48 protein-coding genes, 1 tRNA gene, 1 CRISPR repeat array and 2 riboswitches (2 of these 52 running past the window's edge) are annotated in these 57671 nt (G+C 69.4%); of the genes, 27 read left to right on the forward strand and 22 right to left on the reverse strand.

Annotated features, from left to right (window positions below; genetic code table 11):
• Together RUR_RS23480 and RUR_RS23485 are read right to left on the reverse strand one after the other, a co-directional pair.
• Positions 1-101 carry the beginning of an ABC transporter permease gene (locus tag RUR_RS23480; RefSeq protein ID WP_283137327.1) on the reverse strand. 2416 nt of this gene lie to the left of the window's left edge, so only the first 101 of its 2517 coding nucleotides appear in the window; the start codon lies at positions 99-101; its stop codon lies beyond the left edge, outside the window.
• Between the two features lies 1 nt (position 102).
• Complete coding sequence (locus tag RUR_RS23485) at positions 103-864, reverse strand: ABC transporter ATP-binding protein (RefSeq protein ID WP_283137328.1); 762 nt, start codon at positions 862-864, stop codon at positions 103-105.
• A 373-nt stretch (positions 865-1237) separates the two neighbouring features.
• Between RUR_RS23485 and RUR_RS23490 the strand changes: the two genes are divergently transcribed.
• Complete coding sequence (locus tag RUR_RS23490) at positions 1238-2011, forward strand: hypothetical protein (RefSeq protein ID WP_283137329.1); 774 nt, start codon at positions 1238-1240, stop codon at positions 2009-2011.
• A 74-nt stretch (positions 2012-2085) separates the two neighbouring features.
• Positions 2086-2739, forward strand: a complete 654-nt coding sequence (gene trhA / locus RUR_RS23495; RefSeq protein ID WP_283137330.1) for a PAQR family membrane homeostasis protein TrhA — start codon at positions 2086-2088, stop codon at positions 2737-2739.
• Positions 2740-3439: 700 nt separating this feature from the next.
• Here the strand turns inward: trhA and RUR_RS23500 are convergent.
• Positions 3440-3513: transfer RNA gene (locus tag RUR_RS23500), tRNA-Leu, on the reverse strand.
• A 121-nt stretch (positions 3514-3634) separates the two neighbouring features.
• Entirely contained in the window at positions 3635-4099 is a 465-nt protein-coding gene (bcp, locus tag RUR_RS23505; protein ID WP_283137331.1) for a thioredoxin-dependent thiol peroxidase, read from the reverse strand.
• Between the two features lie 100 nt (positions 4100-4199).
• Here bcp and RUR_RS23510 point away from each other — a divergent pair, with 100 nt between their 5' ends.
• A complete protein-coding gene (locus tag RUR_RS23510; protein ID WP_283137332.1) occupies positions 4200-4580 on the forward strand; it encodes a DUF3618 domain-containing protein in 381 nt (126 codons plus the stop codon).
• 19 nt (positions 4581-4599) lie between these two features.
• On the opposite strand, the gene RUR_RS23515 is transcribed toward RUR_RS23510, so the two are convergent.
• Together RUR_RS23515 and RUR_RS23520 are read right to left on the reverse strand one after the other, a co-directional pair.
• Positions 4600-5250 carry an SIMPL domain-containing protein gene (locus RUR_RS23515; RefSeq protein WP_283137333.1) on the reverse strand — a complete coding sequence of 217 codons (651 nt, stop codon included), beginning with the start codon at positions 5248-5250 and terminating at the stop codon, positions 4600-4602.
• Positions 5251-5299: 49 nt separating this feature from the next.
• A complete protein-coding gene (locus tag RUR_RS23520) occupies positions 5300-6472 on the reverse strand; it encodes an amino acid deaminase/aldolase (protein ID WP_283137334.1) in 1173 nt (390 codons plus the stop codon).
• A 181-nt stretch (positions 6473-6653) separates the two neighbouring features.
• On the opposite strand from RUR_RS23520, the gene RUR_RS23525 reads away from it, so the two are divergent.
• Both RUR_RS23525 and RUR_RS23530 read left to right on the forward strand, forming a co-directional pair.
• Positions 6654-7358 (forward strand): DUF6286 domain-containing protein, encoded by a 705-nt coding sequence (locus RUR_RS23525; RefSeq protein WP_283137335.1) that lies wholly within the window; start codon positions 6654-6656, stop codon positions 7356-7358.
• Positions 7355-7915, forward strand: coding sequence for a hypothetical protein (locus RUR_RS23530; protein ID WP_283137336.1), 561 nt, complete (start codon positions 7355-7357; stop codon positions 7913-7915). Before RUR_RS23525 ends, RUR_RS23530 begins: the two co-directional genes overlap by 4 nt.
• Here RUR_RS23530 and RUR_RS23535 read toward each other — a convergent pair.
• From RUR_RS23535 to RUR_RS23570, 8 genes are all read right to left on the reverse strand, one after another.
• Positions 7825-9306: a hypothetical protein gene (locus RUR_RS23535; protein WP_283137337.1), complete on the reverse strand. Its 1482-nt coding sequence runs from the start codon at positions 9304-9306 to the stop codon at positions 7825-7827. The two genes, RUR_RS23530 and RUR_RS23535, sit on opposite strands and share 91 nt — an antisense overlap.
• Positions 9307-9867: 561 nt before the next feature.
• The gene (locus tag RUR_RS23540; protein ID WP_283137338.1) at positions 9868-11244 is read right to left on the reverse strand and encodes an L-serine ammonia-lyase; all 1377 of its coding nucleotides are present in this window, start codon (positions 11242-11244) and stop codon (positions 9868-9870) included.
• 84 nt (positions 11245-11328) lie between these two features.
• Positions 11329-11718, reverse strand: a complete 390-nt coding sequence (gene gcvH, locus RUR_RS23545) for a glycine cleavage system protein GcvH (RefSeq protein ID WP_283137339.1) — start codon at positions 11716-11718, stop codon at positions 11329-11331.
• A 1-nt stretch (position 11719) separates the two neighbouring features.
• The gene (gcvT, locus tag RUR_RS23550) at positions 11720-12811 is read right to left on the reverse strand and encodes a glycine cleavage system aminomethyltransferase GcvT (RefSeq protein WP_283137340.1); all 1092 of its coding nucleotides are present in this window, start codon (positions 12809-12811) and stop codon (positions 11720-11722) included.
• Positions 12812-12846: 35 nt separating this feature from the next.
• Positions 12847-12937: riboswitch (glycine riboswitch) on the reverse strand.
• Position 12938: 1 nt separating this feature from the next.
• A riboswitch (glycine riboswitch) is annotated at positions 12939-13037 on the reverse strand.
• Positions 13038-13185: 148 nt separating this feature from the next.
• A complete protein-coding gene (locus RUR_RS23555; RefSeq protein ID WP_283137341.1) occupies positions 13186-13926 on the reverse strand; it encodes a gamma-glutamyl-gamma-aminobutyrate hydrolase family protein in 741 nt (246 codons plus the stop codon).
• A gap of 159 nt (positions 13927-14085) precedes the next feature.
• Entirely contained in the window at positions 14086-14850 is a 765-nt protein-coding gene (locus RUR_RS23560; RefSeq protein WP_283137907.1) for a 3-oxoacyl-ACP reductase, read from the reverse strand.
• Positions 14851-14873: 23 nt separating this feature from the next.
• Positions 14874-16214 (reverse strand): aldehyde dehydrogenase family protein, encoded by a 1341-nt coding sequence (locus RUR_RS23565; RefSeq protein ID WP_283137342.1) that lies wholly within the window; start codon positions 16212-16214, stop codon positions 14874-14876.
• Positions 16215-16256: 42 nt separating this feature from the next.
• Positions 16257-17603, reverse strand: a complete 1347-nt coding sequence (locus RUR_RS23570; RefSeq protein ID WP_428847019.1) for a glutamine synthetase family protein — start codon at positions 17601-17603, stop codon at positions 16257-16259.
• Between the two features lie 203 nt (positions 17604-17806).
• Between RUR_RS23570 and RUR_RS23575 the strand changes: the two genes are divergently transcribed.
• A complete protein-coding gene (locus RUR_RS23575; protein ID WP_283137343.1) occupies positions 17807-18547 on the forward strand; it encodes a FadR/GntR family transcriptional regulator in 741 nt (246 codons plus the stop codon).
• Positions 18548-18905: 358 nt separating this feature from the next.
• Here RUR_RS23575 and RUR_RS23580 read toward each other — a convergent pair whose 3' ends face one another.
• A complete protein-coding gene (locus tag RUR_RS23580) occupies positions 18906-19787 on the reverse strand; it encodes a nucleoside hydrolase (protein ID WP_283137344.1) in 882 nt (293 codons plus the stop codon).
• 258 nt (positions 19788-20045) lie between these two features.
• Between RUR_RS23580 and RUR_RS23585 the strand changes: the two genes are divergently transcribed.
• On the forward strand, positions 20046-20888 hold the full coding sequence (locus tag RUR_RS23585) for a hypothetical protein (protein ID WP_283137345.1): 843 nt from the start codon (positions 20046-20048) through the stop codon (positions 20886-20888).
• 110 nt (positions 20889-20998) lie between these two features.
• Here RUR_RS23585 and RUR_RS23590 read toward each other — a convergent pair whose 3' ends face one another.
• Entirely contained in the window at positions 20999-21259 is a 261-nt protein-coding gene (locus RUR_RS23590; protein WP_283137346.1) for a hypothetical protein, read from the reverse strand.
• Positions 21260-21261: 2 nt separating this feature from the next.
• A complete protein-coding gene (locus tag RUR_RS23595) occupies positions 21262-22860 on the reverse strand; it encodes a nickel/cobalt transporter (RefSeq protein ID WP_283137347.1) in 1599 nt (532 codons plus the stop codon).
• Between the two features lie 386 nt (positions 22861-23246).
• Here RUR_RS23595 and RUR_RS23600 point away from each other — a divergent pair, with 386 nt between their 5' ends.
• The 4 genes from RUR_RS23600 (at position 23247) to RUR_RS23615 (ending at position 27350) form a co-directional block, all read left to right on the forward strand.
• Positions 23247-24371 (forward strand): hypothetical protein, encoded by a 1125-nt coding sequence (locus tag RUR_RS23600; RefSeq protein ID WP_283137348.1) that lies wholly within the window; start codon positions 23247-23249, stop codon positions 24369-24371.
• 106 nt (positions 24372-24477) lie between these two features.
• Positions 24478-25125: a response regulator gene (locus RUR_RS23605; RefSeq protein ID WP_283137349.1), complete on the forward strand. Its 648-nt coding sequence runs from the start codon at positions 24478-24480 to the stop codon at positions 25123-25125.
• A 182-nt stretch (positions 25126-25307) separates the two neighbouring features.
• Positions 25308-26522 (forward strand): sensor histidine kinase, encoded by a 1215-nt coding sequence (locus RUR_RS23610; RefSeq protein ID WP_283137350.1) that lies wholly within the window; start codon positions 25308-25310, stop codon positions 26520-26522.
• Between the two features lie 282 nt (positions 26523-26804).
• Positions 26805-27350, forward strand: a complete 546-nt coding sequence (locus RUR_RS23615; protein ID WP_283137351.1) for a hypothetical protein — start codon at positions 26805-26807, stop codon at positions 27348-27350.
• Here RUR_RS23615 and RUR_RS23620 read toward each other — a convergent pair.
• On the reverse strand, positions 27344-28372 hold the full coding sequence (locus RUR_RS23620) for a hypothetical protein (protein ID WP_283137352.1): 1029 nt from the start codon (positions 28370-28372) through the stop codon (positions 27344-27346). The two genes, RUR_RS23615 and RUR_RS23620, sit on opposite strands and share 7 nt — an antisense overlap.
• 172 nt (positions 28373-28544) lie before the next feature.
• The gene (locus RUR_RS23625; RefSeq protein ID WP_283137353.1) at positions 28545-29561 is read right to left on the reverse strand and encodes an ImmA/IrrE family metallo-endopeptidase; all 1017 of its coding nucleotides are present in this window, start codon (positions 29559-29561) and stop codon (positions 28545-28547) included.
• A gap of 955 nt (positions 29562-30516) precedes the next feature.
• Between RUR_RS23625 and RUR_RS23630 the strand changes: the two genes are divergently transcribed.
• The 7 genes from RUR_RS23630 to RUR_RS23660 all read left to right on the forward strand — a co-directional run bounded on the left by RUR_RS23630 (position 30517) and on the right by RUR_RS23660 (position 41596).
• The gene (locus RUR_RS23630; protein WP_283137354.1) at positions 30517-32289 is read left to right on the forward strand and encodes an HNH endonuclease signature motif containing protein; all 1773 of its coding nucleotides are present in this window, start codon (positions 30517-30519) and stop codon (positions 32287-32289) included.
• Positions 32290-32531: 242 nt separating this feature from the next.
• Positions 32532-32866: direct repeats of the CRISPR family, unit length 30 nt; unit sequence CTGCTTCCCACGCCCGTGGGGGTGAACCGG.
• A 139-nt stretch (positions 32867-33005) separates the two neighbouring features.
• Positions 33006-35117 (forward strand): TerD family protein, encoded by a 2112-nt coding sequence (locus tag RUR_RS23635; protein WP_283137355.1) that lies wholly within the window; start codon positions 33006-33008, stop codon positions 35115-35117.
• A 736-nt stretch (positions 35118-35853) separates the two neighbouring features.
• Positions 35854-36984 carry a ScyD/ScyE family protein gene (locus RUR_RS23640; protein ID WP_283137356.1) on the forward strand — a complete coding sequence of 377 codons (1131 nt, stop codon included), beginning with the start codon at positions 35854-35856 and terminating at the stop codon, positions 36982-36984.
• Between the two features lie 366 nt (positions 36985-37350).
• Positions 37351-37755 carry a YciI family protein gene (locus tag RUR_RS23645; RefSeq protein ID WP_283137357.1) on the forward strand — a complete coding sequence of 135 codons (405 nt, stop codon included), beginning with the start codon at positions 37351-37353 and terminating at the stop codon, positions 37753-37755.
• Positions 37756-37757: 2 nt separating this feature from the next.
• The gene (locus RUR_RS23650) at positions 37758-38987 is read left to right on the forward strand and encodes an RNA polymerase sigma factor (protein ID WP_283137358.1); all 1230 of its coding nucleotides are present in this window, start codon (positions 37758-37760) and stop codon (positions 38985-38987) included.
• A gap of 392 nt (positions 38988-39379) precedes the next feature.
• Positions 39380-39616: a hypothetical protein gene (locus RUR_RS23655; protein WP_283137359.1), complete on the forward strand. Its 237-nt coding sequence runs from the start codon at positions 39380-39382 to the stop codon at positions 39614-39616.
• A 129-nt stretch (positions 39617-39745) separates the two neighbouring features.
• Positions 39746-41596: an ABC transporter ATP-binding protein gene (locus tag RUR_RS23660; protein ID WP_283137360.1), complete on the forward strand. Its 1851-nt coding sequence runs from the start codon at positions 39746-39748 to the stop codon at positions 41594-41596.
• Between the two features lie 258 nt (positions 41597-41854).
• Here RUR_RS23660 and RUR_RS23665 read toward each other — a convergent pair whose 3' ends face one another.
• On the reverse strand, positions 41855-42472 hold the full coding sequence (locus RUR_RS23665) for an AAA family ATPase (RefSeq protein ID WP_283137361.1): 618 nt from the start codon (positions 42470-42472) through the stop codon (positions 41855-41857).
• A 198-nt stretch (positions 42473-42670) separates the two neighbouring features.
• Between RUR_RS23665 and hutU the strand changes: the two genes are divergently transcribed.
• The 7 genes from hutU to RUR_RS23700 all read left to right on the forward strand — a co-directional run bounded on the left by hutU (position 42671) and on the right by RUR_RS23700 (position 51667).
• Entirely contained in the window at positions 42671-44344 is a 1674-nt protein-coding gene (gene hutU, locus RUR_RS23670) for a urocanate hydratase (RefSeq protein ID WP_283137909.1), read from the forward strand.
• Positions 44345-44800: 456 nt separating this feature from the next.
• On the forward strand, positions 44801-45670 hold the full coding sequence (locus tag RUR_RS23675) for a MurR/RpiR family transcriptional regulator (protein ID WP_283137362.1): 870 nt from the start codon (positions 44801-44803) through the stop codon (positions 45668-45670).
• Between the two features lie 76 nt (positions 45671-45746).
• Positions 45747-47045 carry an allantoate amidohydrolase gene (locus RUR_RS23680; protein WP_283137363.1) on the forward strand — a complete coding sequence of 433 codons (1299 nt, stop codon included), beginning with the start codon at positions 45747-45749 and terminating at the stop codon, positions 47043-47045.
• Complete coding sequence (locus RUR_RS23685) at positions 47029-48369, forward strand: formimidoylglutamate deiminase (protein ID WP_346349061.1); 1341 nt, start codon at positions 47029-47031, stop codon at positions 48367-48369. Before RUR_RS23680 ends, RUR_RS23685 begins: the two co-directional genes overlap by 17 nt.
• A gap of 21 nt (positions 48370-48390) precedes the next feature.
• Positions 48391-49542, forward strand: a complete 1152-nt coding sequence (hutI, locus tag RUR_RS23690; protein WP_283137364.1) for an imidazolonepropionase — start codon at positions 48391-48393, stop codon at positions 49540-49542.
• A gap of 147 nt (positions 49543-49689) precedes the next feature.
• Positions 49690-50655, forward strand: a complete 966-nt coding sequence (locus RUR_RS23695) for a sigma-70 family RNA polymerase sigma factor (RefSeq protein WP_283137365.1) — start codon at positions 49690-49692, stop codon at positions 50653-50655.
• A 409-nt stretch (positions 50656-51064) separates the two neighbouring features.
• Positions 51065-51667 carry a sigma-70 family RNA polymerase sigma factor gene (locus tag RUR_RS23700; RefSeq protein WP_283137366.1) on the forward strand — a complete coding sequence of 201 codons (603 nt, stop codon included), beginning with the start codon at positions 51065-51067 and terminating at the stop codon, positions 51665-51667.
• A 4-nt stretch (positions 51668-51671) separates the two neighbouring features.
• Here the strand turns inward: RUR_RS23700 and RUR_RS23705 are convergent, their stop codons facing one another.
• A complete protein-coding gene (locus tag RUR_RS23705; protein ID WP_283137367.1) occupies positions 51672-52592 on the reverse strand; it encodes a sensor histidine kinase in 921 nt (306 codons plus the stop codon).
• 126 nt (positions 52593-52718) lie between these two features.
• A complete protein-coding gene (locus RUR_RS23710; RefSeq protein ID WP_283137368.1) occupies positions 52719-55115 on the reverse strand; it encodes a GcvT family protein in 2397 nt (798 codons plus the stop codon).
• A gap of 239 nt (positions 55116-55354) precedes the next feature.
• On the opposite strand from RUR_RS23710, the gene RUR_RS23715 reads away from it, so the two are divergent.
• Positions 55355-56413, forward strand: coding sequence for a phosphotransferase (locus RUR_RS23715; RefSeq protein ID WP_283137369.1), 1059 nt, complete (start codon positions 55355-55357; stop codon positions 56411-56413).
• A gap of 36 nt (positions 56414-56449) precedes the next feature.
• Positions 56450-57671 carry the 5' portion of an amino acid permease gene (locus RUR_RS23720; protein ID WP_283137370.1) on the forward strand. Its footprint extends 335 nt past the window's final position, so the window shows 1222 of its 1557 coding nt (coding positions 1-1222); the start codon lies at positions 56450-56452; its stop codon lies beyond the right edge, outside the window.

A 57671-nucleotide genomic window follows, 5' to 3' on the forward strand; every position in this document is an offset into this window, starting at 1 on the left:
AACGTGCCCGAGATGAACGCCACCCCGAGCGTGATGGCGGTCGCGGTCAGCAGCAGGCGCAGCTTCTGCGCGAACAGCCCCGCCAGAGTCGACTTGAGCACCTCACGCCTCCAGCTTCATCAGCGTGTCGTGCACCGACTGCGGGGTCGGCCCGTGGAGTTCGGAGACGAGCTCCCCGTCCCGCAGGAAGACCACCCGATCGGCGTAGCTCGCGGCCACCGGGTCGTGGGTGACCATCACGATCGTCTGGCCCAGCTCACGGACCGAGGTCCGCAGGAAGCTGAGGACCTCGGCTCCGCTGCGGGAGTCCAGGTTTCCGGTCGGCTCGTCGGCGAAGATGACCTGCGGCCGGCTGATCAACGCGCGGGCGACGGCCACCCGCTGCTGCTGCCCGCCGGAGAGCTCGGTCGGCCGGTGCCTCAGCCGATCCCGGAGGCCGACCGTGTCGACCACCCGGTTGAACAGCGCCTCGTCCGCTTTGCGGCCCGCGATCTCCAGGGGAAGCCGGATGTTCTGCTCCGCTGTCAGAGTGGGGAGCAGGTTGAACGCCTGGAAGATGAAGCCGATGCGGTCCCGGCGCAGGAGGGTGAGCTCTTTGTCCTTCAGCGTGGTGATGTCGGTGTCGCCGATGCGGACCACCCCGCGGGTCGCGGTGTCCAGCCCGGCGAGGCAGTGCATGAGCGTCGACTTGCCGGACCCCGAGGGGCCCATGATGGCGGTGAACGCGCCTGTCTCGAACCCGACGCTCACATCCTTGAGGGCGTGGACCGCGGCGTCGCCCGAGCCGTAGACCTTCACGAGGTTGTTCGCGACGACGGCGGGCGGAGCGGCGCTTCGCGCTTCCGGGGGGACGATGACGGACACGAAAACTCCTTGTCGATGGTGTGCGGTGTCAAAAAGCTACTTCCGCGGGCGTATCCGGCTCATCGGCCGCGAGGCCGGAACCGATACCGGCCGTTCGGACGGTGCGTGGCCGCCTGCATCGGCCATTCGGCCGACCCGGTCCGGGATGAATCGGACAAGGAAATGAACGCGGCGGGCGGAGAGCCGGCCAAACGGGGCTGGCGTGCGCCGACGTCGCACCCGTGTGATCGGGGGAGCCATCGCCCGAGCTTCTGAGGAATTCCCGGGAAGGCGCGGAGAATTATCCCTAAAAATCGTTTATAGGAGTTTTCCGCCCTCGGTGGGTTTCCTATTGCTTACAACGGATTTACGAGTACTCATCCATCATGTGAGCATGGCTGAGAATATCCCCCCGGGGCCGGCCGGATCCCAGGGACGCCCGGAGGGCGACCCGGCGGATGCCGTATCCGCACAACCCGCGAGCCCCTCCCAGACCGGCGAGGCGGCGGACGCGGAGACCGCGCGCTTTTTCGCGCCCCCTCCCGCAGGTTCGCCCACCGAGGGAGCCGCCACCCAGCCGCCCCTCGTCACACCACCCCCGTCACCGGAGTCACCGGACTCCGGCACCGCGCACCACGATGCGCCGCCGCCTCCGCCCCCGACGACCCCCGGGGTGTCGTATGCGCCGCCTCCGCCCAGGGCCGCCCGGCTGCGCCGGTTCGCCGGGCGCAAGGCCGTCCAGCTCGTCGGCGTCGGCCTGGTCGGCGCGCTGATCGGCGGTGGGGTCGTGGCGATCGTCGACGCGGTGGGCGACCGCGACGACTTCAGGAGGGGGGTCGTCTGGTACGGGGACGACCACCCGTTCGAGGACGACGACCAGGAGTGGTTCTTCCGAGGTCCCCGCCGCGGCGGCCCCTGGTACGAACACGATGGGCCCTACGGTCCGCCCCGCGGGGGCATGATGTGCCGTGGCTTCGAGTCGGGTGCGGAGATCTGCCGCTGGCGTCAGCCGGAGGAACGGTACCGGTGGGCGCCGCCGGAGCCCGCCCTCCCGCCGCCCCTCCCGTCGCCGTCCGTTCCGATCGTGCCGTCACCATCGGTTTCGATCGTCCCGTCGCCGTCCTCGTCGACCGTCCCGGCACCGTCGGCTTCGGTCCGGTCCGGCTGAGAGAGAGATCACATAGCCCTTTAACTTACGGTACCGTAACCTACTATCGCGTAGGTTAAAGGGAGTGGTCGTCCATGGAGAACGCGTTGGGGCGTCTCAAGCCCCGGTTGCGCGGATGGTTGCACGCCGGTGCCTTTCCGGTGGTCCTGGTCGGGGGTCTGGCCCTGGTGGCGTTCGGCCCGACCCTCACCGCGCGGCTCGCCGCGGTCGTCTACGCCCTCTCCTCGGCCCTGCTCTTCGGCGTCTCGGCCGCCTACCATCGGGGTCGGCTCTCACCCCGGGTGGCCGAGGTGCTCCGGCGTTTCGACCACGCCAACATCTACCTGATCATCGCGGGGACGTACACGCCGTTCGCGCTGCTCGCCCTGGACGGCGTGGCCAGGGGGGCGGTCCTCGCGGTGATCTGGACCGGCGCCCTGGCCGGTGTGGTCTTCCGGGTCGTCTGGATCGGCGCTCCCCGCTGGCTCTACACCGGCCTGTACATCGTCCTCGGCTGGGTCGCGGTGTTCGTCCTGCCCCAGCTGGTGGCCGGAGCCGGTTTGTGGGCGGTCCTCCTGGTGATCCTCGGCGGCGTCCTGTACAGCGCGGGCGGCATCGTGTACGGCCTGAAACGCCCCGACCCGTCCCCCCGCTGGTTCGGCTTCCACGAGGTCTTCCACGCCTTCACCCTCGCCGCCTACCTCCTCCAGTACATCGCCGTCTCCCTCGTCGTCTACCAAGCCACCTGACATCGCCCCCCAGCACCCGCAGGCCACAGCTCACCCCATCAGGCCCTCACGGATGGTTCGTACGGCTCAAGAAGCCGGTCGGGCGAGAACTCCGGCACGCGAGCCCGTTCCGACAGCACAGGGCTTCCAGCGCGCCGCGGCCCATAGGGCCGACAAGCGAGGGAGTGGCCCCGGTCTTGTACAGGCGACCTTCGCCGATCGTTGCGTAGTCCCCAGCCGGTGTGGTTCATACGGTTGGAGGAGCCGACCAGGCGCGGATCCTGGCACGCGGAGGCCTTCCGTTCCAGGCTCTTGGCACTGCGGCCCGCAGGGCCCGCAAGAGAAGCGGCTGGCCTCTGCGGCGTCCGGACGACCTCAGCCGGTCACTGTGGAGTCCCCAGCCGGTGCGGGCAGGTTCGTTCGGCTAAGGGAGGTGGTCGGTCGGAGGCCCCAGCCGGTGCGGGCAGGTTCGTGCGGCTAAGGGAGGTGGTCGGTCGGAGGCCCCAGCCGGTGCGGGCAGGTTCGTGCGGCTAAGGAGCTGGTCGGTCGAAGGCCCCAGCCGGTGGGGGCAGGTTCGTATGGCTAAAAGCGGTGGTCAATCGGAGGCCCCAGCAGGCGGGGGTTACCGCGTGGGGGTTCCAGGGGGTCTCCCCCTGGGCAAACACTCCCTAAGGGTCCCTGGGGAGCAAGCAAAGCTTGCGACCAGGGATCCCCGGACCCGTGGGGTCGGTGGGATTCGAACCCACACTGGCACGGACCTAAACCGTGTGCCTCCTGCCGTTGGGCTACGACCCCGTGTGGTGGTTCCGGCTTGGCGGCGTGGTGGGTGGTTGTCGCGTGGCCGGTTGTTTCGCTGGGGCAATCCTACTGGTTCGCCGGTGGGTCTTCGATTGATTTGCCCGCTTGGGAGGACGGGTCAGATGCCGAGCTCTCTGCGGAGTCTGGCGACGTGCCCGGTGGCTTTGACGTTGTAGAGGGCTTTCTCGACGGTGCCGTCGGCGTCGATCACGAAGGTGGATCGGATGACGCCGGTGATGGTTTTGCCGTAGGACTGCTTTTCGCCGTAGGTGCTGTAGGCGTGGTGGACGGTGAGGTCGGGGTCGGCGAGGAGGGGGTAGGTGAGCGCGTCCCGTTCGATGAATTGGCGGAGTTTGGCGGGGTTGTCTTTGGACACGCCGAGTACTTCCACGCCGGCGGCCTGGAGTGCGGAGAGGTTGTCGCGGAAGTCGCAGGCCTGCTTGGTGCACCCGGGTGTCATGGCGGCAGGGTAGAAGTAGAGGATCACGCGCTTGCCGCGGAATGCGGAGAGGGTGGTTTTGTTCTCCTCGGCGTCGAGGAGGGTGAAGTCGGGTGCCGTGTCGCCGGGCTGGAGCTTGCTCATGCTCGTCAACCTTACTGGTTGCGCCGGTTGTCGCAGGGCAGGAGCGAACCTGACAGACTGATCGGTGCCGGTGTGGTTCGGGTGCGATTGGGGAGGGGTTATGGCGGACGTCGAATCTGAGGTCGTGCTGCGCGCACCGGATCTTCCGGCTGTCCGGTCGCGTCCGTCGGATCCGGCCTCGTTGGAGCTGGAGATCGAGCGGACTCGGGCGGAGCTGGCCCGGACGATCGACGCGATCGCCCATCGGGTGAGTCCGCGGCAGGTCGCCCAGCGCGGTGTGGCGCGGATCAAGGGTAACGCCGAGCATGTGGTGCAGGCGGTCACGGACTTGGTGGGCGGGACGGCACGTCCTTCTCCGGCCCGGCCGGGTGAGCGCCGCGGTCCGGAGCCGGCGCAGGCGGTCTCTCCCGTGATCATCGGGGTGGGTGCCGCGGTCGTGGTGGTGGCGGCGGTGATCCTTTGGCGTCGCCGCCGGCGCTGAGCGGCCCGGCGCGCCGGGTTCAGAGGTTCTGGGGCGGGGTCATGGTGAAGTGGGCTTCGACTTCGGCGTGCACGCTCTGGGTTTGCGGTTCGAGGGTGAGCGCCGGCGGCCCGTCGCCCATCGCCCGCATGGTGTCCATCTCGTAGGCGAACATCGGGGTGTTCCGCTGCCCGCCGGTGTCGGTGAGTTCGATGAGGCCGGTGAGGCGTCCGCCGAGCGCTTCGGCGTATTCCGCGGCGCGTTTGACGGCTTCGCGGGCGGCTTCGGCTCGGGCCCGCCGGTGGATGTCGCTGGTCGCGCGCATCGCCCAGGTGAGGCCGTCGACGGTGACGAGGTCTTGGTCGGCGAGGCGGGTCACGATTTCGCCGAGTGCGGTGAAGTCGTTGACGACGACGCGTAGCCGTACGGTCCCGTGGTAGCCGCGGATCCGCTCGTCGGCGCGGCGTCCCTTGGTTTCGGGGTACACGCTGAAGCCCCCGGTTTCCACGGATTCGACGGCTTCGCCGTACGACTTGATCAGGGTGAGGACTTCGTCGTTGCGCCGGGTGACCCGGTCGAGGACCGTGCGCCGGTCGCGATCCCGGGCGCCGACGGCGATCCTGAGGTGCGCGATCTCGGGTTCGACCTCGAGGACGGCTTCGCCTCGGACGCGCAGTTGCGGTTCGCGCATGATTCTCCAGCGGTCGACGGGAGCGACGGGTCTCCAGTCAACCCCGGATCTAGAGAAATGTCTTGCCCTCCCCGCGATAGGTCGGCGCCTGTCCGGCGAGGGAGTCCCCGGTGATCAGGTGCAGGGTGTCGAAGTGTTCGCAGAGTTCGCCGGCTTTGGCATGCCGGAACCACACGCGGTCGCCGATGCGGAGCCGGTCGGCGGCGGGGCCGTGGAGCGGGGTCTGGACTTCTCCGGCGCCTTCGTTTCCGTCGTAGCGGAGCCCGGCGGGGTGGTGGGGCTGGGGGAGCCGGGACGGTCCGGGCGGGCCGGAGGCGTGGTAGCCGCCGCCCAGCACGGTGACGACCCCGGGTCCGGGCCGCCGGACGACGGGGAGGGCGAAGAGTGCGGCGGGGGTGCCGCGGAAGCCGGTGTAGTGGTCGAAGAGCCGGGGGTGGTAGAGCCCGGAGCCCGCGGCCACTTCGGTGACGGCCCTCTCCCGGACGGTCTTTTCCACGCTCCCGGTTCCGCCGCCGTTGACGAACTCGAGTTCGGCGAGGTTCCGTACGGCTTGGACGATCCGTCCGCGCCGCCGGATGAGTTCGCGGGTGGATCGCGCCTGCATCACCCGGATGGCTCGGGCGAGGAGCGGGTTGCCCGGCGGGTTGTCGCCGACTCCGGCGATCTGGCCTTCGTACGCCATCAGGCCGACGAGCCGGAGGGTGCGGCGCCGGCCGATGTCGCGGGCGAGGGTGACGGCTTGCGCGGGGGTTCTGACGGGGGATCTGCGGGCGCCGGCCCGGACCCGGCCGCCGAGGGCGACATACCCCGCATCGATATCAAGACATACCCGGATCCGGGTGGTCGGGTGGGTCGACTCGATCAGGTCGAGGTGCTCCGGGGAGTCGACGAGCAGGGTGATCTCCCAGGCGGCGCGGGGGTCGGCGGCGAGGACGGCCAAGGCGCTCCGGTCGACGGTCGGATAGGCGACGAGGACGTCGCGGAACCCCTGGGAGACGAGCCAGAGCGCCTCGGGGAGGGTGTAGGCCATGATCCCCGCGAAGCCGGGAAGGGCCAGGGCGCGTTCGAGCAACGACCGGCAGCGGACCGACTTGGAGGCGATCCGGATGGGCTTCCCGCGGGCCCGGCGGACCAGCTCCGCCGCGTTGGCGTCGAAGGCGTCGAGGTCGACGACGGCGAACGGCGGTTCGAGCGCGGCGGTGACGCGATCGTAGCGATTCATCCCAGAAGCGTAAGACATGAAAGCCTCTCATGTTAATGGTGTGTGCCTTTGGTAAGACCAGGGAAAAGGTCCGGCGTGGGAGGCCGGAAGCCCCCGGCCCATATGCGAAAGTCCCCACCGGAGCGGGCGGGCGAGCGCGATCGACGGTGCGTCCTCGGCCCCCGCCGACGAGGGGGACCGTATGGGGGAAGCGCCGAACACGACGCGGGAAGAGCCGGCTCACCGGGATTCGCCGGACCGGCCGAGTGGGTCGCCGGGGGCGTCCGAGGAGGCCGGGACGGATCGGCATCGGGCCGCGCGGGAGCGCCGGGCACAGGTTCGGGAACGCCGGGCGCGCCGACGCCGGGCGCGGCGCATGCTGCGGGCCCGGCGCGCTCCCTCGTCGGCTGTGATCGCCCTCTGCCTGGTCGCGCTCGGCTGGCTCGTCGCCGCGGAGGCGATCAGCGCCCAGGCCTGGGTGCCCTTCCGCCTGGTGCCGTACGAGCAGCTCGCCCTGTCGGCCACCGAGATCGACTGGGGTGAGGGCCTTCCCAAGATCGTTGGAGTGGTGTGCCTGCTCACCGGGCTGAGCGTGATCGCCCTCGCCCTGCTCCCGGGGAAGTTGCGGCTCGTCCCGCTCGACGTGGCCGACCCCGACCTGGTGGTCGCGGTGACCCGTCCCGGACTGCGCCGGGCGCTGGCCCACGCGGCCGCCGTACCGGTCGGGGTGGAGGGTGTGGCGGTCGAGATGGACGACCGCCGGGTGGAGGTGGCCGTGATCGCCACGGCCGACGCGCCGGACGACCTCGCCGATCGGGTACGGGCGCTGGTCTCCCGGGAGATGACCGAGATCGGGGTGCTCGGCGGATACGACGTCGAGGTCCGGCTGCACAGGAGGCAGGCATGACGGTGGGCGACAGCAGGGGAAACCGGATGGGGCTCCTGGTGGTCGGCTTGATCCTGGTGGCGGCCGGGGGGTTTGCGCTGGGGTACGGCGTCCTCCGGCCCGACGACCCGATCCTGCCCTGGGAGTTCGTCGCCTGGCTGGAGGGGCTCGGCCGCCGCTGGTTCCTGGTCGCGACGGCGGGGCTGCTCCTGATGTCGATCGCCACACGCTGGCTGCTGGGCGCCTTCGGCTGGGGGTGGCGCGGCAGCCGTACCTCCGCCGGGACCGAGCTGCTGGAGGCCGCGCTCAAGCCGGTCTCCGGGGTCCGCTGGGTTCAGGTCACGCGGGCCAGGCGGCTGATGCGCGCCTCGATCTCCTGCGACACCGGCACGGACCTGGGGCTGCTGAGGTCACGGCTGGACGGCGAGGCGACCGCCCGGGTGCGTCTGCTCTCGGGTGACGATCGGACGCCCGTCGTCGTACGGGTTCACGTGAGCCGGCGCCGGTTCGTGGACGCGACGCCGGTGAGCGCGAACGCCGCGGCGACGCAGGCGAGCGGGATGGCGGGCACCACGTAGCGGTGGTCGAAGGCGGCGATCAGCGGGGGCAGCGCGAGCAGGGTGAGGGCGACGGCGTACGGGAGGAGTACCAGCCACCTGAATCGGATCAGCCCCCAGAGCCCGATGAGCACGATCACCCCGATGAACGGCCCCCGGAGGGAGAACCAGTCCTGATACGTCCGCAGAATCGAGGCGTAGGGGTCTTCGATCCTGGTCTGACCGGAAGAGCCCTGATACTCGGCGGTCAGCTGGGCCGGCGTCATCCCGAGCGAGGTCTTGGACTTCGGGAACCGGGTGGACGGGGGGAACTCCAGCAGGTTCTGCCAGCCGGGATTGGGGTACGGCTGACGCGTCCAGGTGAACGTCCGGGAGAAGTCGACCATCCCGGCGTAGAGGAACTCCGCCGGTTGAGCCATGATCGCCTTGGTGGCGAAGGCCCCGGCCACCTCGTTGCGGTCGGTGCCCGACGGCAGGTTCCCGGCCTCGCGGAGCGGCGAGTCCGAGCTCCAGATGTAGTGCGGCGGAGGCTGGCGCCGATCCAGGGCGTCCCGCGGGCACAGCTTCGCCTCCACCCCCTGCGGGTCGACCTTGCGGCAGTCGGCGAACGTCATCGTCCGAGCCCAGAGGAAGACGTTGCTCTTGGTCAGCGCGAAGGAGCCGTGCTCCACCTTGAACCACACCATGTAGGCGGCCAGGGGCAGCACGCAGGCCGCCGCGGCCGCCGCCAGGGTCCGCCAGCCGGTTCGCCGTACCAGCAGGTAGAGCAGCACCACCCCGATCAGCGGCAGGCCGATGGTCCGGGTGAGGGTGGCGAAGGCCAGCAGGAGGCCCGCGATCACCGCGGTCCGGGTGGTGACCTTCTCCCGCCACATCAGCAGGGTGATCGCGCCCACGACGAGCACGGAGAAGAGCAGATCCGCCATGATCAGGTGCTCAAGCAGGATCTGGTGCGGATTGAGGAGCACCGGGGCGGCCGCCAGCGCGGCTCCCCAGGCCGGGATCGTCGAACGCCTGCGCAGCAGCGCGTAGACGGCGACGGCCGCCGCGAGCCCGAGCAGATGCTGGATGATCACAACCGCGCCGAAGCTCTGCAGCGGGCTGAGCACCCAGAGAAAGATCGAGTACCCGGACGGGCGGCTCTCCAGCGGCCTCAGGTCCAAGGCGCCGCCCACATAGGAGAACGAGTCCGCCCAGAACCACAGCGCCGGCCGGTAGCCGAGAACCGCCAGCAGCCGCAGCACCACCCCGGCGGCCAGCACCGCCAGGAAGATCCGATGCCGCCGCACGAACGACCCGGATGGGTTCCCCCCGGCCCCGGAGCCGCCCTTCAGCTTCGCCCGGGCACGCCGCACGATGCCCTGGGCCGCCGGCACGACCCGATCCCGCGTGGAGGCCGTCCTCGTCGCCACGCAACCTCCCGTGCTCACCGCGCCGTCCCTTGGACCCTCCGTTCAGCCTGCCACAAATCCCATAGGGCGCGGGCTTGTGAGCCGTCCCTGTGGAAAACCACCTGAGCCGTTCCCCAGCCGGGGCGTCCGGTGACGCCGGTACGGGCAACGCGGGTCTTTCCGGCTCTCGCCTTCCCCGACATCCGGAGATTGCGTAGGTGTTTCGGGCCACGCGGGCTCTGCCGCCCTTCCCGGGCTCGGCCTCAGGCAGGTACTCGCCCATCCGGTACGGGTTACGCGGGAGCCGCTTCGGCGCCGATCAGGCCGGGCGGTCGGGCGCAGCCCGTACAGGACTCTCCAACCGGTTCGGCGGTCCCGATCCGGAAACCCGGGCACCCGTGATCGGCTGCGATGTGCGCTCCTTGTGGGTGCGCACACCGCATCGATCACGGGTGCGGGCGGGGAGGCACCGGTTCCGGCCGACGGGTTAGCCGGAACCGGAGGTGCCGCATCCCAAGGGCGCCTCGTCAGGCGACCGATGGTCCGTACCGTGCCCGGGATCGTGAGGCCCCGGGCACGTGGTCAGCATTCGATGAGGTTGACGGCGAGGCCGCCGCGGGAGGTCTCCTTGTACTTGGAGTGCATGTCCTCGCCGGTGATCCGCATGGTCCGGATGGCCTTGTCCAGGGAGACGAAGTGCTTGCCGTCGCCGCGCAGGGCGATCCGGGCGGCGCCGATCGCCTTGATCGAGGCCACGGCGTTCCGTTCGATGCAGGGGATCTGCACCAGGCCCCCGATGGGGTCGCAGGTGAGGCCGAGGTTGTGCTCGATGCCGATCTCGGCCGCGTTCTCCACCTGTTCCGGAGTACCGCCGAGCACCTCGGTGAGACCGGCCGCGGCCATCGAGCAGGCCGAGCCCACCTCGCCCTGACAGCCCACCTCGGCACCGGAGATGGACGCGTTCTCCTTGAACAGCACGCCGATCGCGCTCGCGGTCAGCAGGAAGCGCACCACGCCCTCGTCGTCGGCGCCGGGGATGAACTTGTCGTAGTAGTGCAGGACGGCGGGGATGATCCCGGCGGCGCCGTTGGTGGGGGCGGTGACGATCCGCCCGCCCGCGGCGTTCTCCTCGTTGACGGCGAGGGCGAACAGGGTCACCCAGTCCATCACCTGGAGCGGGTCCTTGCTGGCGTCTTCCACGGTGAGCCGCCGCCGCAGCTGCGGGGCGCGCCGCCGTACCTTCAGCCCGCCGGGGAGCACGCCCTCGGTGGCGCAGCCCCGCCGGACGCAGGACTTCATCACATCCCAGATCGCCAGCAGCTCGGCCCGGACCTGCTCGTCGGTACGGCCGAAGGCCCGCTCGTTCTCCATCATCAGGGCCGGGATCGACAGCCCGGTCTCGGCGCATCGGTCCAGCAGCTCGGCGGCGGTGGTGAACGGGTGCGGGAGTTCGGTGTCGTCGGCCTTGATCCGGTCGGCGCCCATGGCGTTCTCGTCGACCACGAAGCCGCCGCCGACCGAGTAGAAGGTGCGTTCCCGCAGGATCGCGCCGTCCTCCCCGAAGGCGGTGAAGGTCATGCCGTTGGAATGGTGGGGGAGGGACTTCTTCCGTTCGAAGACGAGGTGCTCGCCGACGACGAAGGGGATCTCGCGCAGCCCGTACAGCTGTACGGTGCCGCTCTTCCGCATCGCGGCCACCCGCTCGGCGACCCGGTCCACCTCCACCGTCTCGGGTTTGTCGCCGGAGAGTCCGAGCAGGACCGCCTTGTCGCTGCCATGGCCTTTTCCGGTGAGGCCGAGTGATCCGTACAGGATCGTCTGGACACCGGTGGTCCGCTCCAGCAGACCGTCCTGGTGGAGCCCCCGGGCGAAACGATGGGCCGCGGCCATGGGTCCGCCGGTGTGGCTGCTGGACGGGCCGATACCGATCTTGAAGAGGTCGAAGACGCTGATGGCCATGGGTGGCTCCAAAATCGCCGTGATCGCGAGGCCTCGCCGGTCAGGCCCCTGGGGAAGCCTCGCGATCACAGCCGGGAAAGAGGGTCAGGATTCGCTCTCGGTGAGTTTGGCGTACTCCGCCGCCGACAGCAGGTCGTCCGCGTCCGCCTCGACCCGGATCTTGAACAGCCAGCCGTCGCCGAACGGGTCGGTGTTGACCAGCGAGGGGTCGTCCGAAACCACCTGGTTCACCTCGGTGATCGTGCCGGTGACCGGGGCGTAGATGTCGCTCACCGACTTGGTCGACTCGACCTCCCCGCAGGGCTCCCCCACGGAGACCTCGGCTCCGGCCTCGGGCAGCTGTACGAAGACGACGTCCCCCAGGGCTTCCGCGGCGAACGCCGTGATGCCGACGACGATCTCGTCACCGTCGTCGAGCCCGGCCACCCACTCGTGTTCCTTGGTGTAGCTCAGGTTGTCGGGGATGCTGCTCACTTCAACTCCTCTTATAGAAAGGCAGGTCGATGACCTCAACCGGCTCGTGACCGCCCCGGATGTCCACGGCGAGCTCTTCGCCGGCGGAGGCCGCCTCCACGTAGGCCATGGCGATCGGCCTACCCAGGGACGGTGAAGGCGCCCCGCTGGTCACCTCGCCGACGATAACGCCATCCGCCTGCCGCACAACCGCATACCCGTGCCGTGGCACCCGGCGGCCTTTGGCGATCAGGCCGACCAAGCGCCTGGTCACCGGGATCCCGGCGCACTCGGCCAGGGCCGCGCGGCCCACGAAGTCGCCCGGCTTGTCCAGCTTGACGACGCGTCCCAGACCCGCCTCGTACGGCGTGAGCGCGGTGGAGAGCTCGTTGCCGTACAGCGGCATGCCCGCCTCCAGGCGGAGCGTGTCCCGCGCGGACAGACCGGCCGGCTTGAGGCCGTACCCCTCGCCCGCCTTGGCCAGGTCGGCCCAGAGCGGGGCGGCGTCCTCGGCCGCGACGAAGAGTTCGAAACCGTCCTCACCGGTGTACCCGGTACGGGCGATCAGCGCGCTGCGGCCGCTCACCGTGGCGGGCAGGCCCGCGTAGTACTTCAGGCCCGGCAGGTCGGCGTCGGTCAGCGTGCCGAGGATCTCCTGGGCCCGGGGGCCCTGTACGGCGATGAGCGCGTACCGGTCGGAGCGGTCCTCGACCAGGGCGTCCAGGTCCCGCGCCCGCTCGGTCAGCTCCCGCGCCACCATCAGGTAGTTGCCGGCGTTGGCGACGACCAGGTACTCCTCCTCGGCGAGGCGGTAGACGATCAGGTCGTCCAGCACGCCGCCGTCGGGCGCGCAGATCATGGTGTAGCGGGCCCGGCCGACGGCGACGGCGGAGATGTGCCCGACCAGCGCGTGGTCCAGGGCGGCACCCGCCTGCGGGCCGGTCACGAAGATCTCCCCCATGTGGGAGAGGTCGAACAGTCCGGCGGCCTCCCGGACCGCGCGGTGTTCGGCGGACTCACTGCCGTAGCGGAGCGGCATCAGCCAGCCGGCGAAATCGGTCAACGTGGCGCCGAGGCTCTCGTGAACCTCGCGCAGAGGAGTCGGTCTGGACATCACAGGGCACCTTTACGCAGGGTCGGATGAGAACATCCTCCCGCTCTGTCATGGTGCCTGAGAGCTTCGCCCCTAGGGGTTTTCACCTTCGGCGAGGACCGTTTGGGTCCTTCTTTCCAGAGTGCGCCTCACCCACACGGTCCGGGTGCCTGAGAGGTTCGTTGGAGGGCTTGCTCCTTCGGCGCCCTTTCGCCGGATTGCGAAGGGACTCTCCCGCGTGAGGTCGTCGGCCGGAAGACAGCGTAACGGCATCCCTCGGGTCAGCGAAAGCCGCAGGGGGGAACGATCCCGTGTCCGGCGTTCTCGAAGACGGGACACGGGATCGTCGCGGCGGCCCTCACCCGGCGCGCACGGGCCACCGGGCGGCGGTGAACTCAGCTGCGGACGTGCCGCCCGGTGTTGAGGGCGGGGCGGAAGCCGGCGGCGGCCCCGATGAAGGCGTGGAAGAGCCTGCCGTCGTCGTCGACCTCCGGGTGCCACTGCACCCCGAGCGCGAAGGGCTGGCCCTCGACCTCCACGGCCTCGATCGTCTCGTCGGGTGCCCAGCCGACGGGCACCAGGCCCTCGCCGAGCCGCTCGATCGCCTGGTGGTGGTAGTGGGCCGGCTTGACCTCGGCGTCGTCGTCGAAGGTCCGGGCGAGCAGGCTGCCCGGCGCCAGCCGGACGGGAACCCGGCCGTAGGAGCCCGGCTCGGGGGAGTGGTCGGTGTGGCCGACCACCTCGGGCAGGTGCTGGTGCAGGGTGCCGCCGCGCACCACGTTCAGGACCTGCATGCCCCGGCAGATGCCCAGGAAGGGGAGTTCGGCCTTGAGCGCCGCCTCGACCAGGGAGAACTCCGACTCATCCCGGAACCGGCGGATGTAGTCGGTCTGCTCGTGGACCTCGGCGCCGTACCGCGCGGGGTCCACGTCGCCGCCCCCCGCCAGGATCAGGCCGTCGAGCCGGTCGACCAGCCCCGCCGGCTCCCCGATGGGGGGCAGCAGCACCGGCTGGCCCCCCGCACGGCTGACCTGGTCGACGTACCGATGGGGGAGCAGCGTCGCCTGGGTGTCCCAGACGGTGAATCTGGCGGATTCGATGTACGCCGTGATTCCGATAACCGGACGTATGTTCATTGGTGTCGCTCCGTGGTGCATATGTTGACCCATAAGCATCGGACATCGCCGGTTTTCGGCCGGTTACGGTATGGCCGGTGGGCATGGATTTTGGTCCCGTCCGCTAACTCATGCGTCCTATCAGCATGGATCAGCCGGGCGGTTCGCCCGTTCGCGTGATCATAGCGGGGTGACGTACGCGCCGGAGATACCTCCGTCGACAAGGAATTCCGAACCGGTGATGAATGAGGCGTCATCGCTGGCGAGAAATGCGACAGCGGCGGCGATCTCGGTCGCTTCGGCGAAACGGCCCAGGGGAATATGGACGAGCCGGCGCTGTGCCCGCTCCGGGTCCTTGGCGAACAATTCCTGCAGCAGAGGCGTGTTCACCGGGCCGGGGCAGAGCGCGTTCACCCGAATGCCCTCGCGGGCGAACTGCACACCGAGTTCGCGGGAGAGGGCGAGGACGCCGCCTTTGGACGCCGTGTAGGAGATCTGCGAGGTCGCCGAGCCCATTACCGCGACAAAGGACGCCGTATTGATAATCGAGCCCTTGCCCTGGGCCTGCATGTAGGGAATGACGTGCCTGCAGCACAGATACACGCTCGTCAGATTCACGTCCTGGACCCGGCGCCAGGCCTCCAGCCCGGTCGTCAGGATCGAGTCGTCCTCCGGCGGGGAGATCCCGGCGTTGTTGAACGCGACGTCGATCCGGCCGAACCGCTCGAACGCCGAGGAGTACATCGCCGCGACGCTCTCCTCGTCGGCCACGTCGACGGCGGCGAACACCCCGCCGACCTCCTCGGCCGCCGCCCCGCCGGCCGCGGGGTCGATGTCCGCGCAGACCACCCGGGCGCCCTCCTGCGCGAACCTGCGCGCCGTGGCCAGCCCGATCCCGCTCCCCGCTCCGGTGACGACGGCCACCCGGTCTTCCAAACGCCGCATGTCGTGCTCAGCCTCTCTCATGGTCAGTCGGTGGAGATGAAGACGTTCTTGATCTCGGTGAAGGCGTCCAGCGCGTCCGGGCCGAGCTCCCGGCCGATCCCGGACTGCTTGAAACCGCCGAAGGGCGTCGCGTACCGCACGCTGGAGTGCGAGTTCACCGAGAGGTTGCCGGACTCCACCGCCCGGCTGACCCGCAGCGCCCTGCCGACGTCCCGGGTCCAGATGGAGCCGCTGAGCCCGTACGGCGTGGCGTTGGCCAGCCGGATCGCCGACTCCTCGTCGTCGAAGGGCATGACCGAGGCCACCGGGCCGAAGATCTCCTCCTGCCAGGCCGGGCTGCGCTCGTCCGGGGTGAGCACGGTCGGGGGGAACCAGAAGCCGCGGCCCTGCGGGCAGTCGCCGCGAAACGCCGGGTCGCCCACGTAGCCCCGGACGCGCTCGCGGTGCTCCGCCGAGATGAGCGGCCCCATCTCGGTGGCGGGGTCGCGGGGGTCGCCGACCACGACGTCCCGCACCGCGGGTTCGAAGACCTCCATGAAACGGTCGTACACCTCGCGCTGGACCAGGATCCGGGAACGGGCGCAGCAGTCCTGCCCGGCGTTGTCGAAGACGGCCCCGGGCGCGGTCTTCGCGGCCCGCTCCACGTCGGCGTCGGCGAAGACGATGTTCGCGCTCTTGCCGCCGAGCTCCAGGGTGACCCGCTTCAAGGTCTTGGCGGCGCTCGCCATGATGAGCCGGCCCACCTCGGTGGAGCCGGTGAACACGATCTTGGCCACCTCGGGATGCTCGGCGAGCCGGGCACCGGCGACCTCGCCCGCGCCGGGCAGCACCTGGAGCACACCCTCGGGGAGCCCCGCGGAAAGGGCCAGTTCGGCGAGCTTCAGCGCGGTGAGCGGGGTCTGCTCGGCGGGCTTGACGATCACCGTGTTCCCGGCCGCGAGGGCCGGAGCCGCCGCCCAGCCCATGATGACCATGGGGAAGTTCCAGGGCACGATCACCCCGACCACGCCCAGCGGTTCGCGGAAGGTGACGTCGATCCCGCCGGCGACCGGGATCTGGCTGCCGAGGTGGCGTTCGGGCGCGGCCGCGTAGTACTCCAGCACGTCGGAGACGTTGCCCGCCTCCCAGCGGGCGTTGCCCACGGTGTGACCGGCATTGGCGGTCTCCAGGTCGGCGAGGACGTCCGCCGCCTCCCGGACCCGCGCGGCGAAGGCGCGCAGCAGCCTGGCCCGGTCGGCGGGTGCGGTCGCCCGCCAGGAGCGGAAGGCCCGTCCGGCCCGCTCCACCGCGCGGTCGGTCTCCGCGGCGTCCGCGAGTTCGATGTCGGCGAGCACCTCTTCGGTCGCCGGATTGATGATCTTCATGGTCTCCGTTCAACGGTTCGTCGGTCGCGGGGTGCCCCCGGCCTACATGCGCTCGAACCCCCGGATCAGCTCCCAGTCGGTCACCGCCGCGTCGAAGGCGGCGAGCTCGACCCGCGCGTTGTTGGCGTAGTGGGCGACGACGTCCTCGCCGAAGACCTCCCGGGCGAGCGCGGAGGACTCCCAGAGGGCGAGCGCGTCGCGGAGCGTGTGCGGGATCCGGTCGACGCCGGCCCGGTAGGCGTCCCCGGCGAAGGGGTCCTCAAGCGGCAGCTCGTGTTCGATCCCGTACAGCCCCGCCGCGATCAGCGCCGAGACGGCCAGGTAGGGGTTGACGTCCCCGCCCGGGACGCGGTTCTCCAGGCGGAGGGAGTGCCCGTGGCCGACCAGCCGGAGGGCGCAGGTCCGGTTGTCGATCCCCCATTTCACCGAGGTGGGGGCGAACGATCCGGGCACGAATCTCTTATATGAGTTGATATTCGGCGCGAGGAGGAGGGTGAATTCCCGGAGGCAGGCCTGTTGCCCGGCGACGAAATACCGGCCGGTCTCGGAGAGTCCGTACGGGCCTTCGCCCGCCAGGATGGGATCCCCGTCGTCGGAGCGGAATGAGATGTGGATGTGGCAGGAGTTCCCCTCACGCGTATTGGGTTTGGCCATAAACGTGATGGACTTGTTCTCCTGCGCGGCGATCTCCTTCGCCCCGTTTTTATAGATCGCGTGGTTGTCGCATGTCGGCAGCGCCTCCGCGTAACGGAAGGCGATCTCATGCTGTCCCAGGTTGCACTCGCCCTTGGCCGACTCGACGTACATTCCGGCGCCCTCCATGCAGAGCCTGATCCGGCGCAGGAGCGGCTCGACCCGGGCACCGCCGAGAAGTGAATAATCTACATTGTAAAGGTTGGCGGGCTCCAGCTCCTGATATCCACGTCGCCACGCGTCCTCGTACGAGGTGTTGTAGACGATGAACTCCAGCTCGGTCCCCACATAGGCCCGCCAGCCCCGCTCGGCCAGCCGGGCCCGCTGCCGGCCCAGGATCTGCCGGGGCGAGACGGTCACGTCGTCGCCGGAACCCCAGACCACGTCGGCCATGACCAGCGCGGCGCCCTCCTGCCAGGGGATGCGGCGAAGGGTGGACAGGTCGGGCCGCATGACGAAGTCGCCGTACCCGCGGTCCCAGGAGGACACCGCGTATCCGCCCACCGTGTTCATGTCCACGTCGACGGCGAGCAGGTAGTCGCACCCTTCGGCGTGGTGGTGGAGCACCTCGTTCACGAAGAATTTCGCGGCGAGCCGTTTCCCCTGGAGGCGGCCCTGCATGTCGGCGATGGCGATGATCACTGTGTCGATCCGGCCCGCGTCGATCTCGGTCTTCAGGTGCTCGACCGTCAGCACGGCAACCCCTCTCTCCTCATCGTCTCGCGCCGCCGCGATGGGGCGTGTCCACTTTTCAATGGTCTGGAATCAGACCATTGTTCGGTGTGATCGTATGCAAGCACCGGGAAACCCGCTCTGTCAATGAGATGTCTGCCCACGATTCCGAGGAGTCACCACCGGGTGGGGCCGGGCGTCTTCCCGGATACCCCTACGCTGGTCGCATGGCGCAGCCCGAGCAGATTGAACGCACCGGTTCATTCGCCGCTTTCCGCCCGGTTCGCTCCGGCAACACCTTTGAGGAAACCGTCGAGCGGCTGCTCCAGGCCATCAAACTGGGCATGCCCGGGTTCGGCGACAAGCTGCCACCCGAGCGCGAGCTCGCCGCCCAGCTGAAGATCAGCAGAGTCACGCTCCGTGAGGCCATCCGGGCCCTGCAGGAGGCCGGCTACGTCCAGGTCCGCCGCGGCCGGTACGGCGGGGCGTTCGTCACCTACCAGCCGAGCAGCCCCCGGCGGGAGGAGCTCGAACGACTCGTCGCCGACATCACCGCCGAAGAGCTCGACGACACCCTCACCTTCCGGATGGCCGTGGAGTGCGGCGCGGCCCAGGCCCTCGCCTCCGCCGCGCTGAGCCCGGCGCAGCGGGCGATCCTGGAGGAGCGCCTCCACGACGTCAACACGGCGACCCCCGAGGACTACCGGAGGCTGGACACCGCCTTCCACATGTCGATCGCGGAGCTCACCGGCTCCAGCCTGCTCGTGGACGCGTGCGCCGACGCCCGGCTGCGGGTGACCGACCTCCTCTACGCCATCCCGGTCCTGGACCGCAACATCGAGCACTCGGCGGCGCAGCACGCGGCGATCGTCGCCGCGATCGTCTCCGGCGACCCGGTTTCGGCGTGGCGGGCCATGGCCGAGCACCTGCAGGGCACCGCCGCCCTGCTCCGGGGCTTCCTCACCTGAACCCCGGGCGGTGTACGGGCGGGGCCGTCGAAGCCGGGGCCGCCGCCGGGATCGGCCAGGCGCAGCCCGTACCCGGACATCGCATGATCGTCGTGCTGTGCGCACCTTGGATGGGCGGACACCTCAACGATCACTCGGATGGAGTACGGGCAGGGGCCGCGACACGGACCGGGCGCCGCCGCTCAGGCCTGCGAGCCGCCGGGATCGCCCCGCGTAGCCCGGACCCCGGACATCTCGTGATCGTCGCGCTGTGCGAGCCCCGGGAGAACCAGACACCGCAACGATCACGCGAACATCGGACCGGCTGTCGCCGTTCAAGCTCGGAAGAGGGGGTCGGGGTGATCGCGTGCTTCCACGGTCACTCGCCGATGAGGACCTCGAACAGTCGCCGCCGGTCCATCGCGACCGTGATGAAGGTGCCGCTGCCGACGGCCGGCAGCGACCCCCACGTGCCGTCCTCCGCTCGGACGATCTCGACTTCCGCCCAGGTCGCGATGGCCGGGTCGACGGCCGCGCACGCCGCCGCGGGGTCGTGCAGCAGCTTCCCGCCGGGCTTCTTGCGCAGGTAGCGTTCCATGCCCGAGAACAGCAGGTCCAGCCCCGGGGTACGGTCCCGGTACGGCCGCAGCCGCTCGTGGAAGTCCCGGTCGTAGCGGATGTCGTGCGTGACGTTCTTGGACACCAGCTCGCGCCGCCCGATCCGCCCGCCCGAGGACAGGGCCAGGCGCGCCGCCCGGGGTTCCCCGTTGAAGTTGAACGTCGGGCAGGTGGTGCGGCCCGCGAACTTCGGCAGCCTGAGTTCCGGCGGCACGACGTTGTCACCCGCGAACCCGCCCTGGGCCACCCATCGGCTCAGCCTCGCCTCCGGATGCTCGTCGAGCAGCCGCCCGAGGTTGCGCAGCGGCGCCCCGGTGAGCAGGATCGTTTCGGGGTGGTTCCGCAGCGTCCGCGCCATCAGCTCGCCCGGCGCGGCGTCCGGCTGAGCCGGGGGAGGGGTGCCGAGCCACTTGTGGTGGAAGGCCGACACGTGGTCCTTGCCGGTGCCCGGGTCCTGTGCCCCCACGGGTACGTCCTCGCGGCCGAGCAGGCGCAGCACGTGCCGTACCAGGCCGGTCTGAGCAGGTGAACCGGGTGTGAGGGTGACGGCGCGCAGCCGTACGGCCGGATGGCAGGCGACCAGGCAGAGGGTGAGGACGTCGTCGGGGTCCTGGGTCTCCATGTCGAAGATCAGGTCTGGCATCGCTTGGCGCGGCCTTTCGCAGTGGGGCGGGCGTAGACCGATCGAGGCGGAGTATCGACCCCAAAGTCGGCCATGCCACTGATAGGGGCATTTTTCAGATCAAGATGGGTGCCCGGCAACCGGATATCTCCCCTGGTGCGCAAGGTGATTGGGGAGATCCTGCGAGGTCTGTCGGATCTGACCCGTCGCGTGGGTGCATCGGATGATACGTACTCTGGTGGCGGGGGGATGATGGGGGATTGGTTTACGGACCACATCGTGGGTACGGGCAGACTGCCGCTGTTCTGCCTGTTCATCGGCATGATCGTCACGTTTCTCGTCACGCGGGTCATCGTCCGGCTGATCCGCGCGAACATGGGCGGGATGTTCAGGAACGTCAAACTGGGCGACCTGCACGTCCACCATGTGGTGTTCGGCGTCGTGCTGATGATGACCAGCGGGGTCGCGGCGTTCATCATCGACGACCGGTTCTCGGTGTTCTACACCGTCGCCGCGACGCTCTTCGGGGTCGGAACCGCACTCGTCCTCGATGAGTTCGCGCTCATCCTCCATCTCCGCGACGTCTACTGGTCGGAGGAAGGCCGTGCCTCGGTCGACGCGATGTTCGTCGCCGTCGCCGTCACCGGGCTGCTCCTGCTCGGGCTGCGTCCACTCGGCTGGGAAGGCGTCCACGACATCGGCGGCCTCGACCCGGCCACCGTGTCCGTCGCACGCTGGATCGCCGTCGTGCTGATCGTGGTCAACCTGGTGCTCGCCGTCGTCACCCTGTCCAAAGGCAAGATCTGGACCGGACTGGTCGGTCTGTTTGTGTTTCCGCTGCTCTTCGTAGGGGCGATCAGGCTGGCCCGGCCCGGATCGCCGTGGGCGCACTGGTTCTTCACCCCCGGCTCCCGCAAGGCCGTACGCGCCCTGCACCGGGAAGAACGCCATCGCAGACCCGTCGTCCGCGCCAAAATCGCCTTCCAGGAGTTCATCTCCGGACGCCACGACCTGCCCTCCCCGCTTCGCCGCCGCGACCACCACGCACCCCGGAAACCGCCCGCGGCCCAGGGGGAACCCGACGACCGCTCGAGTGCTCCCCGGCGACGTGGCCAAGGTTGAGACGCGGCTCGCGGGACCTTCACAAGGCGTGTTGCCCGCCGGCCGTCGCCCGATACCGGGAACACCGCGCCATCTGCCGATACCCCCGACGCCGGGCGCGCCGGATCCCGCTACTTGAGCGTGACGGGCTCGCGGAACCCGTTCCGGCCGCGCGGCCCGTACCCGCTCCGGAGGGAGAACAGCCGGTCCACCTGCGATATCCCCATCGCCGGGCGCTGTGAGGGCTGAATCCCGCCACGCGGGTCGGGCTGGAGCGTGACGGGCTCGCGGAACCCGTTCCGGCCGCGCGGCCCGTACCCGCTCCCGGGGGAGAACGGCCGTCCGCCTCCGCGGCCGGTCCGCATTGAGCCGTCGCCCGCCACCGACTCCAAGGTCAGTACATGTGGAGGATGCCGGGCAGGCTGCGCAGAGCGAGTCCGGCCCCGAGCAGGACGACCACGGCCGCGGTGGCGAACGGCGCGATCCGCTGAATCCGGGCGGCGAGCACGTTCCCCCGGTGCATCAGGCCTTCCAGCCGGGCCGCGACCCGGACCAGCAGCAAACCGGCCGCGGTCAGGGTGGCCGCCATGCCGAGCCCGTACGCCACCACCAGCAGCACCCCGAACCAGGTACGGCCGAGAGCGACGGCGCCGAGCAGCACGACGAGGGCGGACGGGCTGGGGACGAGGCCCCCGGCTATGCCCATGCCGATCAGTCCGGCGCGGCGCGCGGGGCGTCCGCAGTGGGAGAGGTCGGGGTGGTGTGCGGGTACGGGCTCCGCCGCGGCCCGCAGAGGGTCGGGTCGTGGGTTTTCGGTGTCGGCCGCGCCTACGAGAGCGAGGGCTTTGACCTGCTCGTGGCTGTGGCTGTGAGCGGGTGCGTGGCCATGTCCGTGGCCGCGTTCGTGTGTGTGCGCATGACCGTGCGCGTGTCCGTGCCCGGCGACATCCCAGGCCGACGGGCCCGTACGGCGCTGTCGCCAGGCGGTGCGCAGCAAGGCGCAGCCGATGCCGGTGATGAGAAGGCCGCTCGCGAGTCCGAGCCAGGAGAGCACGGACTCACCGGTGAGGGTGGCGGACAGGGACAGGAGCAGACCGACGACGAGCACCCCGCCGGTATGGGTGGCGGTGACGGTGAGTCCGACCGTCACGGCGTCCCCCGGCCGGCCCCTTCGACCCGCCAAGTACGCGGCCATGATCGTCTTCCCGTGCCCGGGGATGAGTGCATGGCCCGCACCTAAGACCATGGCGAGCGCAATCGCCAGGAACCCAAGCGGGACGGTGAGCCGATCCCCGCCGACCAGCCCGGTGAACGTCTCGTCAAGCCGGTTCAGAGCCCGGGTCACCACATCCGGCGCGGGCAGCCCCGTCAGGACTGTGCCACCGGCACCTGTTCCCGGCTCCGTGGTCAGGGTGACCGACCGCTGGTCCAGGGGCAAGGCGAGGAGATCCTCGGGATACCTTCGGAGCTCATCGCTCACACTGACTGAGGGGACCGGGGGCCGCGTCAGCCGTACCCCGCTCCCTGTCGCCGTGATCTCCCGCCAGCCCGGCCTGCCGGTGAGATAGGCGTCGGCAAACTCGACCGCCGTGGCCCTGCGTAGGGAAGCCGGGGCGATGAGCTCGCAGCTGAGCCGGCTGGTGCGCAGACCGCCTTCGCCGGATTCGTAGCGGAACGAGTGCTTCATCACCTGCCAGGTGAGGGGCCGCTCCCCGGCTCTCAGCGTCTGGGCGGCGGCGAGGACCCCGCATTGCGTGATCGCGTAGGCGTCCAGCTCGGCGGGTGAGGTTCTGCCGTCCCGGTCGCCGTCGACCGCCTCGGCATCTTGCAGCGTGGGAAGCTCGGCGAAGTCGACGACGGCGGTGTTCTCCACCCGGTCGGGGTGCAGGCGCAGCCCGTTGTAGTGGCTGATCGTGAAGTTGCCAAGCGGATGGTACGGCGCCACGTGGCCCGGCCATACGAGCAGGAGGGCGAGTCCGAGCGTTTTGATCAACAGTTACTCCGGAGGCAGGATTCGGGCGTACCTCCGGGCTAGCGCAGACTGCAGGGGCGCCGTCGGTGTTTGACCCGGAGCCGGTCGAATCAGCTGCGTATCTTGGCCCGGAGGGTCGAGCCCGTGGCGGCGAGGGGCGCGGTCCGGGAATGCCTGGATTCCCGGTAGCCCGTTGAAGCCGACCTGACCCTTCACACGCAGTCCGCTCTGCGGGCCCACACGCGATTCCGATGCCACCAGGCAACAATCGGTAAGCGATGCGCAACCTTCGGACGTTCCGTACTCTGAGGGCACGCGCATAGCCTGCGGTTTGTGAACACATCATCGCGTTTCATCAGGTCAGAGCCGTCTGCGGCGGCCATCAGGGCCGCCGCCCCGCTGAGGGCGTGACCGTGAAACGCCTGCCTCCCGCCCTGGCGCTGTTCCTGCTGGCGCCGCTCGTCGGCGAGTACCTGCTGGGCAACATCCCACTGGACGTCTGGGCGCCGGTCGCGTTCCCGCCGACCGCTTTGCTCTACGGCTGCGGCGCGGTGCTGATCCGTGAGGTGGTCACCCGGGCCGGCGGCGGGTGGCTGATGACGCTCCTGCTGGCCATCACGTACGGGATCATCGAAGAGGCTCTGGTCACCCAGTCCCTGTTCAACCAGAATTACCTGGGGCTCGGACTGGGTGCCTACGGTGACGTTCCCGCGCTCGGCATCAGTGTGCCGTGGTCGGTGTACGTGCTGTCCATCCACTCCGTCTGGAGCATCTTCGTCCCGATCGTCATGGTCGAGACGCTGTATGCCGATCGGTACGGCCGACCGTGGCTACGGGCCCGCGGACTCGTGGCCAATGCGCTGGGGTATGTCGTGGGCGCAGTCATTCTGTTCTCCGCGATGTACCTCAACGAGGCGAACGACGGGTTCCTGCTGTCCGCCCTACAGCTCATCGGCACCGTCGTGGTGGTGGCCGTACTGATCATCCTCGCCTTCCTCTCTCGCCCCTCCCGCCCTTCTCGCGGGCCAGGCCGTGCGGCTCAGACAAGCCGGCGGGCTTGGTCGCCGGTGGCGCTCGGTGCGTTCGCGCTGGCCGCGGGGACCGCGTTGTTCCTGCTGTTTGAGTTCGGCCCGGACAGAAAGGCGCTTTCCGAGCCGGCTACCTGGGTCCTGCTATCGGTGCTCGTCACTGTGGTCCTCGTCGTCATCGTGGGGAACACACGCGCCGCCGACTGGTCTCACCGGCATGTGTACGCTCTGGCCGCCGGTGCCGTCCTGACGTACTGCTGGGTGGGATTCATGGTTCAGATCACCCAGTACGGCTTCCGGCTCATCCCGACGATCATCCAGATTCTCCTGGTCGCGGGTGCGGTGTCGCTGATCGTGATCGCGTCGAGAAGCGTTGATGCGTTCGGTAGCGCTGTGGCGTTGGGAATCACCGGCGAGTCGGGAAACACTGACAAGCTGGAAAGCACTGTGACGTCGGGAGACATCGGAGAACCCAGTCCGGAATCAGTCGACGAGACGGAATGAAAGGTCTTACCGATCGGCTGATCGGGACGGTGTGGATTCCGGGCTGCCGGTTGCCGGACTCAGGGCCCTGACCACGACTTGAGCCGCTGTGACAGACTCGGAGAGCATGATCAGGGTTCTGCTTGTGGACGACGATCCGATGGTCCGCCGACACCTTCGGACCATACTCGGCTCCAGCACGGAGATCGAGGTCGTGGGCGAGGCACGTGATGGGGCGGAGGCGGTCGAGGAAGCCCTGCGCGGCCAGCCGGACGTGGTACTGATGGACCTCAGGATGCCCGGTGTGGACGGCGTCACCGCGACCAGGGAGATAACCGCGACGGCCTCACCGCCGACGGTGATCGCATTGACGACCTTCGACTCCGATTCGCATGTACTCGGCGCCCTGGAGGCAGGGGCCGGCGGTTTCCTGGTGAAGACGACGCCGGCCGAGGACCTGATCAACTTAATCAAAGTGGCCGCCGACGGACATGTGGTGATGTCGCCGGTCGCGGCGCGCAGACTGGTGGCGCAGTCGGCCCGGGGCGACGAACAGCACCAGGCCGCGCGAGCGCGGGTGGCGGAGCTGGCCGAACGGGAGCGGGAGGTGCTGGCCTGTCTCGGCGAAGGACTCACCAATCCGGAGATCGCGAAGCGGCTCTTCCTCTCGGAGACCACCGTCAAGAGCTACGTCTCCCGGCTCCTGGTCAAACTCGGCCTCACCCATCGCATTCAAGCCGCGCTGCTGGCCCATCAGGCCGGCCTGACCGGCTGAGCTCCGAGTTCCCCCGGTCGACGCGTCGGATGATCGTCCACGGTGAGACAGGTGGGCTGACCGACAATGCCCGGTAGCGGATCGAGCCGATGCCGCCGGTCTTCGGCATATGGGGTCGTCAGACACCCCCTAGGGTGCCGTATGTGCACAAACCATTCGGTTTCCGCAGGTCAGATCTGACCGTGAGAGATCGCCGCACGGTCGTCGCGGCGGCTACGGGCACCGCGGTCTTGGGCGTGGCTGCGCAACTGGCCCTGTACGCCGGGAGCGCCCGTACAACAGGCGGCCGTCCGGTCGTCGATCTGATCCTGAACCTCGTCGTCGACCTGTCCCTGCTGCTGGTGGTCAGGTTCCCGCGAACGACCGGCCTGTTGACGATGCTGGTGACGGCCGTGTATGCCGTCGGGACAGGCCTGGCACCCGGTCTGTTCGCCTCGGCGGGACAACTCAGCCCCGTCGCCACGCCGCTGGCGGCCCCGCTGGTGGTGTCGTTCCTGGTCTATCTGCTGCCCTGGCGGCAGGCGTTCGCATGTGCCGCGGTCTTGGCGCTGCTTGTGATCCCGATCTGGGCCCCCACGTGGACGGCGACGTACTTCGCGCTGTCCGCCACCGCGCTGCCCGCGCTGGTCGCGCTCTACCTCAAAGCGCGCGTCGCGCTTATTCGGTCGCTGCGAAAGCGAGCCGAGTTGGCCGACACAGAGCGCAGGCTGCTCGCCGAACGGGCCGAGACCGCCGAGCGGCAGCGGCTGGCCGCCGAGATGCACGACATCGTCACCCATCGCGTCACCGAGATCGTCCTGCACGCCGACGCTCTGCGCGTGACCACCCACGACGACGAGGTCCGTACCGCCGCCGAGCGGATCAGGCAAGCCGGTACGCGTACCCTCACCGAACTGCGGGATCTCATGCGTGTGGTGACCAACGAGGTCGAGACCACACCCGGTGGGCGTCCCGACCACGACAACGGGGGAGACCTGGCCGTGCTGGCGGCGGTCGACGGCGCCACCCTCAAGGTCGTGGGCGATCCCGGCACGGTACCCGCGGTCGTCGCACGAACCGTCTACCGGGTGGTACAGGAATCACTGACCAACGCACGCAAACACGCTCCCGGCACCCCTGTCGACATCACCCTCACCTACCCCGGTAACCGGGCCGAGGTGGAAGTACGCAACGCGCCGTCCCGGCACGAAAGCGACCCGGCGCTGGTGAGCTCCGGATCCGGAATCGGACTGATCGGGCTCGGTCGCAGAGTCACCCTGCTCGGCGGCGTGTTCGCAGCGGGTACTGACGGGGAAGGAGGTTTCACGGTCACCGCGAGCATCCCCGCCGTCCAGCCCGCCGCCACCCCGAGACGATCGATGTCAAGCCATAGGCGTGGAGACGGGGCCAGCGGATGAGCGTCCGAACCACAGACATTGAGCTCTATGGTGTCTCGGCTACGTCCCGACATCTCGGTCACCTTGTCCTTCAGCGTGAGTCTCAGCTATCTCTGGCGCCCACCCATCAACTCGGAAGGCCACGGACATACCGGGATCATCTCGATCTATGGGATCGAGCTGTTAGGGGGGCAGTGTTGAGTGGCATGGTTAGTGTTCGTGGCGGCGATTGGGATGAACAGGAGTTCTAGTTCGGTGCGGACAGTGGTGAGACTTGTGTCCCCTGTCTCGGCCGCAAGACCTGTGGCTGTCCAGATCATGCATGTGTTGGGGGTCAAAGCCGCCATCGCATATCGCTTCAACGATCGTGAGCATGAACGTCGTAACGGACACGGGCTCAGGGCTCTCTCGCGCCCAGAGGTGCTGGAGGCACTTTTCGCTCTCCCGGTGGGGCTGTCGATACCGGAGTCTTCGCTATCACCTGCGCATCGTCGTCTCCTTCGTGGTTGCCCACAGGGAGTGGTTCGCCACGTACAAGGGGACGTCATCCGTCTGGCTGCTCCCGTTGTACATCCTGAGCTGGCTGTGGTCGTTGCGCACGACTGGCGATCAGGGCTGGAGAGCGTCGGCAAGTTCGCTTCCTTCTGCAGCCGAGTGGTGTTGCTACCGAAGTTGCCCATGGATGCCGAGGAGATGGGCTTGGAAGCGAACTTCTACGGCGTGGGTGTGGTCGTCCGTGACGAAGGTCGGGTGGTCGTTGCCCCCGAGCCGTTCGTGCGGCAGTGCCATAAGCCGGCTGCCTGGTGGTTCTCTGAGGAGATCTATGACCGGGTGGTCGGGCATCACTGAGGCAGTTCGGCCCACAGCCTCAGCGCTTTGGGTGGTTTGAAGACGTTACGTTGCCTGATCGTGATGTTGTAGGTGTCATGCGCGTCGATGGCTGCTTGACAGAAGGACTTCCACCAACTCGAGCGCGTGGTGCGCTCCTGCTCGACGAGGTTCTTGAGCCAAGTCGTCCATGTCGCCACCCCATGCTGCTGGGCCGCCTTACGGTCGGCGCCGTCGAGGAACGTGTCCAGGGCTCGGCCTGCACAAGCCGGACAGGCGCAGGTGGGAGCAGAGGTGTTGGCGAAGCGCTTGTAGATCGTGCTTCCGGCCAGGAAGGCCGCTAGATCCGGAATCAGCAGGGTGGGTGATCGATCGCTTCGAGGGCGAGGCGACTCCGGCTCCTGGTCGGGGCGGACGATGTGGCGAAGCGCGCCTCCGGTGCCGATCGAGGCTGCGGTGGCCCCATGCGCGAGGACGTCGAACGCCTCCAGGTCGGTGGAGAAGACTGAGATGTTCTTCACTTGATGAACCAGGCGGCGGAGATTGGTGACCGGCTCGGCGGTGAACGTCTTGAGGGGGTCGCCTTGGGAGCCCAGGTAGACGGCTTTGGGTAAGGAGAGGCGGCTCAGGATGGCGACGGTCTGATCGATGTAGGCATCGGAGAACCAGGCGATGTCGAGGGGCGCGGCAAAGATGGTGTCGTCGCGTTCGACCGAGGCTGCTTCGCGGACAGCAGCTTTGAAGGCATCTCGCTGGCCTGGGCCGATATAGCCGGTAGGGATGACCGCCCAGTCAGCGCCGGCCTCGATTTGTCCTCTAAGTACATCGTTCAAGGTGAGCCCGAAGAGTTGGTCGTCGTTCGAGTCAAGCCAGAACGGGTCGTCCGGTTCCGCGAATTTCTTCGTGTAGCTCATGGGGTCACCGATCAGCAGCCCTGTGTAGCCGTTGCTGCGGCACTTCTTGATGGCCGCATACACATCGGTGGCATCGCAAACGATGAGGCCGCCCTGATGCGGGTCAATATGGTGGAAGAAGTGTGACACGCCGCGAGAACGAGCGTGTAGGAGGATTCGGTCGGTGAGCTTACCCCTGCGCTGGAGGTCAGGAGCAGGCTGGGGAAACGCCTGCGTCCGGGCGCTCGTCCGTCGCGTTGATGAGTAAGGGGTCTCTCCTGCTGGAACCATCAGGTCTTCCCTCAAGGATGATCGCGCTGATTTAGGGAGCGCCTGCCTCCGTGAGGAAGAAGTCAACAAACTCCTTCTCATGCAGGCCTGCAAGGTGCGCAAGATCGACCACCGTCAACTGTTGTTCCCGCCGCAGGTGGTTGATCAGGGCCGGAACCAGGGCCGGCTTCTCAGGAGGAAAAGCCTGTGGTTCCGTGGTGCGATATCCGAGCGTGGACAGCTCGATGTTCAGCTGGCGATAGCGCCAGTCACTCACTGCGCCCAGGGTGTGGGCGCGTCGGAGGAGTGCCGCCATCGACACTCGCCACTTCTTTTTCAGTTCGTACAAGCACTCAAGATCGACATCGGCCTTTAGGTCGGGACCGATATCACGGGCAGGCATCAAAAACTCTGAGGCGAATTGATCGGCCTGTTGCTCTTGGCGACTGTTCGGAACGACGTGCATTGCCACATGTCCGAGTTCATGACTAAGTGTAAAGCGTTGACGGTCGGCTGGCGCACGGGTGTTAAGGACGAAGATCGGGTTCTCATTCGTTGGCCACTGGCTCACGGCGTCAAGTTCACGCCCCGCAAGCTGACGTCGGAGGACTAGTCCTCCGGCTGATTCGATAGCACGCACGACGGATTCGACGGGACCGGAGGGCAGGCCCCACCTGCCCCGAATTGCTTGCGCGGCGTCCTCCGCCGTGTCGTAGTCGTCCACCTTAATGTGCTCAAACAAGACAGGAGGCGATAGCGCCTCCACGGTCCGCACGAGGTTGCGCAACTGCAATCGGGCCAAGTTGAGTTGAGCGTGGATTGTTCTCAGAGATGTCGTTGTTAGGGAAGCCCTTTTGCGATGATGGATAAGACCGACGCTGGTCCCCTCCGCATCGGCGTCGAAGCAAAGGAGGCGAGATGGATACCGGAGTGCCTGGGCGTATAGCGCGAGCCTGTCCCCGACCACGGCCAAATGACCTGTCTCCGCCTTGCTCACGTAGCCCTGGCTCACGGTCCCGTCACCGCTAAGAGCCCTGGTCATGGCATTGGCGACATCGGTCTGCGTCATGGCGCGAGACTCGCGAGCCATAACGAGCATGGGCGGACAAGCGACCTCCGCTCTTCCGCCTGCATCACAGCCTCCATTCATGCCTCAGAAAACTACCACAGAATATTCTCGGGTGAATGTGTATCTGTCGACAAGTCCGTTCGGCATAGGTCATTTGGGCTAGCGGGCTACTCTCGGCGTCTCCTGATTCGGTTTGTGCCCCTGAGTTTGTCCTGTCCGAAAACGGCCCAAGCATGACCCATCCCTCGCCCACCACTGCTCAGACCAGATCTCGGAGACAGACACATACACGGCAAGGCCGCGTCCGTAGCCTGTCAACTTTCCTCTACTGGGGGCCGCCTGGCCCCGTGGTCCAGGCTGGCAGGACGTGACCCGTGACGGCGACCGCGGGCCGGCCCTGAACGCGGGGGTGGGCGGCCGCCCGAGCCTGCCGGGGCCAGCTGGGGAGTCGGGACAACCAGGGGCCCGCCAAGCCGTACATCCTCGGCGCCGGGAGGATCCACGGAATCGGTCGCGTCACATCGTTTGGCCACCGATCACGTTCGGTTTTGACGGTCTGCTCCGGGCCGTGCCCGGTGACCCGAACCGGGTATGTCACGGGTGGCCAGTGGCCATGGGAATGCACCGGGTGTCCTCGGTACGTGGGGTGCTTCGCCTTTCCCGGCCTGCTTGTCCCATGGATGGCTGCCAGCCGGTGCCCGGTCAGGCAGGTGGAATCTCTCGCCTTGGGCGCGCCGCAGCCGTTGTCTGAGCAGGGCAGGGATACGGTTCGCCCCGGACGCCGGAAGCAAGATGCCCGCGGTTTGCTGCGCGCACAGGGTGGACGAATGCGACGCTCGGCCCTGTCCCTGCGCGGGATGGAATCCCCACAGGGGATGGTCACGGATGGTCTGACGGAGGTTTCCTACGGGCGAACGCTTCGGAAACTGTCGGTGGCCGATGCGACACTGTCCGTATGGACTCGGGGTCGGAGACGGTGAGCGTGGACCCGGCCACGGCCACCCCGCAGCAGGTGCTGGAGGCGACGCTCCGGCTGGCCGCCGCGTGCGCCCGGCTTCCGGTCCCCGGCTCGGGTGCGGCGTGCATGGAGCGGGCGGCGCTGCTGGGGGACGTGGCAGACGCGGTGGAGGTGGCGCTGGCCCCGCTGGTGGAGCGCATCGACTCCTGCGGCGAGGCAAAGACGCACGGATTCACCGGGACGGGGGCATGGCTGGCCACCGGGCTTGGGACCCGCACGGCGGTGGCCGCCGACCGGCTGGCCCTGGCCCGGACCCTGCGCCGGCTGCCGGAGGTGGCCGAGCGGTTTGAGGGGCATCGGCTTCCTGCGGGGTACGCGGCGGCGATCTGCCGTGCGGTGAGGCACCTGGACGACGCGGACACCGCGGCGGCGGAGGGGATCCTGCTGAGACTGGCCGAGGCCGGGGGGACGGTGGAGCAGGTCCGCAAAGCGGGGGAGCGCATCGTCGAGACGGTGCGGGGCGACTCCCCCGACGGCGACACCCGCAGGGGGTACGCCGATTCCTGGCTTGAGGTGAACGACTCCCCGGACGGCGGGGCGTGGGTGAACGGGTGGCTGGACCCCGAGCTGAAGCAGCTTCTGCAGTCCAAGCTGGACCCGCTGACCTCCCGGACGGCCTCCGCCGGTGCGGGGACGCGGGGCGGGCGCAACGCCGCCGCCCTGCGCACCTTCTTGACCCGGGACGGGCGGGGCCAGGAAGCCGTGGTGGTGATCACGCTGCGGGACGCCCACGCCACCGGAGCGCCCGATGTCGTGGTGCCGTCCGGGAGCCTCCTGCCTCCTCCGGGCCACCCGCCGGTGTTGCCGGGAGGCATCGCGTTCCTGCCCGCAGGTCCGGCCGGTCCCGGTGGAGCCGTGCCGTCGTCCGGTACGGCTGCCTCGGCCGATGGGTCCGCAGGGGCCGGGACCGTCAGACCGCTGGGGGAGCCGGTACGGCTTCCGGGGTGGTCCGGTCACTCCGCCACGTCCACCTCCGATGCTGAGGAGGCAGCTGCACACGGCGCAGAGAACGGGAGCGGAGCCGAAACCCGGGCACCGGCGGGGCTGGGGACCGGGGCGGGCGCTGGCGTGGCTGGGATCCGAGCCCGGCCGGGGGTTCTTCCCGGACCCGAGCCGCCTGCGTACCCTCTCAACGGATGCGGCGATCAAGTCGGCGGCGGGCTCACCCTGGAGCCGGGGCCGGTTCCCGACGCCGAGAGCGTATCCGGGGCCACCTCTGGCACCGGGTTTCCCGTCGGCCCTGCGGGCGTCGCCGGTATCGGGGCGGGCGCCGGATCCGGAAATGAGGGCCGGTGGCGGATCGCCGCTGCCCGGCTGGCGGACGGCACGCCGGTCAGCGTCGCGCAGGCCAGGCGGATCGCGTTGAACCACGGGGTTTCGCCGCTGCTGCTGTCAGGGGAGGGCAGGCCACTGTATCTGGGGGAGCGGGTGCGGTTCGCTTCCGCAGCCCAGCGCAGGGTGCTGGCGGTGCGGTACGCCACTTGTGCGGTGGACGAGTGCGACGTCCCGTCCCGGGCGTGCGAGGTGGACCACATCGAGGGGTGGGAGTTCGGCGGGAGGACCGACATCGACAATCTTGCCTGTGTATGTGGGTTCCACAACCGGCATAAGGCCGACCATCCGGGTGCCTATGAGATCGTCCGCCGACGGGACGGGACGGTGGTGTACCGGATCCTCCGGCCGCCCTGGATGCGAAAACACGCCGCTTGAGCCGTTTCCTGCGACCGGCCGTGCCCAGTGGGGTCGCGGCCTGTCGGCCGACCCTGTGTGCAGCCGGGCTGGGAGGTTATGGTGCTCGTCTCGTATGCAGATGGTTTCCTGCGTATGGCCCACAACCCACCGGTTTTCTCCGTGGCGCCCGGTTGAAACGACTGGTCCGGTCCACCCGAACACCGACAATCCCCGACATCGGTGTTTCTGCAGCCCAGCCGCATTTCCGCAGTTCGGGCAGTCTGCTTCCCACGCCCGTGGGGGTGAACCGGCGCTGCTCGCCCTGCTGTGGGACATGTTCCCCTGCTTCCCACGCCCGTGGGGGTGAACCGGGCTCTGGCGCCATGTCATGGCGGAACGAAGCCTGCTTCCCACGCCCGTGGGGGTGAACCGTAGTCGGTCAATCGAATCCCGAGAACGATCACCTGCTTCCCACGCCCGTGGGGGTGAACCGGCTTGACCTAGGCTCCACGCATCTTGCCGGGACTGCTTCCCACGCCCGTGGGGGTGAACCGGTATGGATTAGGCATGAATGCCTCAATCTTGACTGCTCCCCACGCCCGTGGGGGTGAACCCTGCTCCCGAGTTGCGCAGGGCGGCTAAGAACTGCTCCCCACACCCATGGGTGAACCTGGCCCATAGGGCGGTTGGCGGCTGGTGCTCTTAAGGCCAGAAAACCCCAAGAGGATGGGCATTTCCGGCTATAGGGTGCGCTCGTGGAAGATCTGGAAAGTCTCGTTATCGCCAGGCGGCTACGGGTTGCGATCGACGAACCCGCCGACTCCGCGCCCGGGTGGGGGGAGGTGGCCGCGCGCCAGCTTGACGCCGCACTGTTGAGCGTCGGCTTCAAGTGCTCGGCGGCCCTGCTCGAACGCCTGTCGCGGTTGCCCGGTGAGACCGTGGTCGACCTCGGCGTACGGGTCCTGGCCACCGTGCGCGGCCTGGTCGGCGACCACGTCCGGCACAACGCGTACTTTCTCGACTTCCCCAAGAACGTGCCGGACACCCTGGAGTTCTGGATCGGCCTGCTCAGCGAGGCCATGCTGGACCCGGTCGCCGCCGCGCGTGTCCAGCCGGCGACGCTCAACCTGCTGACCCTGCCCGGATACGGCGAGTACCGGCATGCCTACACCGACCTGCTGGCCGCGCACGCCGAACTGATCCCGCTGGCCGGGGACCGGGTGACCGTGCTGGAGCTGGGCGGGAGCCTGGAGGACGAGGCGCGGGAGCTCTACTTCTCGCTGGCCTGTTCCGAGGTGCCGCTCGCCGTCGAGGATCTGGCGGCGTTGCGTGCCCTGGCCACGTTCTGCGCCGATCAGCCGGAGCGCATCCCCGTTCGGGAGAACCGCGCCGTCATCAACGAGGTACGGCTGGCTGCGGGTCAATCGTTGCTGGTGGACACGGTGACCGACGTGCTCAGGCTCGCCTGCGGCGCCTCCGGCGGTGACGTCACGCTGGCCGTCCAGACCAGGTTCCGCTCGTTCCGCCGCGCCGAGCGCCGTACCCTGCTGCAGGCCCTGGACGCCGTCGCCACCCCGGCCAAACTCGGTGACGTAGCCCGTCACCGGGAGCAGTGGAAGCGGCTGGGCGAGCGGCTGCATCCCCACGAGTATCCTGCGTTCCCGCAGGCCGCCCAGGTCTTCGAGGTGGCCAGAGGGGTGCGCAAGGCCCAAGGTTTCGACAGCCGTGTCGAGGCCGCCCTGTCGGCGGGCCGCGTCGACGACGCCGTCAAGCTGCTGGAGAAGGCGCCCGGTGCGCTGCTCCGCCGCCTTGACCACCTGCTGCGGACCGGTTCTTCCGCGTCGGCCGTGCTGGGCGCCGTGGAGAGAGCCGTGGCCGGAGCCTCGGGCCGTGTCCTGCTGTCGTTGCGCGAGCACCTGCTGAACCGGCTCGCCCCCGAAGCCGGCCGGGTCTTCGTCAACCGGTTCGCACGGGCGTGGGTGGCACCCGACCACCGCTCGCCGCTTGAGCCGGAGCCGCTGACGTGGGCGCTCTCGGTCCTGGACGAGGAGATCACCCGCCGCCTTCCCGACCTGGGCGAGCTGATCGTCGATCCCGATGTCCTCGACGTCGCCCTCCCGCTGTCCGGCAAGGCCGTCGCACCCGGGCTCGGTATGCTGCCCCGCGGTTCGCTTTCCCGGGTGGACGGCGGGCTGCTCAGGTTCTTCGTCCATTGGCGGCAAACCGCGAGGCGGACCGACTACGACCTGTCGGCGCTCATGCTCGACGCTTACTACGCCGATGCGCAGCACGTCTCGTGGACGAATCTCACCAACGGCTACGCCACGTACTCCGGTGACATCACCACGGCGCAGGACGGAGCTTCGGAGTTCATCGACATCCGTCTTGCCGACGTGACCCGGTCCATCGTGATTCCCCAGGTTCACATCTACTGCGGGGAGGCGTTCGGCCAGGCCGCCGAGGCGTTTTTCGGGTACATGACCAGGGAGGCCGAGCAGGAGGGCAGGCCGTTCGAGCCGCGCACCGTACGGATGAAATCCGACCTGCGCGGGTCCGGCCGGGTTGCCCTCCCGCTCGTCTTTCTCCGGGGTGACGACGGCGAATGGCGGGTGAAATGGCTGCACCTCTATTTGCCGGGGCGCACCGACTTCAACCGGGTGGAGGTCAGCCGGGCCACCACCTCCCTGCTGGTGCGTTCGATGGTGGAACGCGACTACCTGCGGGTTCGCTACCTGGTCGACCTGCTGGGCCGGAAGGCGTCATCGGGCGGGCACACCACCTACATCGGGTTGGAGGCTCCGGCCGATCCGCCACCGGGATCCCGGGTGTACACGCCGGGGACGCTGCACGAACTGATCCCCGCCTGATACGTTGAGTCCGCGAGGCCATGGGAGGGCTTCCTTCTCACCTGCGATCTGCTATTAGTTCTTCCGCTATCCTCGTGTTCCGGTCGTGAGGCCATTTGAGAGCTTCCTTCTCTCTTGGTTTCTCACCAAGTAGCCCCAGAGGGCTGCTAGACAGCTCTCGAGCTTTCCTCACGACCGCCAATACGATGACCTCGCAGGAAGGCTTCCTTCCCGCTGGCGAGCCTGAGTATTCTTGCGTTTCGGTCGTGAGGCCATTCGAGGGCTTCCTTCTCCCTTGGTTTCGAGCCAGGAAAATAAGCCTGCCCTGCGGGGTGGGCTTAACGAGCTAGCTCTTGTGCCTTCCTCACGACCGGCCGATACGGTGATTCGCCATGGGAGGGCTTCCCCTTTTGGCGTACCCTGGCGTTCCGGTCGTGAGGCCATTTGGGGGCTTCCTTCTGCCGAGGGCCCCTGGGTCACACCAATAGCTCCCGAGCCTTCCTCGCGACCGGCCCATGCCGTGGAGGCGCGTCGGTGGCAGCGGCCGATCCGAGCACAGGCCGGTTTTCCGAGGCCCCGGCTTTCTTCAAGCCGTCCGGAGTCGCTGAATCGAAGCGCGGCAAGGCGGGTGCAACCATCCTGCAGGGGCGGTCCGGGAGGCTCGCATGGGTCGCCGACCTGGGGCATCTCGGCACCGGAGCGTGATCTACGTCTCGCGTTGAACACGCGGCGTATCGATACCTCTACGGTGTCCTCCATGAACTTTCTAGGGGGTTATGTGAACAACCGGATTCTGCTCGCCGGAGCGTCCGGAGTCGCGGTGGCGCTTGGGCTCACCGCACCCGCCGTGGCGGAGTCGGGTGCGGCGCCGGTCGTCACCGTCGTCGCCAAGGGTTTCGACAACCCCCGAGGCCTCGCCTTCGGCCCGGACGGGTCGCTCTACGTGGCTGAAGCCGGCAGTGGCGGAACCGGTAAGTGCGCGACCACCGACATCGGGGCGAAATTCTGCTTCGGAGACTCGGGCAAGGTCACCGCGGTCAAGGGCGGGAAGAAGAGGGCGGTCGGGGTGGGGCTGCCCTCCATCGGCGCCGCCGGAATCGGTTTCGGGCCGGAGGACGTGACCTTCAACAAGGACGGCGATCTGCTGGTCACGATCGGGCTGGGCGGCCCTCCGGCGTACCGGGCGAAGTTCGGCACGGACGGGCAGGGCCTGGGCACACTCGTCAACCTCAGCCAGGACGGGAGGGTGACCCCGCTTGCCGACCTGGTGGCTTACGAAGGGAAGCACAACCCCGACCGCAGAGATCAGGGGAGCATCGTCGACTCCTCCCCGTACGGCGTCGCGGCCACCCCGGACGGCGGCGCACTCGTGGTCGACACCAACGCGAACGCCGTGATCCGCTCCAAGCCCGGCGGGGTGCTGTCGACCCGCGCGGTCTTCCCCGCCCGGCAGTCGTATGCGCCGGAGGGCTACCCGCTGCCCGGCGGCGGATCGGCGCCGTCTGGGATCACCCGGGGCCCCGACGGCCAGTACTACGTCACCGAGCAGGGCGGACCCTTCCTCAAGCCGGGTTCGGCCAGGGTCTTCCGGATGGGTGCTTACAGCGGCACGCCGCAGACGGTCGTGCGCGGCTTCACCTCGATCACCGACATCGCGTTCGACAAGCAGAAGCGGATGATTTTGCTCGCCTCGGTCGGCCCGCTCCCCTCGAACCTGCAGCCGAAGAGCACCTTGTACCGGATCGAGCCGAACGGCACGCGTACCCAGTTGCTCAAGCCGGGGACGCTCACCTCTCCGCTGGGCATCACGGTCGGCCCCGACGGTGCGATCTATGTCACCAACAAGGCGCTGGGCAGGTCCGGCGAGGTGCTCCGCGTCAAGGTCTGACGGTCCGGATTCCCATCTTCACGGCCCTCGCCGACTCCGGTCGGCGGGGGCCGTCTCATGGCCGGTGCCGAGTCACAGCGTGACGTTCCTGCTGGACGTGTTCAGAGCCAGGGTACGGGCGGCGCACGCTCCAGAAGCGTTTGACCACCCCGTCGACTGGAACATCTGTTGCACCACGTGAACCGGGTCCATCGGCCGGCTCCGAGGCGGCGTCCCGTGCCCGTAGGCCGGCATGGGCGACCTGGACTCGGGTGCACGGCGGGGTGCATGTCGAGAATGCGTGGCCGGCTCCGTCTAACACGTGAACACACCGAAGGGCGACCCGCGATCGGTGACCACGATGGGCGGGAGAGGAAGGAGCGGGCGATGGCCAGGTACATCCTGCTGACCAGGTACGACGACGACGCCGGTGCGGGGCTGATGTCGGGGTGGGATCCCGGCGACGTGGCCGCGCACCTGGACTACCTGCGCAGGCTCAACCAGGAGCTGATCGAGAGCGGGGAGCTGGTGGACATGCAGGCGCTGGCCGGGACGGACCTGGCCAGGACGGTGGTCTCCGGAGGCCCTGGCGGCCAGGTGGTCACCGACGGGCCCTACGGCGAGGCCAAGGAGGTGCTGGCGGGGTACCAGCTGGTCGACGTGGAGTCCGAGGGGCGGGCGATCGAGATCGCGGCGCTGGTGTCGGCGGTGCCGGGGCCGGGGGGTGCGCCGCTGCGCAAGCGGATCGAGGTGCGCCGGCTGATGGACGACCTGCCGGACGGCGACCTGTGACGGTGGCCGCACGGATCGAGGACCTGCTGCGCGAACTGGCGCCGCAGGTCCTCAGCGCGGTGGTGCGGGGCGACGGCGACTTCGACGCCGCCGAGGACGCCGTACAGGAGGCGCTGCTGGCCGCCGCCGTGCACTGGCCGGCCGAGGGCCTGCCGGACAACCCGCGCGGCTGGCTCGTTCAGACCGCCGTGCGGCGGCTGACCGACCGGTACCGAAGCGAGGCGGCGCGGCGGCGCCGGGAGGAGTGCGTCGCACTGCGCGAGGTGCCCGGCGCCGAGCCGGTGCAGCGGGACGACACGTTGGTGCTGCTGTTCACGTGCTGCCATCCGGCGCTGACCCCCGCTTCCTCCGTCGCGCTGACGCTGCGCGCCGTCGCCGGGCTGACCACCGCGGAGATCGCACGGGCGTTCCTGGTGCCGGAGGCGACGATGGCGCAGCGGATCAGCCGGGCCAAGCAGAAGATCAAGGCATCCGGCACGGGGTTCCGGATGCCGGCTCCCGAGGAGTTCGGGGCGCGGCTGGGGTCCGTCCTGCACGTGCTGTACCTGCTGTTCAACGAGGGCTACGCCAGCAGCGCCGGCACCGACCTGCACCGTACGGACCTGTCCGGCGAGGCGATCCGCCTGACCAGGGCGCTGCATGCGATGCTGCCCGGGCACGGCGAGGTCACCGGGCTGCTGGCGCTGATGCTGCTGAACGACGCCCGTCGCCCGGCCCGCACCGGCGAGTACGGTGAGCTGATCCCGCTGGCCGACCAGGACCGGACCCGGTGGGACCGGGCGGCGATCGCCGAGGGGGTGCGGCTCGCCGCGACCGCGATGTCGGGCGGCGTGGTCGGCGAGTACCAGCTGCAGGCCGCGATCGCCGCGCTGCACGACGGCGCCGAACGCGCCGCCGACACCGACTGGCCGCAGATCCTGGGCCTGTACGGCCTGCTGGAGCAGCTGACCGGCAATCCGATGGTGACGCTGAACCGGGCCGTCGCCGCAGCCATGGTGCACGGCCCGCAAGCCGGACTGGACCTGCTGGCGCCGCTGCGGGAGCGGCTGGCCGGCCACCACCGGCTGGCCGCGGTCCGCGGGCATCTGCTCGACATGCTCGGCGACACCGAGGCGGCAGCGGCCGACTACCGCGCGGCCGCGGCCAGGACCACCAGCGAGCCGGAGCGCAACTACCTGATCACTCAGGCGGCCAGACTCAGCAAGCCGCACCCCACGTCCGAATCCGGTTAGCCCGAGCCGGCCGCACGGGACGCCGTCGACTCGGCTCCGGAAGGCCACGAGTGCGCCCGTACCTGCGGCAAGAGCGTCGGTCGCTCGGCCGTCGCCGACTTCGCCATGGCCTCGACGGCCGTGCGGCCGCATGGCCTGGGCGCCGACCTGCGTGACATCGCCGCACAGTTTGCCGTCATCCACGGCGCGCCGAGAAGGGGAAACACCCTCGGCCGCCGCGTGCGCCCCGCGATCACGGTGCCATGGCGCAGCCGACACTCAGGGCCGACGCACATTTTCTGGATTCTCCGCTATCGCTACGGGATCCCTTCCCGGCCAGGGTCAATCTGGGTTGACAATCATGGGTGGGTCAACCTAGATTGACCCTCAGGAAGTCAACTATCGTTGACCCCATGGACGGAGATCTTGTGATGTTGGTGGCGACGGCGGACGGCGACGACCCGGAGCGGGCCCTGCGGGCCACGGTGGAGCTGCGTCGCCAGGTCGACCGCTTGGAGGCGGTTCAGGTACGGCGGGCTCGCAACCGGGGAATGTCCTGGGTGCAGATCGCCCAGGCGCTCGGCGTCACCAAGCAGGCGGTGCACAAGAAGTACGGCGGAGGCCGTGGCCTGTTCGCGTCCGGCGGCTAGCCTCCGCGGGTCCGGCTTTCGCACGGTCGTCGTCGACCTAGGTAGCCACCTGGGCTAACCAAAGTCGACAAAAGCCGCACAGGCGCCGTTTCGTGGAACCGGTCGGCGGAGAGGAACGTTTAAACGATCATGAAATCCGCGCCCAGACCGTCTTCCCTGCGCCTGCTGCTGGCCAGAGTCCGACCGCACCGGAAGATGCTGATCCTCGGCGGGGTGCTCGGCTTCGTCGGCTCGATGGCCGGGCTCGCCCAGCCCTACCTCGCCAAGCTGGCGGTGGACGCGTTCCAGAACAAGGAGTCGCTGACCGGCCCCCTGCTCACCCTCACCGCGCTGGTCCTGGGCGGCGCGGTGGTCGGGGCGCTTTCGGCCTACGTTTTGGAACGGACGGCCGAGAGTGTCGTCCTGGCCGCACGGACGGGTCTGGTCGGCCGGATCCTGCGCCTGCGCATCGCCGACACCGACCGCCTCAAGCCCGGCGACCTGCTCTCCCGGGTCACCGCGGACACCACGTTGCTGCGGAGCGTCTGCACCAACGGGCTCACCGAGGCGTTCACCGCCACCGTCACCCTGATCGGCGCCGTCATCATGATGGTGATCATGGATGCGGTCCTTCTCCTGGTCACCCTGGGGGTCCTGGTCGTCATCGGGGCGGCCACGGCACTCGTCCTCCCGAAGATCAAGCGAGCCACCGAGGAGGCGCAGACCGCCGTCGGGGAGATGAGCTCGGTGCTGGAGCGCGCCGTCGGGGCGCTTCGCACGGTCAAGGCGAGCGGGGCCGAGACGCGGGAGATCGCCACCGTGGAGGGGGCGGCCCGGCTCGCCTGGTCCCGCGGCCTCAAGGTCGCGGGCTGGGAGTCGATCGCCGGTACGGCCACCTGGCTCTCGATCCAGCTGGCGTTCCTCGCGGTGCTCGGGGTCGGCGGGGCCCGCGTCGCGAACGGGTCGATGGAGGTCTCCTCCCTCGTCGCCTTCCTGCTCTACCTGTTCTATCTGACCGGTCCGCTCGCCCAGATCATCGGCGGGGCGACCATGCTGCAGACCGGCCTCGCCGCCATCGACCGGATCAGGGAGATCGAAGACCTTCCGGTCGAGCCCGCCTCGGCGGACTCCTTCGGCGAAGTGCCCGGTCCGCAGCGCCGTACCGCAGCCGGTGGGACGCCGAGCGCATCGGACGGCACCGTCCCGGCCGGTACGGCGCCGAGCACGCCGGACACGCCCGCCTCGGTCGGCTTCGACCGGGTGTCGTTCCAGTACGGCGACGATCGCAGCCCCGCGCACACCGATGTCAGCTTCACCGCCCACTCCGGCGGCATGACCGCGCTGGTCGGCCCCTCCGGTGCGGGCAAATCCACTGTCTTCGCGCTCCTTGAGCGCTTTTACGAGGTGAACGACGGTGTGATCGCCGTCGACGGCAGGGACGTGCGGGACTGGCCGCTGGACGAACTCCGCGCCACGATCGGATACGTCGAACAGGATGCGCCCATTCTGGCCGGGACGCTCCGCGACAACCTCGTCTTCGCGGCCCAGGACGCCACCGAGGAACAGATCCGGGAGGTCGTGGCCAGGACCCGGCTGACCGACCTGATGGACCGCCTCCCCGAGGGGCTGGACACCGCGGTCGGGCACCGGGGCGTGCTGCTGTCGGGCGGGGAGCGCCAGCGGGTGGCGATCGCCCGGGCCCTGCTGCGCAACCCCCGGCTGCTCCTGCTGGACGAGGCCACCTCCCAGCTCGACGCGGTCAACGAGCTGGCGCTCCGCGACGTGATCGACGAGGTGGCGGGGAGCACGACCGTGCTCGTCATCGCGCACCGGCTCTCCACGGTCACCAGCGCCGACCGGATCGTGGTCTTCGACGCGGGACGGGTCCGGGCCGAGGGGACCCACGAGGAGCTGCTCGGCTCGGACGAGCTCTACCGGGAGCTCGCCGCCACCCAGTTCCTCATCGGCGACGACGACCTCACCCCGGTGCCCTCGTCCTGACTTTTCGGGCACCTGCGGTCCCACCGGGGCGTGGCCGTTTCACCGGCTGTCGGAGGCGGCCCGACGAGCTCCGGGGGAGGAGATCCGGTCCGGGACCACGGGTACGGTCACCGACGGCCCGGTCGTCGCCCCCCGGTGGGCCCCCGGGGGTGTCGGGTCATGCGGGCCGCCCGGTCGGGGAGAGCAGGCCGGCGAGGACGTCGGGGGGGCAGAACCGGGCCCGTGGTGAAGCGGGTATGGCCTGCGGCGGGGTCCCGCTCAGCCCGGGTGCTTCTCGAAGTGGATGGCCTGCAGCTTGTCCGCGGCGGCCCGGTCCAGCACGGTCACCCCGGTGGCCGGGGGGAGGGAGCCGGAACGGGCGCGGTCCAGGACGGCCTGCCAGCGGCGGCAGTGCCTGGCGAAGGTGATGGAGGTGACGACCCGCCCCCGGGCCCGCTGCCCGGCGAGCGCCGTCTCGGGGTCCACGTCGAGCAGGATCATGTGGACTTCGGCGCCGGCCCGCCGGGCGAGCCAGGCGAACCCGTGCAAAAGGTGCGGCCAGGTGCCCCGGGTGTGCGCGACCACGGCACGCCGGCTCCGGATCGCCCGGATGATGCGCCAGACGTGGGTGGTGTGCACGATCGGGGTACGGGCCCGCGGTGGGATGGGGCCGAGGTAGCGGGCCCACCAGTTGCGGGCCTGCCGTGAGTCGATCACGAGTGCGCCGTCCGCGGATATCGGCAGGGCCTCGTCGCCCTTGATCCGGTAGAGCCGCTCCATCAGGGTGCTCTTGCCTGCGCCGGGCAGTCCGGCGATCAGGACCAGCGAGCCGGCCGGATAGTGGAGGTCTTCGACGGACGCCTGTTCGGCCGGTGTGGCGGCGATTGCGTACCTCACAGGGCTAGGGGACCGCTCCGTCACCAGCGTAACAAGTATGGCCGCAGGGTCCCAGCCGACCTCTCCGGTGATTTCCCACCGTGTCGGGGGGACTTGTGATATTAGCCGCACCGTGTCCCGGCCCGGGGCCTTGACCGGGCGAGGAGTGCTGGCAAGATGAATACATTCATTCAATATGGCTTGACGGAGGTCGGCACCATGGACGCGCCCAGCCGCACGGTCAGCGCCCCCCGCGGGACCACACCACAGGCGAGGGGGTGGCCGCAGGAGGCCGCGCTCCGCATGCTCCAGAACAACCTCGACCCCGAGGTCGCCGAACGCCCGGAGGAACTCGTCGTCTACGGCGGTTCCGGGAAGGCCGCCCGCGACTGGCGCTCCTACGACGCGATCGTCCGTACCCTCACGACCCTGGGCGGGGACGAGACCCTGCTCGTGCAGAGCGGCAGGCCGGTCGGGGTGTTCCGGACCCACGAGTGGGCCCCGCGCGTCCTCATCGCCAACTCCAACCTCGTCCCCGACTGGGCGAACTGGGAGGAGTTCCGCCGGTTGGAGGCGGCCGGGCTCACCATGTTCGGGCAGATGACCGCCGGGTCGTGGATCTACATCGGCACCCAGGGCATCCTGCAGGGCACCTACGAGACCTTCGCGGCGGTGGCCGCCAAGCGCTTCGGCGGCTCCCTCTCCGGCACCATCACCCTCACCGCCGGCCTGGGAGGCATGGGTGGGGCCCAGCCGCTGGCGATCACCATGAACGGCGGCGTCGCCCTCTGCGTGGAGGTCGACCCGGCCCGGATCGAACGCCGGATCGAGCACCGCTACCTCGACGTCCGGGCCTCCTCCCTGGACGAGGCCCTGCGGCTCGCCCTGGAGGCCAAGGCCGCCCGCCGCCCGCTCTCCATCGGCGTGGAGGCCAACGCCGCGGACGCCGTACCCGAGCTTCTGCGGCGCGGCGCCGAGATCGACGTCGTCACCGATCAGACGTCCGCGCACGACCCGCTCATGTACCTCCCCTCCGGCATCGCCGTGGCCGACTGGGAGAAGGAGCGCACCAAGGACCCCGCCGGGTTCACCGAGCGGGCCCGCGCGTCCATGGCCCGGCACGTGGAGGCCATGGTCGGTTTCCAGGACGCAGGGGCCGAGGTGTTCGACTACGGCAACTCGATCCGGGGGGAGGCGCGGCTCGGCGGGTACGCCCGGGCCTTCGACTTCCCCGGGTTCGTGCCCGCCTACATCCGGCCGCTGTTCTGCGAGGGAAAGGGCCCGTTCCGCTGGGCGGCGCTGTCCGGCGACCCGGCCGACATCGCCGCGACCGACCGGGCCGTCCTGGACCTGTTCCCGGAGAACGAGCCGCTGGCCCGCTGGATCCGCATGGCCGGGGAGAAGGTGCGTTTCCAGGGCCTGCCCGCGCGGATCTGCTGGCTGGGGTACGGCGAGCGGGACCGGGCCGGCGAACGCTTCAACGACATGGTCGCCGACGGCACGCTGAAGGCGCCCGTCGTGATCGGCCGGGACCACCTGGACTGCGGTTCCGTGGCCTCGCCGTACCGCGAGACCGAGGGGATGGCCGACGGCTCGGACGCCATCGCCGACTGGCCGCTGCTCAACGCCATGCTCAACGTGGCCTCCGGCGCCGCCTGGGTCTCCATCCACCACGGGGGCGGGGTCGGGATCGGCCGGTCCATCCACGCGGGCCAGGTCACCGTCGCCGACGGGACGCGGCTCGCCGGGGAGAAGATCCGCCGGGTGCTCGTCAACGACCCGGGGATGGGGGTGATCCGGCACGTCGACGCCGGATACGACCACGCGATCGAGGTGGCCCGTGAGCGCGACGTCCGCATCCCCATGCGCGAAGGACCCGATTCGGCCTCCTGACCCGCGGTTCCGGTACGGCCTGCGGCGGACCCTGCCGGTCCTGAGTCCGGTACGGCCTGCGGCGGGTGTCTCGCGAAGTTCTTCGAGAGCGGTCCGGCGCCGGTACACCCGGTGCCGGGTGATCGTTGTGCTGTGTGCACCGCTCGGGGTGTGCACAGCGCAACGATCACAAGGGCATGCGGGCGGTGGCCGGCGGGGAGCGGGCACCGGGATCGGTCCGGCGCAGCCCGTACCCGCGGCATCGGGTGATCGTTGTGCTGTGCGCACCTGTAGGGGGGCGCATGTCGCAACGATCACACGGATCGTATGCGGGGCGGGTTCGGGGAGCGGGTCGGCGGGGCCCGTACCCGGAGATCGTGGAGGTTTCGGGGGCGGGAGATACCGTCCTGACATGGGAGCTTTCGCGGGATCTCCGGTTATGTGATCGTGGGGGCCGGTGAACGGGACGGAGGACGGATGAGGGCGGATTCGGGGACGACGGTGCAGGGGGATGTCGCCGGGCTCTCGCGGCTGCTGGAGGGGCGCCGGCTGTCTCCGGCGCAGCGGCGCATCGGGCAGTACCTCTCCGAACACCTCACCGAGGCGATCTTCCTCTCCAGCGTGGAACTGGCCGAACGCGTCGGGGTCAGCCAGCCGTCGGTGACCCGGTTCGCCGTCGCGCTCGGCTTCGCCGGCTACCCCGAGATGCTCGGGGCGCTCCGCCCCCTCGTCCTGCCCGGTCTCGCCGCCGGCCGACGGGAGGAGGGCACGACCGGAAACGAGTGGCAGGGGGCGGTCGACGCCGAGGTCGGCAATCTGCTGGCGCTGCGGGAACGCCTCACTGACCCCACCGCGGTCGCCGAGCTGGGCGTCGCGCTCGCCGGGTCCAAGCCGCTGCCGGTGCTGGGCCTGCGGGTGTCGGCGGGACTGGCCACGACGTTCGCCTATGTGGCGCGCCGGGTCCACCCGGATCTGCGGCTGCTCGTCTCGGGGGGTTCCACGCTCCTGGACGAGCTGTATGCGGCCTATGACGCGGGGGCGAGCTGGCTGCTGGCGTTCGTGATGCCGCGGTATCCGGCCGAGACGGTGCACGCCCTGCGCCGCGCCCGTGAGCTGGGCCTGCGTACCGCCGTGATAACCGACCGCCGGGATGCGCTGGCCCGGTTGGTGGCGGCCGACGCGTTCTTGGAGGCGGGGGTGAGCGAGCGGCTGGTGTTCGACGCCCAGGGGGCGCCGCTCGTCCTCTCCATGATCTTGGTGGAGGCCATGGCCGACGCCGATCCGGTCCGGACCCAGCGGCGCCTGGAGATGTACGAGCGGGCCGACGAGGGCGTCTTCCTCCCCTGACCGCGGCGCGGGCCGGGATTCCCATCCGCCTGATATTCCGATATGAATGAAGTCATTCATTTCAGGGGAGTGAGGCATGAACGGCTTCGACGGAATGTGGGGAGCACTCGCCGAGGTCGGGCGGGACCGGCACACCGGGGGCTACCGCCGCGACGCCTGGTCCGAACCCGACCTCGCGCTGCGGGAGTGGTTCGCGGAGGAGGCGGATCGGCGGGGCCTCTCCCGGTACGAGGACCGGAACGGGAATCAGTGGGCCTGGTGGGGCGACCCGTCGGCCGCCCCCGGCGTGGTCACCGGCAGCCACCTCGACTCCGTCCGCGACGGCGGGGCGTTCGACGGGCCGCTCGGCGTCGTGTCCGCCTTCGCCGCCGTCGACGAACTCCGCGCCCGTGGGGTGACCACCCCCCCGAGGCCGATCGGCGTGGTGTGCTTCAGCGACGAGGAGGGCGCGCGCTTCGGGGTGCCGTGCGTCGGATCGCGGCTGCTCACCGGGGTGCTAGACCCGGCCCGGGCCGCCGGGCTGACCGACGACGCCGGGGACACCCTCGCCGAGGTGCTCCGGCGGGCCGGGCGGGACCCATCCGGGCTCGGCCGGGACGACGAGACGCTCCGGCGTATCGGCGTCTTCGTGGAACTCCACGTCGAGCAGGGCAGAGGCCTGGTCGAGACGGGTGCCCCGGTGGGGGTGGCGAGCGCGATCTGGCCGCACGGACGCTGGCGTCTGGACTTCGCGGGACGGGCCGACCACGCGGGGACGACCGCCCTGGCCGACCGGGACGACCCGATGCTGCCGTACGCGCGGGCCGTCCTCGCCGCCCGGGAGATCGCGGAGCGCCGTGGCGCGGTGGCCACGTTCGGCCGGGTGCGCGTGGCGCCGGGGAGCGCCAACGCGATCCCCTCCCTGGTCCGTGCCTGGCTGGACGCCCGCGCGCCGGAGGAGGAGACGGTCCGCGGGCTCGTCGCCGAGCTCTCCGCCGCCTGCCCCGCCGAGGTGGTCTGCGAATCCTGGACCCCGGTGGTGGAGTTCGACGCCGTTCTCCGGGACCGCGTCGCCGCGGTGGCCGGTGGTTTGCGCGGCCGCTTCACCGGGGAACCGGAGATCCTTCCGGGAAATGTCGCCGAACCGAGCCGGGCGGGGGGTGACTGGACGGAGGGGAGACGGGATACTCCCGGAGGGGCACCGGTTCTGCCGACCGGGGCAGGACACGACGCTGGCGTGCTCGCCGGCGCGGGTGTACCAAGCGCGATGTTGTTCGTGAGAAACCCCACCGGCGTCTCGCACTCGCCCGAGGAGTTCGCCGAGCGGGAGGACTGCCATTCCGGGGTCACCGCCCTGACCGCTGTTCTGGAGGATCTCTGTGGACTATTGGTGTGAGCTGGCTTGGCTGCCCCCGGGAGAGGTGGTGAGCGGCGTCCTGGTCACGGTGGACGGCTCCCGCATCTCGGCGATCACCCCGGAGACGGCCGACCCGCCGCCGGGAGCCGTCGTCCTGCGCGGTCTTACCACACCGGGCTTCGCCAACACCCACTCGCACGCGTTCCACCGCGCGCTCCGGGGGCGGACGCAGGCGGATCGGGGGACCTTCTGGACCTGGCGCGAGCAGATGTACGGCGTGGCGGCCCGCCTCGACCCGGACAGCTACCTGGCCCTGGCCCGGGCGACGTTCGCCGAGATGGCGCTGGCCGGGGTGACCTGCGTGGGCGAGTTCCACTATCTGCACCACGCCGCGGACGGCAAGCCGTACGACGACCCCAACGTGATGGGGCACGCGCTGATCACGGCGGCGCGGGAGGCGGGTCTGCGGATCACCCTGCTCGACGCCTGCTATCTCACCGGCGGGATCGGCACCGCCCTGGTCGGCACCCAGCGGCAGTTCGGGGACGGTGACGCGGTCCGCTGGGCGGCGCGGGCGGAGGATCTCGCCAAGGCCTACCGCAAGACGCCCGAGGTGGAGGTCGGCGCGGCCATCCACTCGGTCCGCGCGGTCCCGCCGGAGCAGATGACGGTGGTGGTGGAGTTCGCCCACCAGCAGGCGAGCCCGGTGCACGCGCACGTCTCCGAGCAGCGCAGGGAGAACGAGGCGTGTGTCGAGGCGTACTCGGCCACCCCCGTGCAGCTGCTGCACGACCGCGGCGCGCTCGGGCCCCGGGCGACGGCCGTGCACGCCACCCATCTGTCGAATGTGGACATCGCGTTGCTGAGCGGCTCGACCACGCACGTCTGCATGTGCCCGACCACCGAACGCGACCTCGCCGACGGCATCGGACCGGCCCGGGCGCTGCTGGACGCCGGATCCCCGGTCACCATCGGCACCGACAGCCAGGCCGTGATCGACGTCTTCGAGGAGCTGCGCGCGATCGAGCTGGACGAACGGCTCGCCACCGGGAAGCGGGGCCACTGGCAGGCCCGCGAGCTGCTGAATGTGGCCACCGCGGCCGGGCACGCCTCGCTCGGCTTCCCCGACGCGGGATTCCTGGTCCCGGGCGCCTGGGCCGACCTGGTCTCCATCCGGCTGGACTCCGTCCGTACGGCGGGTGCGTCCAAGCCGACCGCGGTGGAGTCGGCGGTGTTCGCGGCGAGCGCGGCGGATGTGCACTCGGTCGTCTCGGGGGGCCGCCGGATCGTGGCGGAGGGGCGGCACATGCTGGGCGACGTCGGCGGGATGCTGGCCGACTCCATCGGCGCATTACACGAGTAGCTCAACGGGGAAGAAGGGGACATGGCGGACGCGACGCTGTTCGACGACATCGGGGTGCTCTTCACCGCGGATCCGGAGCGGGAGGAGCTGACCGACGCCGCCGTGATCGCCGCGGCGGGGGAGGTCGTCTGGGTCGGTCCGGCCAAGCAGGCCCCTCCCGCCGATCGGCGGGTCGACTGCGCCGGGGCCGCCGTCGTCCCCGGCTTCGTGGACAGCCACGCCCACCTGGTCTTCGCGGGCGACCGGAGCGCCGAGTTCGCCGCGCGCATGGCGGGCACGCCGTACTCCGCGGGCGGGATCCGCACCACCGTCGCCGCCACCAGGGCGGCCGACGACGCCACGCTGGAACGCGGCGTCGCGCGGCTGGTCGGCGAGATGGCGCGGCAGGGCACGACGACCGTCGAGATCAAGAGCGGGTACGGGCTGAGCGTGGCCGACGAGGCCCGCTCGCTGCGGATCGCCCGGGAGCACACCCCGGAGACGACCTATCTCGGTGCGCACGTCGTGCCCCCCGGCGTGGCCGCCGACGACTACGTCGCCCTGGTGACGGGCGAGATGCTCGACGCGTGCGCGCCGCATGCCCGCTGGGTGGACGTGTTCTGCGAGCGGGGGGCGTTCGACGGCGACCAGACCAGGGAGATCCTCTCCGCCGGGCTGCGGGCGGGTCTGCAGCCCCGGGTCCACGCGGGCCAGCTCGGCCTGGGACCCGGGGTGCGGATCGCCTGCGAGCTGGGCGCGGCCTCCGCCGACCACTGCACCCACCTGTCCGGCGAGGACGTGGCGGCGCTCGCCTCCTCCGGAGTGGTGGCCTGTCTCCTCCCTGGGGCGGAGTTCTCCACCCGATCTCCCTACCCCGACGCGCGCCGCCTCCTGGATTCAGGGGTTACCGTGGCATTGGCGACCGACTGCAATCCCGGCTCCTCGTTTACTTCGTCGATGCCCTTCTGTATCGCCCTGGCGGTGCGCGAAATGCATATGACCCCGGTGGAGGCTTTGCGGGCGGCGACGTCGGGAGGTGCGAAAGCCCTGCGTAGAGAGGATGTGGGCGTGATCCGGGTGGGATCGAGAGCGGATCTTGTGTTACTCGACGCCCCCTCGTTTATACATTTGGCTTATCGGCCGGGAGTGCCGCTTGTGGCCTCGGTTTGGCGATCGGGACAGCAGATCGCATAAAGGCACATCGGCCGAAAGTATGAACTAAGAATCATCCATTTGACGTACCACGTAAGGGAATTCTCCCTTCACCCCACTCGTTGGTCGGGGCGAACGGGATGTTCGACGTGGAGCGCGGGAACGCCCACAGGAACGGGGTGGCAACGGATGGTTCAGACGAAGAGGCCGCAGCGGGAGGAGCAGGTCGCGGAGCGGGACCTGCTGGGCACCTATCTGGTGGAGATCGGCCGTATCCCTCTGCTCACCGCGGAGCAGGAGGTCGAGCTCGCCAAGCGAATCGAGGCCGGCCTCTACGCCGAACAGCTGCTGGACAGCGCGCGCGCCGTCGCCGGCGAGGCGGATGTTCCCGGCGGCAGCCGTACCGCCACGCATGAGGAACTGGAGCGGATCGCCGTCTCGGGGCAGCGGGCCAAGGACGAGTTCATCCAGGCGAACCTGCGTCTCGTCGTCGCCGTGGCGCGCAAGTACTCCGGGCGGGGCATGCCGCTGATCGACCTGGTGCAGGAGGGGAACCTGGGCCTGGTGCGCGCGGTCGAGAAGTTTGACTACCAGCGGGGGTACAAGTTCTCCACCTACGCCACCTGGTGGATCCGGCAGGCCGTCGGCCGGGCCATCCACGAGCAGGCGCGGCCGGTCCGGCTGCCGACCCACGCGGGGGAGCAGATGACCCGGCTGATGCGGGTCCGCAGGGACATGCTCGCCGAGTTCGACGTGGAGCCGACCGACGGCGAGCTCGCCACCGCGCTGGAGCTCCCGATCGAGCGGGTCAGGGAGCTGCGGCGCTGGGCCTCGGAGCCGATCTCCTTGCAGCTCGGGGTGGGGGACGACGACGAGACCGAGCTCGGGGACATGATCGCCGACGAGAACTGGGCGGACCCGGAGGCGCGGGCGCTGGAGGTTCTGGAGCGGGAGCGGCTGGAGGAGTGGCTCATCGGGTTGGGCGGGCAGGCCCAGGAGATGCTCCGCTGGCGTTACGGTCTCGTCGACGGACGCGAGCACACCCTGACCGAGATGGGCGAACGGTATGGGATCGGGCGGGATCGGGCCCGGCGGATCGAGCGTGAGGCCCTGGCCAGGCTGCGTAAACTCGCCACAGCGGGCCGGGCCGCCTAGCCCGGGGGTCGAGGGGGGTGCGGGCCAGGAGGGGGGCTCCGCACCCGCCGCGATCGCGGGGGGCAATCCGGGTGGTCAATAAAGGGTGGTACAAACTCGGGTCAATCCATACCATATGTGATCCTGGCCACATTTCCTCTTAAATGACCCTCGGGATGTTATGCTGATGAGACCTGTTCAGCGGGGCTTGCGATGGAGTCGGAAGTACACAGCGCACTAAGCCCGGATCGCAGGCTCTCGCCTTGGGCGTGACGTCACCGCCGACGGCAAAACGAGTAGAGAGCTCACGAGGCAGGAAGCCCCTTATCTCCGATTTACGGATGAAGCGCAAGCATGGGGGAAGCCGCCCGCACAGGGACGTTCGGAGCGAATCCGCACGACAAGAGGAAGGCAGTACAGAGGGGGATCAATGATCTTGACGGCTGACGAACAGCGCCACACCTGGTTCGAACGGGATGTCGTCCCGATCACGGGCCAGCTCTACGCGTCCGCGATGCGCCTGACGCGCAACACCGCCGACGCCGAGGACCTGGTGCAGGAGACGGTCGCCAAGGCTTACACCTCCTACCACCAGTTCCGCGAGGGCACCAACCTCAAAGCCTGGCTGCACCGCATCCTCACCAACAACTTCATCAACGACTACCGCAAGAAGCAGCGCTCTCCCAAGCTCTCGGTGACCGAGGACATCGAGGACTGGCAGCTCGCCGCGGCCGAGTCCCACAGCTCCACCGGGCTCAAGTCGGCCGAGGCCGAGGCGCTGGAGCGCCTGCCCGACTCCGCGGTGATGAACGCGCTCCGCGACCTGCCCGAGGACTTCCGGATGGCCGTCTACCTGGCCGACGTGGAAGGCTTCCCGTACAAGGAGATCGCCGAGCGGATGGGCACCCCCATCGGCACCGTCATGTCCCGGCTGCACCGGGGCCGGCGCCAGCTCCGTACCATGCTCGCGCAGTACGCGCGGGAGGAGGGCGTGGTCAAGGCGGACCTGCCCGGCCAGCGCCAGGCGGCCTGACCCCTCAAGGCACCCGCATGCGCAGACGCACCCGGTAACCCAGGGCGTCGACGCGGATCTCCATCAGGTCGCAGAGCTGCCGGGTGATCCACATTCCGTACCCCCGGGGCGCCTCCGGAACCGGGGGCACGTAGCCGGGGAACCGCGAAGGCGCGGTCCCCGCCGGGTCGACGATCTCGCAGACGAACTCGCCGTCGTCCGTCCACAGATAGGCCGCGCCGTGGCCCGACCCGTGCTCGACCGCGTTGTTGGCGATCTCCGCCACCCCGAGGACGAGCGAGGAGGTCCGGTTCCGCGGCAGGCCGGCCCGGAGCGCGTGATAGGTGACGAAGTCGCGGAGGTTCTTCAGCTCCCGCAGGGAGAAAGACATCGTCCTGGCCGTCTCCGGCGGCGCGCCGAACGGCTCGGCGTCCCCGTCCAGCACCAGGTCCTCCGGGACGACGTACCGGTCGTTGATCGTCTCCCCGCCGCGGGTCAGCAGCAGCGGATGGGTGCGCATGGCGTCCGCCAGAACCTCGGGCGCGACGATCCTGGCGTCGTACATGCAGGCCACCCGCGACCCGCTCGTCGTGAACGCCCGGTTGACCATCGCCTCGTACCGCGTCCACTCGCGGACCTCCCGGGGGTCGCGCCCGTACCACACCGGCTCCCCGATGATCTGCACCTTGTCGCTGTCGTGCTCCCGCATGAAGTCGTTGTAGGCCGAGATCGTGCGCGGGGGGTGGAGGTACCAGCCGTCCGACAGGAAGAACAGGATCTTCTTGGCGTCCCGGCCGAGCGTGTCGTGGAGGAGATCCACATTGTCCTGCCTGGTCACCACCAGGGAAGGCAGCCCGGCCTCCAGTCCCTCGTCCAGGAACGGGACGGCCGACGCGAGGAACTCCTCGTCCGTCTCGAAGGGGAGGACGTAGTGCGCGAAGGTCATGCGGACCCGCCCGGGAACAGGCGCAGCCGGGACCGGCCGACCGCGCCCACAGGCCTGATGCCGGGCGGTCGAGACGGGTGCGTGAGGTTGCGTGCGTTCGCGCCGTTGGCGGGCACGCGACTCAAACTAACAAGGCTGTGCGAGGGGGTAAAGAGGCTCCTTCGACACGCGGGCGCCCGCCCACTCGCCGAAGACCCCGATCTCCACCCGGTCACCCGTGGTGACCTGGGGCGGGAGGTACGCGTACGCGATCGAGAGATTCACTCGACAACCGTAGCCCCCACTGGTCACGCGCCCCGCCGTCCGCCCTCCGACACGCACGGGTTCGCCGCCGAGACAGACGACGGGTGCCCCTTCGGGTTCCTCGTCCAGGACCAGGCAGCGGAGCGCGCGCCGCGGCCGCCCGTCCAGCAGGGCCCGCCGGCCGATGAAGTCCCCGTCCCCCGTGCGCACCGCGAACGTCAGGCCCGCCTCCTCCGGGGTGGTCTCCGGGGTGATGTCCAGACCCCACACGCGGTACCCCTTCTCCAGCCGCATCGAGTCGATCGCCCGATACCCCGCGGGGAGCATGCCGGACGGGGTGCCCGCCTCCGTCAGCAGGTCCCACAGCGTCAGCCCGTACTCGGACGGGCAGTAGAGTTCCCAGCCGAACTCCCCGACGAACGTCACCCGCTGCGCGAGCACCGGGACCCCGCCCACGCTGATCTCCCGTGACCGCATGAAGCCGAAGTCGAGGGGGTCGTCGGTGACGCGGGCCAGAATCTCCTTGGCCTTCGGTCCCCAGAGGCAGTAGCACGCGTGCGCCGAGGTGACGTCGGAGGTCTCCACCCCGTTCGCCCGGAGCCAGGCCGCGTCGTGCCTGCCGAAGGCCGTACCGGTGATCAGGCGGAACCGGTCCTCGTCGAGCCGGGTCACCGTGAGGTCGGCCTCGATGCCGCCGCGGCGGTTGAGCAGCTGGGTGTAGACGACCGAGCCGACCGGCCGGTCGATCCGGCCCGCGCAGACCCGCTCCAGCGCCGAGACGGGGCCGCGGTACTCCAGTTTGGCGAAGGAGGACTGGTCGAACAGGCCGGCCGCGTCCCTGGTCGCCAGGCACTCGGCCCGGACGGCGGGGGACCAGAGACGGCCCGCCCAGCCCCGCGGCCGTACCGCGTCCCCGCCCGCGGCGGCGTTGGACTCGAACCAGTTGACCCGCTCCCATCCGGCCTTCTCCCCGAATGCGGCGCCGAGCGCGAGGTGGCGAGGCCAGGCGGGTGATCGGCGCAGCGGGCGCGCCGCCGTACGTTCCTGTCCGGGATAGACGATGTCGTAGTACGTGCTGTAGGCGTCGATCGCCCGGGTCCGCGCCCAGGTCCCGCTCCGCGCGTACGCCCCGAATCTGGCGACGTCCATGCCGAAGACGTCGTACTCGGGGGTGCCGTCGACGATCCACTCCGCCGTCACCTTGCCGACGCCCCCGGCCGCGGCGAGCCCGTGCACACAGAATCCGGCCGCCACCCAGAACCCGGCGACCGAGGTCTGGCCGAGCAGGAACTCCCCGTCGGGGGTGAACGCCTCCGGACCGTGCACGGTCTTGACGATCGGGGTACGGCCGAGGGCGGGAAGTCGGCGAACCGCGGACTCCCACGACTCGGCGAACTGCGCCGAATCCGGGGGGAAGAGCGTGCGCGGCTCGTCGAGCGGGGTCGTCGTCTCCCAGATCTTGGGTGCGCGGACGTAGCCGCCGACCAGAATCCCGCCCTGCTCTTCCCGGAAATACACGATGTTGTCGGGATCCCGCACCGTGGGCGTGTCGCCGGGGACGCCGAACCCCTCGGTGACCACGTACTGATGCCGGATCGGGACGATCGGGACGTCTGCTCCGCCCATCCGCCCGACGACCCCCGCCGCCGCGCCCGCCGCGTTCACCACCGTTTCGGTCCTGATCCGGCCGGGTTCGCCCCCGGTGAGGGTGCGCACCCCGGTGACCCGGCCGTTCGCGACGTCGATCCCGGTGACCCGGACCCCGGTACGGATCCGCACCCCGAGCCGGCGCGCGCCCTCCGCCAGGGCCCGCGCCAGCGACGCGGGGTCGAGCCAGCCGTCGCCGGGGAGCCAGGCCGCGGCGAGCACGTCGTCCACGGCGAGCAGCGGGAGCCGCTCGGCGGCCTCGGCCGGGGTGAGCAGGTCGAGGGGGAGCCCGTAGGTCTCGGCCGAACTCGCCTGCCGGGCCAGCTCCTCGACCCGGGCCGGGGTGGTCGCCAGGCGCAGCCCGCCCACCCCGTGCCACCCCGGATCCAGGCCGGTCAGCTCGGCGAGCTCCGGGTAGAGCCCGGCGGAGTACATGATCATGCGGGTCTGGCTGATCGTCGAGCGGAGCTGGCCCACGAATCCCGCGGAGTGCCAGGTCGTCCCCTCGGTGAGGTTGTGCTGCTCGACCAGGACCACATCGGTCCAGCCCAGGCGGGCCAAGTGGTAGGCGACCGAACACCCGGCGACGCCACCCCCGATCACCACGGCCTGTGCGTCGTCCTCACGGTACATCGGTGCCTCCTCGGAGCCTTGCCACCACTTGATCATGCGTGATGGATGTCCGGATGGGTAGCCGGGTAGGGGGAAGCCGTACCGGAAAAGGGCCGAACCAAAAGCGGGATCGGCTGTCCGAAAACATTCCTGTAACGCGGAGCCCGATCAGACGATCAGACAGACAAAGATCGCGGTTCACATCGCCGCGGAATACGTACGCATTGACTCCAGTCAGCTTCGCGTGCAAGGGAGACCGCATGCCGCACTCCATCGAAGAGATCGTGGAGATGGTGGCGGCCTGGGCGGGTACCCCGGTGAAATACCGGCAAATCAAGGGCGGACTCAGTCACCGAATCGGTTTGGTGGAGACCCTAGATCACGATATTGTGTCGGCAACCGAAATTCGGAACGCGCAGCCGCGAGGGACCACCCGGCCGGCGCGCACCGGAGATCGGCAGCGGAACGGGCACCGGTGGCTGCTGCGTGTACTTGATCCCGAGGTCGCCTCGGCGGGTCTGGGAATCCCGTTGGAACAGGAGATTCTCAACACGGGGCACGCGGCGGTCACCGGTGTTGGGGCACAGATCGTGCACCGGCTCCCCGGAGTGCCCGCGCTCCTGCTCGAATACATCGACGGTCAAACCCTGGACGCCGCCTCCGTCGGCGAGCCGCGGCTCATCCCCGACATCGCCGCCGCGTGCCGGAAACTCCACGCCGGGCCGCGATTCGTGAACGACTTCTCGATCTTCCGCAAACTCGACGAACTCCTCGGGCGGTGCCGGAAGCACGGGCTCGGCATCCCGGACGGCTACCTCGACCGGCTTCCGCAAGCCGACGAGATCGAACGGGTGCTGCGGGCCCGGCCCGCGGCCACCGTACCCTGCCACAACGACCTGCTCCCGGAGAACTTCATCCTTCAGGAGTCACCCCGGCGGGTCCGCATCGTCGACTACCAGCTCTCCGGGAACAACGACCACGCCTTCGAACTCGGCGACGTCGCCGCCGAGGCACGTTTCGACGACGACCAGGTCGAACAGCTCGTCTACGCCTACCACGGCGGATACGGGGCCGGCTACGGCGCCGGGTTCGACCGGAGCGCGGCCCGGGACTCGCTCGACCGGACCCGGCTCAACGCGATCATGTCGAACTTCACCTGGACGCTGTGGTTCTCCGTCCACCACGGGCTGCTGGCCGGAAAAGCCGCAGACGCCGACTTCGACTACGCCCAAGAGGCGGCCGACAAGTGGGCGCGAGCCGTACAGGCCCTGGACGACCCCGGATTCGGCCGCCTCATCGACGAGGTCCGGAGGGCTTGATGCTTCGCGCGATACCGTACGCCCCAAGGAGGCCCTGTGGCCAAGACCCCCCACCTGGACGACGACAGTAAGCGATTGGCGGAGCTCGGCTACAAACAAGAGCTCTCGCGGACCTGGAGCGGATTCTCCAACTTCGCCATCTCGTTTTCGATTATCTCGATCCTGGCCGGCTGTTTCACGACCTTCGGCCAGGCGTGGAACAACGGCGGACCGATCGCCATCTCCTGGGGCTGGCCGATAATCTCGATCTTCATCTTGATTATCGGCCTCTGCATGTCCGAGCTGGTTTCCGCGTATCCCACCGCGGGCGGCATCTACTGGTGGGCGGCGAAGCTCGGTAAACCCGTCCACGGCTGGTTTACCGGCTGGTTCAATCTCATCGGGCTCATCGCGGTCACCGCGTCCGTCGACTACGGGTGCGCGACGTTTCTCAACATCACCATCGGCCGGTTCAGCGAAAGCTGGACGAATTTCCTCACTCCGCTCAACCGGACCTTCATCCTCTTCGCCGTGATCCTCGTCCTGCACGCGCTGATCAACATCTACAGCCACCGGCTGATCTCGCTGCTGCAGAACGTCTCCGTCTACTGGCACGTGGTCGGCGCGGCCGTGGTCGTCCTCATCCTGATCTTCGGCCCCGAGCAGCACCAGTCGCTCGACTTCGTCTTCACCGAGACGTTCAACAACTCCGGCTTCGCCGACTCCGCCTACTGGTTCTACATCCTGCCGCTCGGCTTCCTGCTCACCCAGTACACGATCACCGGCTTCGACGCCTGCGCCCACGTCTCCGAGGAGACCCAGGGGGCAGCCCGGAGCGCCGCCCGCGGACTCTGGCAGTCGATCTTCTACTCGGCGATCGGCGGCTGGATCCTGCTCCTGGCCTTCCTGTTCGCCGCCACCGACGTCGACGCCGTCAACAAGGAGGCCGGATTCGTCGGCGCCATCTTCACCTCCTCCCTCACCCCGACCATGGCCACCGTCGTGTTCGGCATCTCCACCATCGGCCAGTTCTTCTGCGGAATGAGCTGTGTGACCTCGATGTCCCGGATGACCTACGCGTTCGCCCGGGACGGCGCCATCCCCGGCTCCCGGCTCTGGGCCAAGGTCGACCGGAACCGGACCCCCGTCAACGCGATTCTGGCCGGCTGCTTCGCCGCCCTGCTGCTCACCCTCCCCGCCCTCTACGAGGCCCCGAACGGAGCTCCGCTCGCCTTCTACGCCGTGGTCTCCGTCGCCGTCATCGGGCTCTACCTGGCGT

The organism is Rhizohabitans arisaemae (assembly GCF_025996515.1).
Lineage (GTDB): Bacteria > Actinomycetota > Actinomycetes > Streptosporangiales > Streptosporangiaceae > Rhizohabitans > Rhizohabitans arisaemae.

What these genes read in the sequence shown, in the direction of transcription:
- RUR_RS23490 (WP_283137329.1), top strand. Translation starts at nt 1,238, where the DNA reads ATGGCTGAGAATATCCCCCCGGGGCCGGCCGGATCCCAGGGACGCCCG.
- trhA (WP_283137330.1), top strand. Translation starts at nt 2,086, where the DNA reads ATGGAGAACGCGTTGGGGCGTCTCAAGCCCCGGTTGCGCGGATGGTTG.
- bcp (WP_283137331.1), bottom strand. Translation starts at nt 4,099, where the DNA reads ATGAGCAAGCTCCAGCCCGGCGACACGGCACCCGACTTCACCCTCCTC.
- RUR_RS23510 (WP_283137332.1), top strand. Translation starts at nt 4,200, where the DNA reads ATGGCGGACGTCGAATCTGAGGTCGTGCTGCGCGCACCGGATCTTCCG.
- RUR_RS23515 (WP_283137333.1), bottom strand. Translation starts at nt 5,250, where the DNA reads ATGCGCGAACCGCAACTGCGCGTCCGAGGCGAAGCCGTCCTCGAGGTC.
- RUR_RS23520 (WP_283137334.1), bottom strand. Translation starts at nt 6,472, where the DNA reads ATGAATCGCTACGATCGCGTCACCGCCGCGCTCGAACCGCCGTTCGCC.
- RUR_RS23525 (WP_283137335.1), top strand. Translation starts at nt 6,654, where the DNA reads ATGGGGGAAGCGCCGAACACGACGCGGGAAGAGCCGGCTCACCGGGAT.
- RUR_RS23530 (WP_283137336.1), top strand. Translation starts at nt 7,355, where the DNA reads ATGACGGTGGGCGACAGCAGGGGAAACCGGATGGGGCTCCTGGTGGTC.
- RUR_RS23540 (WP_283137338.1), bottom strand. Translation starts at nt 11,244, where the DNA reads ATGGCCATCAGCGTCTTCGACCTCTTCAAGATCGGTATCGGCCCGTCC.
- gcvT (WP_283137340.1), bottom strand. Translation starts at nt 12,811, where the DNA reads ATGTCCAGACCGACTCCTCTGCGCGAGGTTCACGAGAGCCTCGGCGCC.
- RUR_RS23555 (WP_283137341.1), bottom strand. Translation starts at nt 13,926, where the DNA reads ATGAACATACGTCCGGTTATCGGAATCACGGCGTACATCGAATCCGCC.
- RUR_RS23560 (WP_283137907.1), bottom strand. Translation starts at nt 14,850, where the DNA reads ATGCGGCGTTTGGAAGACCGGGTGGCCGTCGTCACCGGAGCGGGGAGC.
- RUR_RS23565 (WP_283137342.1), bottom strand. Translation starts at nt 16,214, where the DNA reads ATGAAGATCATCAATCCGGCGACCGAAGAGGTGCTCGCCGACATCGAA.
- RUR_RS23575 (WP_283137343.1), top strand. Translation starts at nt 17,807, where the DNA reads ATGGCGCAGCCCGAGCAGATTGAACGCACCGGTTCATTCGCCGCTTTC.
- RUR_RS23580 (WP_283137344.1), bottom strand. Translation starts at nt 19,787, where the DNA reads ATGCCAGACCTGATCTTCGACATGGAGACCCAGGACCCCGACGACGTC.
- RUR_RS23605 (WP_283137349.1), top strand. Translation starts at nt 24,478, where the DNA reads ATGATCAGGGTTCTGCTTGTGGACGACGATCCGATGGTCCGCCGACAC.
- RUR_RS23625 (WP_283137353.1), bottom strand. Translation starts at nt 29,561, where the DNA reads ATGACGCAGACCGATGTCGCCAATGCCATGACCAGGGCTCTTAGCGGT.
- RUR_RS23630 (WP_283137354.1), top strand. Translation starts at nt 30,517, where the DNA reads ATGGACTCGGGGTCGGAGACGGTGAGCGTGGACCCGGCCACGGCCACC.
- RUR_RS23640 (WP_283137356.1), top strand. Translation starts at nt 35,854, where the DNA reads ATGAACTTTCTAGGGGGTTATGTGAACAACCGGATTCTGCTCGCCGGA.
- RUR_RS23645 (WP_283137357.1), top strand. Translation starts at nt 37,351, where the DNA reads ATGGCCAGGTACATCCTGCTGACCAGGTACGACGACGACGCCGGTGCG.
- RUR_RS23655 (WP_283137359.1), top strand. Translation starts at nt 39,380, where the DNA reads ATGGACGGAGATCTTGTGATGTTGGTGGCGACGGCGGACGGCGACGAC.
- RUR_RS23660 (WP_283137360.1), top strand. Translation starts at nt 39,746, where the DNA reads ATGAAATCCGCGCCCAGACCGTCTTCCCTGCGCCTGCTGCTGGCCAGA.
- hutU (WP_283137909.1), top strand. Translation starts at nt 42,671, where the DNA reads ATGGACGCGCCCAGCCGCACGGTCAGCGCCCCCCGCGGGACCACACCA.
- RUR_RS23675 (WP_283137362.1), top strand. Translation starts at nt 44,801, where the DNA reads ATGAGGGCGGATTCGGGGACGACGGTGCAGGGGGATGTCGCCGGGCTC.
- RUR_RS23680 (WP_283137363.1), top strand. Translation starts at nt 45,747, where the DNA reads ATGAACGGCTTCGACGGAATGTGGGGAGCACTCGCCGAGGTCGGGCGG.
- hutI (WP_283137364.1), top strand. Translation starts at nt 48,391, where the DNA reads ATGGCGGACGCGACGCTGTTCGACGACATCGGGGTGCTCTTCACCGCG.
- RUR_RS23695 (WP_283137365.1), top strand. Translation starts at nt 49,690, where the DNA reads ATGGTTCAGACGAAGAGGCCGCAGCGGGAGGAGCAGGTCGCGGAGCGG.
- RUR_RS23700 (WP_283137366.1), top strand. Translation starts at nt 51,065, where the DNA reads ATGATCTTGACGGCTGACGAACAGCGCCACACCTGGTTCGAACGGGAT.
- RUR_RS23705 (WP_283137367.1), bottom strand. Translation starts at nt 52,592, where the DNA reads ATGACCTTCGCGCACTACGTCCTCCCCTTCGAGACGGACGAGGAGTTC.
- RUR_RS23710 (WP_283137368.1), bottom strand. Translation starts at nt 55,115, where the DNA reads ATGTACCGTGAGGACGACGCACAGGCCGTGGTGATCGGGGGTGGCGTC.
- RUR_RS23715 (WP_283137369.1), top strand. Translation starts at nt 55,355, where the DNA reads ATGCCGCACTCCATCGAAGAGATCGTGGAGATGGTGGCGGCCTGGGCG.